The organism is Alteromonas sp. C1M14, assembly GCF_018860965.1.
Lineage (GTDB): Bacteria > Pseudomonadota > Gammaproteobacteria > Enterobacterales > Alteromonadaceae > Alteromonas.
Map to the genome: position 1 here is coordinate 692055 of NZ_JAHKQF010000015.1, position 57671 is coordinate 749725.

The window sequence follows — 57671 nt, forward strand, 5'->3', positions numbered from 1 at the left end:
ACACCGAAAGTACACCGAAGGTCCCTAACAAGACCACTGGCACAGCGATAGCGGGGATCAATGTTGCCCGCCAGTTCTGCATAAATAACCACATAACCAGCACCACCAAAATGATGGCTTCTACCAAGGTATGAACCACTTCTTCAATGGATATCTTGATAAATTCGGTACTATCACGAGGAAAGGTAATAGCATATCCGTCAGGTAAGTTCTGCGCTAATTCCGCTACTTTTTCTTTTACTCGGGTGGCCGTGTCTAAAGCATTTGCCCCGGGTGAAAGCATGATGGCAATCCCCGACGCAGGATGGCGATTCAGGCGTGGAATACGGGTATAGCTTTCACTACCAATTTCTATCCGAGCCACATCCCCCAACAGAACATTGGCCCCGGTTGAATCATATTTGACAATGATTTGTCGAAACTGGTCTGGCGTAGACATCATTGACTGGGCGGTTACAGTGGCATTTAACTCTTGGCTATCGAGCGCAGGCATCGCACCTATTTTACCCGCGGCCACCTGCACATTTTGGTTGTTAATGGCAGTCGCAATGTCGGAGGGCATCAGGTCGTAGGCTGCCAACTTGGTGGGATCTAACCAAATGCGCATAGCATATTCAGAGCCAAATACATTGGTGTCCCCCACCCCTTCGATTCGCGCCAGGGCATCTTCCATATTGGAAGAAATGTAGTCGGCAATATCATAGCCATTCGCTTGATCGGTGGTGTCATAAACAGCCGTCACCAACAAAAAATCCGTATTGGCTTTGGTTACCACCAAGCCTTCGGACTGCACAGACTCGGGTAATCGTGAGGAGATCTGATCGATTTTATTTTGCACCTGTACCTGGGCGTAATCAGCATCAGTTCCCTGTTCAAAGGTTACTTTTACCGATGCAGCGCCATCGGATGTACTGCTAGAAGAAAAATACAGTAATCCGTCTAACCCGGTAAGCTGCTGTTCTAATATTTGGGTAACACTGTTTTCTACCGTTTGCGCATCAGCCCCGGTGTAAGAAGTGCTCACGCTAATGGTAGGCGGTGCCACACTGGGATACTGGGCGATGGGTAATGTGGTAATAGCACCGATGCCGGCCATCATGATAATAATGGAAATTACCCATGCAAAAACCGGACGGTCGATAAAAAAGCGAGCAAGCATGGTTTACACTCCTGTCATCGCTGTTGAATCAACGTTGAGGTTGTGCGTTTTCTCACTAATGACCACCATTTCGCCAGACGCATCCATTGTGACTTCAACGGGTTCAACCTGACTGTCTGGTCTTATTTTGATGCTACCTTCAACTAACAGCTTGTCTTGAGTACTGAGTCCACTGCCGATAAGCCACTTATTACCTACCGCTTCCAGTGTTTTCACCACTCGTTTTTCTATTGTATTTGCATCATTAATCACATAGGCAAAAGCATCACCATTGGCACTGTGATAGATCCCCTGCTGAGGCACCAATATAGCATTTTCATCGACGGCTTCATTTACCGTACCGCGAACAAACATGCCAGGTAGTAACAGTCCCTGAGGGTTAGAAAACTGGGCTCGTAACGTCACCGCGCCGGTGGAGGAATTCACCGAGACTTCCTGCATTTTCATTTGCCCTTCATATTGGTAGTCGCTACCGTCTTCTAGCTCAAGCGAAACCGTCGCCGTGCCTTGGCTGATATTTTTACTGCCTAGTAACTTGCGCAACTGTAATAAGGCTTTACTGCTTTTGGTCATATCTACGTAAATGGGATCCAGCTGGCGAATAGTGGCAAGGGCAGTGTCTTGTTCTGCGGTAACCAACGCACCTTCTGTTACGGTAGAGATGCCAATTCGCCCGCTAATAGGGGCTTTGATTTTGGTAAATTCAAGATTAATTTTTGCCGTTTCAAGTGCTGCCTCGTATTTTGCAATATCGGCCGCGGCTTCAAGGTAATCGGCGTGAGCATCGTCGGCATCTTGTTGCGACACCCCATCAATTGCTAGCAATGAAGCGTAGCGTTCATCTTTAAGCCGAGCGGTTTCCACAGACGCTTTAGCGCTGGCTACGTCAGCTTTGGCTTCATTGTATGCCGACGCATAAGTAGTTGGATCTAATTGATAAAGCACTTGCCCTTGAGTCACGCTGTCGCCCTCGTCAAAGAGGCGCTCTTTTACAATACCTGTAACCTGAGGCCTTACTTGCGCCTCCCGTGAAGCCACCACCCGTCCCTGCATTTTCGCTTCCATGGTATAAACCGTGGGCGTGACCGTTATATAAGAAACTGTCGGCGCATTCCCTGCCGGTGACGCTGTTTCTGATTGCTCGCAACCACTCAGCAAGAAACATAGCGCCAATAAACCACCAATAAACCTAAAATACTTCATTTTCGGATTTCCTTACTTCTATCCGGATACCAAGACGGTAGGAAAAGCACGATTACACGATACGTAATCGTTACGTAGGATGAAGAGCATAACCAATGAAGGGTTAAGGGAAGGTTAAAGTCATCACTATCGACATAAAAAAACCGGGCTATTTTTAAGCCCGGTTTCAATTTATATTGCTAGTAAAAACGATTAATTGCTGTTGCTGTTTGCTGGCGTTTTATAGCGTTCAAACCACGCTAAAATATTACCCACTTTTTGGATAAGTCTTGATGGCCGACTGGCAATACCATGAGATGACCCCGGTATACGCACTAGTGCTGCATCTACGCCCTGTAGTTTTAACGCCTGATAAAACTGTTCCGACTCGCTAATCGGTGTACGATAATCAGATTCGCCAGTCAATAACATGGTTGGCGTAGTGACATTACCGACCAAAGATAGCGGGCTTCTTTTCCATAATTTTTCAGCAATATTCCATGGCATATCGGCCATCCAATATTGACTAAAATACGGATAGGCATCTGCCGTCAATGCAAAGCTCACCCAGTTAATTACAGGTTTTGCCACCACCGCAGCGGCAAACCGGTCTGTCTTGCCAACGGACCAGGCCGTTAACACACCGCCGCCAGAACCACCGGTAATAAATAGATTATCCGTATCCACATAACCTTTTGCGATCACGGTATCCACCGTATCCATTAAGTCATTATAATCTTCTGAGGGGTAGTTATGATGGATCAAGTTACCAAAATCTTCACCATAAGAGGCGCTACCTCTTGGGTTTGCCCAAACCACCACATATCCTTTTGCCGCCATCAATTGAATTTCCATTGAGAAATGGGGGCCGTAGGCGGCATGAGGACCACCGTGGATCTCAAGGATCAAGGGATACTTTTTACTGGCATCAAAATTCGGCGGCAGTGCCACCCACGCATCAATACTTCTGTCATCAACACTGGAAGTCACCGCCAGATCTTCAACCTTTGCTAAGGCTTTATAACTTAGGGCATCATCATTCAGGTGGGTCAGTTGCTTATCGTCCCCACGCTTTTTAAACAGCGCCAGATCGCCGGGCATGGTCCGACTTGCCAAGGTATAAACGATATCACCATCGTCACTTACGGCAAAATCACCGGAAGTATAGGGCCGGCCAAAAGATTGCCCCCCCATTGCGACATCCAGTTTTTCTATATCACCGTCCAAATCCACTGTCGCCAGACGATTTTCACCGCCATCTAGATAGGAGAAAACCAATCCTTTGCTATTGCTTTCCCAGACAAACTTGCCGATGGACCGATCAAGAGAGGCGGTAACACGGGTCATTTTCCCCGAGGAAAGGGACATCACCACAATATCGCCATTTTGATAGGACAAACGCCTGTCGTCTAACTGGGTAAACGCCAAGTATTTACCATTGGGGCTCAATACTGGGTGGCTTTCAGGGCCAGCCATATCGGTAACTTGTACAATTTCACCTGAGGTTATGTCCACCTTGTAGATGTCAGACGTAAGCGGGTTAAGGGCGTAATCTTCACTTTGTGCAGAAGAAAAGTAAATCCACTCATCGTTGTTGCTAAAACTTAGCGTGCCACCATTAGGGAACTGCCCTGTCGTTAGCTGACGAGGGGTGCCCCCGTCGACAGGCAAAACGTAAACCTGATTGTAACCTTCCCGCAAATAGCCTCGGCCGTCACTGCGATACTGTACTGCATCAATATACTTGGCTGTGGGTGACCATTTAGCCCCTTTGGGTTTTGCCGGCATACCGGTGAACAGTGGCTTTTGCTTATGTTCAGTAAATAACGTAAAGGCCAAAGTTTTACCGTCATGGGACCAAGTAATATTACTTGGTCTTTCATCAACATTGGTTAAACGAACGGATTGACGTGAATCTAAATAATAAACGAATAATTGGCTTCGCCCATTAACCGTTTGGGCGTAGGCCAGCATTTTACCGTTAGGTGAAAGGGTGGCATTACTGACACTAGCTTGTTGAGCAATAAAGGGACGGTGCTCACCGGTCTTCAAATTGACTTGCCAAAGATGGCTTTGACGACTGTCGGTCATAATGTCCATACTCTGACGATTATAAATAACCGTGTCATCATCAATAAACTGCGGGTTAGCGACAAATTCTAAATTAAAAGTATCGTCGTAACTAAGTGCTTTACCGTCGCTGGCAAAAGCCGGTGTAATAACACTGGCAATGAGTGTTGCCGCCGCACATAACCCACGGCGTGGTGCAAAAGTGAGAGCCTTCATGGCATATCCTTTCTTATTTGTGATTATTGACCTCGCAATCAATGCGGGTTTTAGCGTGTATAACAGGGTACAAATGTTACTTTATCCGTTTATTGCGAATTTGCAGGTAAGGTGCGTCGAAAATGCATCTGAATGTGACAAATAACGGTTCGCTGAATGCTTAATATGGTGAGGGCGATGGTATTTTCCTGCTAAATATTAGCCTCTATGCACCCCATTGGGGTGCGCAAAATTAGTGCAACCTAGTACAAACGTACCATTTTAGTGCTTAATTTTTAGCCCTTTCGGCGGGAATATCACCACTTTCGATGATTTGTAAAGCGGTGCTACAGATCATTTTTATTACACCTTCACACATCCCATTGTTAGATTTTTTATAACCGATAAACATGGTGTGTCCCTCAATCGTCGCAGAAATAAACAAAGCGATTAATCGTCCTTGCTGTTCAGTCAACGAAGGATTAATTTGCAGCGCGATATCTTCATAAATACGTCGATACACTTTATACATTTGCTGCATTAGCGTATTGATATATTCGTCGTGATTCGACAATGACCAAATCTCAGGAAAGAACACGGTGGTATCCCGTGTTTGCAAATCACGGGTGACAAATTCGATCACACTGATTAAACATTCTTTTGGCGATGATGCCTTATTTTTTATAACCTCAAGCTCAAGTAAGTACCTACTTATTACGTGATCAAGCATGGCTGATACTAAGTCATCACGGGTAGCAAAATGGTGCTGTAGATTCCCGGGTGAAATCCCCACGCGCTTGGCCACTTTACGGATAGAAAAATTGTGATACCCCTCATCGATGAGTAGATTTTTCGCCGCTTCTAAAATCTGTTTTTGCCGCTCTAACCCAGCTTTATAAGGCCCTCGTTTAGGCATATTTTTTTTCTGCCTCCCCGGCGCGTTTTCAGGCAATGTCAGGCTCCTCTTATATCCAGCTAACTAAACGGATTATACGTCAATCCCGTGCTACTTACATCCTATTCACAACCCAATTTAGTTCGCTTGTACTAGTTTGGCTTAAAAGTTGCTCAGTGAGCAGCGGGGCACATAACAATTACAACTTGGAACTGAGGGAAGAAAATGAGGAAAAGCAAACTAGCACTCGCATTGACTTTAGGGGTGAGCTGTCAACATGTCGCCTTTGCCCAACAGGTATTTGAAGAGATCAGTGTGGTCGCACAAAAACGTGAACAAAGTGTACAAGACGTGGGAATTGCCATCACTGCACTGTCCGGTGATCAACTAGAAGCCCTTGGCTTTGATAATGCTCAACAAGTTACGGCCATGGCGCCGGGCGTACAAACGGTACAGCCCAATGGCGAGGCCAATTACTCTGTGGGAATTCGCGGCGTAACCAATTCTGATTTTACCACCAACGTAGAAAGCCCGGTGGCGCTCTATGTGGACGAGGTGTATATCAGCCAGATGTCAGGTGCGGGATTCAGTCTGTTTGATTTAGAGCGTGTGGAAATTTTGCGTGGGCCACAAGGCACCCTTTTTGGTCGCAATGCGACTGGGGGATTGGTGCATTATATCACCCGCAAACCCACCCAAGAATTAGATGCCTACGCCAAGGTAACCTTTGGTGATTACAATCAACGGAAATTTGAAGGTGCATTAGGCGCTGGATTAACCGACACATTGTCAGCTCGGGTATCGGTTAATATCAACAAAGCCGATGGCTACATTGAAAACCGCTATACCGGCAACGACCTCAATAATGCCGATGATAAAACGGCACGAGTACAGTTCCTATATGCCCCAAATAGTGACTTTGAAGCCCTATTGAATTTTCGCTATGCCGAACAAGATATCGATACAGGTTTTTTCGAAAACGTAAGTTCAGTAAGGCCCGGTGAGTTAACGCCAGACGAGATGAACCCGGTTTTAGGTTACATCGACAACGACGGTGACGTTTATGCCGGGGATTATGATGATCCAGGCTTTAATGAACTTGAAACCAACGGTGCCACCGCAACCTTAAAATGGCAAATTAACGACGATTTAAAGATCGTGTCTATTTCTGACATCTCCAATGTAGAACGTACCTATATTGAAGACAGCGATGCATCACCGGTTCCCTTATTTAACTTTTTCCTTACCACCGATGCGCAACAATTTTCCCAAGAAATTCGGTTAGAAGGCAATGCCGGCGATCTACTTTGGGTTACGGGTGCTTACTACCTCGACCTCGATATCAAGGATTCCAACGGTGCAATTTCTGATCCCCTTATCGGCGGCGGTGGCACCACCGAAGCGGGCAGTGAAGGCGGGTTATATAACCCCTATACATCAACCCTAACCTCGACCTCGGTGTTTGCCCAATTAGAATATCCCCTTGCCGAAGACCTAACCCTTATCGGCGGCCTACGTTTTATTCAAGATGAAAAAGAATTCGATTTTAGTGTAAATGCGGTGGAGTTTCTTGATCCGGCCTCCCAACCCGGTTTTGCTGATAGCGACAATCTCGCATTGCAGGCAGAGCTAGGACAGTATTCGGCAAGCAGAAAAGACTCGGAAGTAGCCGGGCGGTTACAATTAAATTGGTACCCCACTGAGGATTTACTTACTTATCTTAGTTGGAACCGAGGTGTAAAAGGAGGCGGTTACAATGCCCCGATTTTCCCCCTCGCGCCCCCCAATGATTACGACGATGCCACCTTAAGCTACGATCCAGAACAACTGGATGCCTATGAGTTCGGCATAAAAAGCGATGTGGGCGATTATGGTCGCTTAAATGCCGCGATTTATTACTACGACTACAGCGACTATCAAATTTTCAATATTATCGGTCTTGATACCATCACCATTAACTCGCCAGAGGCTTCATCTCAAGGTTTTGAAGTGGAGTATCAAGGTCAAATAGGCGACAACTGGGATCTCTTGCTCGGCGCCGCCTATAACGATGCTGAAGCGACTCTTGCTGATGGCTCTAAAACCGTTCCCGTACAATCCCCAAAATGGAATTATAATGGCCTGCTACGTTACAGCATGCCGGTAGGTTCCGGTTATTTGGCGGTTCAAGGGGATTTTGTTTTTCGCGACGACGTACGCTTTGCCTTATCCGACGCCGAAACCCTTCAGCAATCGGCCTACACCCTATATAACGCTTCCATTACTTACACCTCTGGGGATGACACTTGGCAAATCAGTGCCTTCGTAGACAACCTCACCGACGAAGAATATATCGTTCAAGCCTTTGATTTATCGGGTCCAGAGGTATTTGGCCTGACCGAACAATACTACGGCAAACCAAGATGGTGGGGCGTTTCCTTTAAATATTCATGGTTTTAAACACACGGTGTGGCGTGACCAAACGCCACAACTTTACGTCACTTACTCAGGAATAATCAGATATGCGTAAAATACTATTCAATGGGATATCCGCCCTGTTATTCGCTTGCTGTGCCCTGCCTGTTGTTGCAGAGCTAAAGCCAGAGCCCATCCCTTCGGTGGCAACACTGCCCGCCACCTATCCAGACTCGTGGATATTTGCCCACGATGTTAATTTTAACTCTATGATTGCCGGAAAAGTCGCCATTATCGATGTGGCCGCCGATGCCAAAGAATTTAAAGGGTTTATCGATGCATCCATGATGGCCAATTTTGTTGAATCTAAGGTTAAGCCTCGTCTTTACGTGGCCGAAAGCTTTTTTTCCCGTGGCACCACAGGCACTCGCACTGACGTCATTTCCATTTACGATAAGGCCACCCTCAAGCGCATAAAAGAGGTGGTTTTACCGAAGAATAACCGAGCCCAGATCGTAGCCAGCAAGCATATGCTTAAGTTGGTGGACAACGACAAATATTTACTGATCTTAGCCTTTACCCCCGCCACGTCAGTCATTGTTATGGATACGGACACCGGTGAGTTGCTAAGTGAACTGCCCATCGCGGGCTGTAACCTCGTTTATCCTGCCGGAGACAAAGGCTTTGCTTCCTTATGTGGCAACGGTGGTATGAAAGCTGTGGCCTTTGATGAAAGCGGTCAAGAAACCGAACGTTACGATATTCCCCCCTTTTTTAGCGTCGAAGACGACCCCTTGTTTGATAAGCCGGCTTTCATTGGTTCTACCGCGTATTTCTTGTCTTACAAAAGCCAGGTTCAACCCATCGACTTAGCCACGTCAAAACCTAAGATCCTGCCTACTTGGTCGTTAGTTAGTGACGAAGAAGCAGCCGAAAACTGGCGGCCTGGCGGTTGGCAATTTGCCACCTCTGACGGCGCGCAAAAATTATATGTGGTTATGCACAAAGATGGCTATAACGGCAGCCATAAGTTTGGTGGTGAAGAAGTCTGGGTCTTTGATACCCAATCGCAGCAACGGATCCAACGTATTGCTTTGAAAAAGAATGCCTTTTCCATTGAAGTCACCCGCTCTGCCACCCCGTTGTTGGTGGTAACTAATACAGAAATGGGCTTGGACATCTATACCACAGACGGAGACTATCAACGATTTATTTCCGTTGGCGATTCCACCATGCCCATTGTGTTACACCGGGGGAGATAACGCCATGTTGACTGTATTACTACAGGTATTAGAAATTGGCTTATTGGGCTTTTTTCTATCGCTTATCTTAGCCAGTGCCGTACATAAACTGAAAAACCCTGGACGCTTTCGTCAAGCCTTAGTGGCTTACGAGCTATTGCCTCCGCCCTTGGCGCTTTCCACCGCTAAATTTGTGCCTGGTATTGAAATTGGCGTTGTCCTTGCGGCCCTTCTAAGTTACGCCCTTGGAAGCCCCGCTCTTACCAGTGTGCTGTTTTTATTATTGTTTGCCACCTATGCCGTATTTTTAGGCTATGCCGCAGTAATGAACAAATCACTTTCCGACTGCGGTTGCTCTTTAAATAACACTTCCGCCCATGTGTCACCAAGCAAGTTAGTGGTGCGCAATCTGGTTCTCATGAGCTTGGTAGCACTGTTTTATGCCGCCTCTGCTTCTTATGGGAATTCAATTGCGGTATGGAGCACCGGGCTCGTCTTTTCACTGATTCTTTTTATCACTTACAGCAGCATTGATGGCTTGCTGGAAAACCAGGCTTTATTGAAAAACTTGAGGGTTCGACATGACTAATTTACTCATCGTTTCAAACATTATTTTATGGATTGTCCTTATTGTACTAACCATTATGCTATTTGCACTGGTACGCCAAATTGGGGTGCTTTACGAACGTGTGGCTCCCGCTGGTGCCTTGTCCATTAACAAGCAACTCAAGGTGGGAGATGAGGCGCCGGCTGTCGACGCCATTAACCTGATGAACAACAAGAAGATATCCATTGGCGGCACACCTGATGCTGGAAAATGCCAATTGATGTTTTTTGTTTCTCCCACCTGCCCTATGTGTAAATCACTCATTCCTATTGCTAAATCCATAGCCCGTGAAGAACAGTCATGGGTGGATCTGGTGTTCGCCACCGACGGTTCAGAAGAAGAAATAGACCTTTTCATCAAACGGCAAAAATTAGAAAAGTCCCATCTGGTTAACAGCGAATTGGTGGGTAAAGCCTTTGGTGTGGCAAAACTGCCTTATGCGGTACTGATTGATGAGCAAGGTACTTTGCAAGCCATGGGGATCGTGAACTCCCGGGAGCATATCGAAAGCTTGTTTAACGTAAAAGAGACCGGCTATGCCAGTCTTCAAGAATACATGCAGAAAAACTTTGCCTAAGGAGAAAACCATGAAATTTCTAGATAAATTAATGGAGCGTAGCTCCCGCAAGGTGGCACAAAATACATCGCGACGACATATGCTGACCAATTTGTCCAAGTTAATGGTCGGGGCTGCTGCCATTCCCCTCCTACCGGTGGCAAGAGCCTCCGAAGCCACCGGCGGCTATCCGGGCGTGGGCAAACAGGTATCTGGTTTAGACGGCGATCCCGGTGATCCCACCAGCTGTGACTACTGGCGCTATTGTGCCATTGACGGTTTTTTATGCTCCTGCTGTGGCGGCACCGCGTCAAGCTGTCCCCCTGGGACGGAAATGTCTCCCATCACATGGATTGGAACCTGCCGTAACCCCGCCGATGGTAAAGACTATATCATTTCCTATAACGATTGTTGCGGGAAAACCAGTTGTGGTCGCTGCTTATGTAACCGAAATGAAAATGATAAACCGGTCTATCGCCCTCAGGCGAACAACGACATTAACTGGTGCTTAGGCACCTCAAGTAGCGTTTACACCTGTTCTACTGGGGTAGTTCTGGGAGTGGCAGTCGATGGCTAAACCCGGCATTTTACGGATAACGGCGCGCTGCGCCGTTGCCGGCATCTTGGTCTTTTCATCACTCGTGAAGGCCGAAGGACAAACCGGAGAGCAAGTCTTTACCACATGTTCAGCTTGCCATCTGGCTACTGGCGCGGGGATCCCCGGCGCATTTCCTCCCCTTACCAAACTACCGGACCTTTATGCCAAAGAAGGAGGCAAAGACTATTTAATCAGTGTGGTATTACAAGGACTCAGTGGCCCCATCCAGTCCCAGGGCACCGGATATAATGGTTTTATGCAGGCATTTGGAAGTTCGCTTACAGACACAGAAATAGCAGCAGTTTTGGCCTATGTGCTCACAGAAATAGCCTCACCGGGGTTGCAACAAGGCAGTCAAATAACCGCGTCTGATGTGTCACAAATCCGCGAAAAAATAGCCAACGGCCAGTGGAAAAGTAGCCATGAACTACGCAGCGCACTGACCATGCCCTAACTGTTATGCGGAGATCCTTTATGCCATTTTTTGCAGCATTGTGTTTAAGGGTGCTAGGTATTGCACTTTTGCTTTATCTGCCCTCGGCCACCAGCGCAGGGTTAACCAAAGCGCAAACTGACTACATTTTGCAATGTCAGGGGTGCCATAAAGCAAGCGGTACAGGTATGCCCCCCCAAACGCCGGATTTTCATGAATACGGCAACGACTTTATGCATATGCAGGAAGGTCGCCAGTACTGGATCAGTGTACCTGGGGCTGCCAATTCGCCATTAACCGACGGTGAATTAGCCAATGTCTTAAATTATATCGCTACGGATATTGTGGAGGTGAAAAATCACACCCCGTTTACTGCGAATGAAGTTCGCGCGCACAGAGGGAAGAAAATGACCAATGTGTATGAAGTGCGACGGCAGTTGGCCACAAAATTAACCGTAACATCCCCTTAGTCACCCCACTACCTCACCCTGTTTGATGACAGGGTGAGGTAGTGCTTAGTCATAAACTTCCCACCGTGGTTTTAAAACGGCGCAGTGCAACGTAGTAAAACACGCCACCAATCACTAAAAGAGCTAACAGTTGAGGGTAAATAATACTCAAACCTGCACCTCGATAGAGGATCCCCTGTGAGGCCATGACAAAATGGGTATTGGGGGTAAACAACATTAAATACTGAATTAATTCCGGCATACTCTCTCGCGGTGTCGTCCCCCCTGAAAGCAATTGCAGCGGTAGCAAAACTAAAATCAATAAAAGACCAAACTGGGGCATGGAGCGGGCAATGGTCGCCATAAAAATCCCCATGCTGCTTATGGCAAACAACTGCAATATCACCGCTAACATAAACAAAGAAATATCGCCGTTAATGGGTACGCCCAAAACACATTCAATCATGCCATACACCGACATTAGCGTTGCCAACCAAACCACTAAACTGGTGGCAATGATTTTTGACAACATAATATCGGCATTAGATACTGGCATGGCTAACAGGTGCTCCACCGTGCCCCGCTCTTTTTCTCGTATGAGGGCGGCACCGGATAAAATAATGGCAATCAGGGTAACGGCATTGATTAATTCCATTACCGAGCCAAACCAAAAGCTTTCTAATGCGGGATTAAAGCGTGCACGCATGATCAAATTGACCGGATAACTTGATTCCGTTTTATACCCCGTCACAAAAGCCGCCACTTCGTCGTTAAGAATTTCGGTAATGTAGCCGTTGCCGGTAAACGCCTGGCTAATGCGAGTGGCATCCACATTAACCTGCACATCCGGTACGCTTCCTTTCATCACTCGTTTTTCAAAATCAGGGGGTAAGGTAATCACAAAGGTATAGGTGCCTGTATCTAAGGCCTCATTGACCTCTTGCTCGCTAATCACCTTTGGCGTTAAAAAATACGGCGGCATAAAGGCATCAACAATACGTTTAGATAACTGGGAATGGTCGTGATCCACAAACGCAATGGGGGCATTGTGTAACGATTCTGGGACTGCCGTTGCTGCGGTGTAAATATTCACACTAAACACATACACAATAAGCAGTAACATCACCGGATCCCGCCATAGACTCCACAACTCTTTAACCGACAGATGCACAACATTGGATAACCGCATTTTTAGTGCTCCTGCTTTTTCAACATAACGACGGTCAACCCAAGGGTAACTGGAATGGCCAATGCAATGGCGTAAACCGTGAAATCTAACGTTTCAAACCCCAACCCTTTACTGAAAATTCCCCGACTTGCCAATAAAAAATAACTCACCGGGTGAATTTCTCCTATCAGCTTACCAGCTCCTTCTAAAGCGGAAACCGGGGTAATCATGCCGGCAAATTGTATCGCCGGCACCATGGTGCCAATGGTGGTTAATAAAATGGCGGCAATCTGGCTGTTGGTAAATACCGATGCGAAAAAGCCGAAACTGGTAGCAAAGGTAACAAACAATAAGCCGATAACCCCAAGGGCGATGACATCCCCTTTCAAGGGCACATTAAACAACACCACTGCCATCACAATCAGCAACACAAAGCTGGCAAAGGAGGTCACAATGTAGGGCAGTTGTTTACCCAGTAGAAACTCGATTTTACGTACCGGCGTGACATACAAATTAATGATGGAACCCATTTCTTTTTCTCTTACCACTGCCAGCGATGTTAATAACGCCGGAATCATCAGCAGTAACATGGGGATCACCGCCGGAACAATCGCCACTAAACTGCGAATATCGGGGTTATAAAGGTAACGAGATTGCACATCGATATATGATGTGCTGGCGGTGGTACTGGCTTGGGCAGCCTGCTCTAATAGCCAAGTGACATGGATCCCTTCCACATACCCTTCGATGGTTTCTGCCCGCGAAGGCATAGAGCCATCAATCCAGGCCGCAATTTCAACATCTTCGCCTTTGTGCAGCTTTTGCCCAAAATCAGGCGGTATTTCGATGGCCAACGACAACTCACCGCTTTTCATTCTACGGTCCATTTGCCCATAACTGGTGATCTCGGGTTGCTCAATGAAATACCGGGAACCGGCCAAACTATTCACGTAATTTTCACTGATGGCCGACTTGTCTCTATCAAACACGGCGTAAGGTAAATCTTCCACGTCCATAGTTATGCCATAGCCAATCACCACCATCAGCACCATACTGCCAAGAAAGGCCATGGTCAGCCGGATGGGATCCCGCATGAGCTCTAAGCTTTCCCGCATGGCGTAACTAAGTAGTCGCTGCAAAGAAAAACGACCATATTGATGAGCAGGCTTGCTAACGTGTTTTTGCTGGGAAAGGCTGTTTCCGTCAGCTTTGCTAGCATGGGGCTTCGTAACGGAGGCTGGTGCCGGCAGCGCCTGTTTCAAATAGGCAATGAAGGCTTCTTCCAGCGTCTTTGCCTGTTTATGTTCAATAATTTTTGCTGGGGGATCGGTTACCAGCACTTTACCTGCATGCATTAGCGAAATGCGATCGCAACGTGCCGCTTCGTTCATAAAGTGAGTAGAAATAAAAATAGTCACGCCATCGTTGCGCGCCAATGCAATAAGTAACCGCCAAAAGTTATCCCTAGCCACCGGATCCACCCCAGAGGTCGGTTCATCTAAAATGAGTACTTCTGGCTTGTGTACCATAGCCACCGCCAGAGATAATCGTTGGCGCAAACCTAACGGCAAGGATGCCGGCAATGCATCTTGATGTTCTGTGAGGGCAAACCGCGTTAGCATTTCTTCTACCCGTTCAGCCCGCTCGTCGGGCGCCACGTCAAATAAACGGGCATGTAACACCAAATTTTGCATTACGGTCAGTTCGGTATACAAAGAAAAGCTTTGCGACATGTAGCCCACACGGTAACGGGTGGCAATATCGGTAGGATCTAAGGTTTTGCCTAATAGACGTACTTCGCCTTTAGTTTGTGGTAATAACCCAGTTAACATTTTCATGGTGGTGGATTTACCGCACCCATTAGAGCCTAAAAAGCCAAAAATTTCCCCTTTGCGTATGGAAAAACTGACATTGTCCACGGCGGTAAAGTCACCAAACTGCATGGTAAGCCCCTTCGCCTCAATGGCCATTGGCGCGGAATCGTCTGCGGCCATGGGGGTCATGACCACTTTTGTATGTTGCGCTTGCATCGCCTTGGGTAGTAAGGCAACAAACGCGGCTTCCAGATCAGAGGTTTGGGTTTGGGTCATCAATGCTTGGGGCGAGCCGGTGGCTAGAATCTTGCCATCATTCATGGCAATGAGGTACTCAAACTGCTCAGCCTCATCCATATACGCGGTGGCCACCAACACGGTGATATTAGGCTGGCTTTGCCGTATATCTGCAATTAACTGCCAAAACTGACTACGAGCCAAAGGATCAACCCCGGTGGTGGGCTCATCAAGGATCAACAACTTAGGATCATGTATCAAGGCACAGCAAAGCCCTAATTTTTGCTTCATGCCGCCGGACAACTTACCTGCGGGGCGGGATAAGAAAGGGAACAGGCCGGTACGCTGAGTAAGGGTATCGATTCGCGCTCGTCGCGCTTCACTACCATGGCCAAATAGTTTGGCAAAAAACTGTAAGTTTTCCTCCACCGATAAGGTGGGGTAAAGGTTTTTGCCTAAACCTTGAGGCATATAGGCAATATCCGTACAAATCTTACGTCGATGCTGATGTTGACGCATATCTCCGCCCAGCACCTCTAGCGCACCGTCTTGTAGGGCCCGCTCTCCCGCAATCAACGACAAAAGGGTCGACTTACCCACACCGTCAGGCCCAATAAAGCCCACGGTTTTTCCTTCAGGAATGCGCAAGCTGATGTTGCCAATCGCAAGCTTGTTGCCATAGCGGACCGTCAATTCTTGGCAAATTACCCTGTCGGTCATTCTGCAATTCGCTCTGGCACATCGGCAGGCCACTGCCCGTCATCATCTAACTTCACATAAACGACGCCGGGTAATCCGGTTTTTACCTTGTCGAGGTGCTTCGCTAACAGTGCTTGAGGAATTTGCGCTTTTACTCGAAACATGAGCTTTTCTCGTTCGCTTTGGGTTTCCACCGAACGAGGCGTAAACTGTGCCACATCAGCCACATAAGAAATGTGTGCCGGGATGGCTAAATCCGGTGCCGCGTCTAGGACAATACGAGCATCAGAGCCAATGGCAAGACGGCCGGCCTGTGTGGCGGGTAAGAAGAAGGTCATATACACATTGGTTAAATCTACCAAACTGAGCACCCGGCCACCGGCTGCAACGACTTCTCCTGGCTCGACCACCCGATATTGAATGCGACCATCACGAGGGGCCACCAGACTCATATCTTCCATTTCAGATTCTATTTGCGCAATGGCTGCGTTTGCCGCTGTCACCGCCGCTTTGGCTGAGACATATTGGGCTTTCGCTGCTTGTATGGTGGCATCGGCGGCCGCCAGACGGGCCGCCGCCGCATTTCCCGCCGCTTCGGCACTTTCAACACTGGTTTCATTGTCTTCTGCCAATTGGCGAGACACCGCGCCGGTTTTTGAAAGCTCGTCGGTTCGTCGGGCATGGGCCTGAGCGGCTTTTAATTCAGCCTGACTTTGCAGTAAGGCGGCTTCCAACGCCACTTTTTCACTTTCGCGTTGGGCCACCGCCATGTTAGCCGCCGCCACTGTGCTTTGCGCCTGTTGTAACTGAGCCTTAGCCTGCGCTAACTGCCCTTCGATAGTACTGGTATCCAGTTTGGCGACTTGGGTTCCGGCGGCAACTTGCTCACCTTCCGCCACATAAATGGCTTCCACACGTCCAGCCACTTTCGCCGCAATCCCAATCTCAATGGCTTCTATGCGTCCGTTACTTACTACTACATCATCATTGTCTGTGGTGGAAAAAAAGTTGAGATAAGTGAGAACAATAACCACAACAAGCAAGGAAAGTATAATATAGGGGGTCTTCTTCACGGTGAGCATCCTTAAGTTCAGTGAACATCTGACAGGACATGTCGCCACTGCTGATGACGAAGTTAGCCACCTAGCAGAGCATGGGATCAGAGGTTTTAAACAAAAGTATAGCGAGGCAATGTAAGCTCAGCTTTGCGCTGAATCAACGAAATACATAAATAGGTATTTATGGGATAGCGTAATATATTTGCTATAAAAGCGATCCGATATGAACAAATTTACTTTTAAACATACACGCGATTTGAATAAGTGAAGCCATAATGAAAATACAAAAACCGGTTTTTAAGTTTGCTCACCCGACTAGGTGCATACTGCTCAGCCTGCTTACTCTGTTTATAATTAGCGGATGTGCCAGTCGCAATCCACAAGTAGCAATCGACCAGAATCAAGATTTCTCGCAACTACATACCTTTTATGTGCGGCCTCCCCTTAACAGTGTTAACCCTCAGATTGAAAGTCAGTTGATCACTGCCATCACCGGCATACTGGAACAAAAAGGCTATAGTTCGGTGTCTCAGGATTCTGCAGATATGCAGGTGGGGTTTCAGCCTTCCACCTCCAGCCAAGAAAACGGCACTCGTTTAAACCTAGGGTTGGGAACCGGACTATTTGGTCGTTCAGGTGGCATATCTTTGGGCAGTATTTTTAGTATTCCGGTGGGCGAACAAGTTACCGACTACCAGGCACTGCAAATTGATGTGGTCACGGGCAATACCTTTATTTACAGTGCCGCAGGCAGTGCAAAGTTATCTTCCCGTGATGCCATTACCGTGCAAAATAAACTCAATGAACTTATCGACCAATTACTTGAAGACTTCCCCGAGGCAACCTACGTCGAGCCCTATCAATAAGAGCATCAACATGAAATAGTTTAGGTGTGCGCAACCTCACCTGTGGATATTGACGCCCTAGGGAAAAAATACGATGTCACGGTAACAAAAAATTGGTAGACTCGCGGCCATTGTGATGGGGTTTCGTAGACGCAAAAGTGTTACGAATTAAATGGGAATCTGGTGAAAATCCAGAGCTGTACCCGCAACTGTATTCGCCCAATCAGCATTGCTGAACGCGAAAGTCAGATACCAGCCGCATCACGCAGAATGTTTAACTTCGTGCGGGAAAACACGAAGAATGTGTACCCCTTATTACCGGCTATTCGGGAACGGTATACCTTCTTTGAAAGCGTTAATCTACGCTGCTGTTATCCCCCACATCACAAAGAATGAATGCGGTATCCATACCATGTCAACTGGATTGGCGCTCAAAGCCACAAGCCTAAAAATCAATCATATTGCTATTTTAAGCGATATCACAATTCACTTTCCATTAGGCAAGTTCTATGGCGTATTGGGGCCTAACGGTGCCGGAAAAACCAGCTTGTTAAAGCTCATTTCCGGTCAGCAATTCGCTGAGGGTGAGATCCGCTGGCAAGGGCGCAAGCTCAGTGATTATTCGCCACAACAATTAGCCCAGCAAATTGCGGTAGTTAATCAGGTTAACGATACGGTTTTTGCCCTCACCACTCAACAGGTGGTGACCATGGGACTGCTGCCCCATAAGGGGCTTTTATCTCGTTATACAGATGCCGATAAAATAAACGTTGAACAGGCCCTTAAAGATGTAGGCTTGGCAGACAAAAGTCATCAGCATTTCAGTGCCCTATCTGGGGGAGAGCAACAACGCTGCCTCATTGCCCGTGCCTTAGTACAGGGGGCTCCCTTGCTCATTCTCGATGAGCCCGTGAATCATTTGGATGTATATTACCAACACCAGATCCTCCACCTCCTTCATCAATTGTGCCTACAGCAAGGTAAAACGGTTATTGTCAGTTTGCATGATCTTAACCTCGCGGCGGCCTATTGCGATCAGATCACCTTGCTAAATCATGGCAAATGCTTGGCCCATGGCAGCCCCAGTGAGGTGTTTCGTCCAGACCTGCTAAGCGCCACCTTTAATTTGCCCTGCAAAGTCCATACTACCGAGCAAGCTTGTGGCATACGGGTTGAATTTATTCCGCCCATTAGCGAATACCAGCAAAGCCACACAGGTCAACAACCATGAACAAGAAATGGGCTTTATTGATCGTTTTGGCCATATCGGCCCCCTTATGCTCCATCTTTTTTGGCGCCGCCACCTTGCCGCCAGAAACCTTATATCAATGCGTGGTTTCCCAATGTACCGATCCCATCGATAACGCCATTTTATGGGATATCCGGTTTCCCCGGGTCATTGTGGGGTTTCTTGTGGGAGCAGGGTTATCGGTGGCAGGCGCCACCTTACAAAATATTACCCGTAATGGGCTGGCTGATCCCTACCTCTTTGGTGTGGTGGCCGGCGCGGGGCTAGGGGCCAGTGTGGCCACCTTACTTTTTAACAGCGATCTAGGCATGAGTTGGGGGTTACCCTCTGGGTTCTACACCATGGCATTGCCCGGCTCTGCCCTCATTGGCGCTATCTTCGCCGTGCTCCTTGTGCAAGTGCTATCCCACACCACTTTTGGGCGACGTATGGAACACATGCTGTTAGCCGGCGTGGCCGTCTCCTTCATGCTAAGTGCGTTAAGTCAGTTTTTGCTATTTGTTGGCGACCCCTTTGCTGCCAATCAAGTGGTATTTTGGCTTATGGGCAGCCTTGCCCGGGTAGAGGGCTGGTATGCCGGCGTCATGCTGGTAATCGTCCTGGTAAGTATCTTCATTCTTTATCTTTACGGTCCACAATTAGACGCCTTGCTACTGGGTGACGATAATGCCAAAACCTTAGGCGTCAATGTGACCCGTATGCGGGTACTCAGTTTATTGGTTTGCGCCGTATTAACCGCTGCCATTGTGGCATATTGCGGTGGCATCGGATTTGTCGGACTGATGATCCCTCATATCATCCGTCACTGGTTGGGCGTGACCAGCCGTATTCTATTTTTAGGCAGCGCATTATTAGGCGGTTGCTTTATGGTATGGGTAGATGTATTTGCTCGTTCCGCCTTTACGGGCCGGGAAATCCCCATCGGGATCATCACCTCTGCCATCGGCAGTGTGTTTTTCTTGCTCGCCATGCGCCAACGTCAATCCTAAAAGGTGAAAAACATGTCATTATTTGATGCAAAACGCTGGTCTATCTCTGCGCTCAATCTTGCGGCCGTTGCCACTATCCAAGATCATATTGATAAAAAAACCAAACCTGTCGGCGCCCTTGGCCAGCTCGAAGAAGTGGCAAAACAAATCGCATTAACCCAATGGCAGGGCCATATACGCCCTATCACCGTCAGCAAGCCAACCATCATTGTGTTTGCCGCCGACCATGGCATTGCCAAACACAACGTCAGTATTGCCCCTCAAGCAGTAACACGGCAAATGGTAGAAAATTTTCTTGCCGGTGGCGCTGCCATTAATTGTTTTTGTCAGGCCAACCATCTGACGTTAACGGTGGTGGATGCTGGCATACTCACCCCCATTTTGAGTGAGGATCCCAGCTTCATCAGTAAGCGGCTGGGCCCGGGCAGCGAAGATATGTCCGAAACGCCGGCAATGACTCCTGAGCAAAGCGAAAACGCCCTGTTATACGGCGCTCAAATTGCCCAACAACACATTGCAGCAGGCAGCGAGGTGATCGGGTTTGGTGAAATGGGGATCGGCAATACCAGCATGGCTTCAGCGTTGGTCAGCGCACTCACCGGCCAACCCGTCAATGATTTGGTGGGTAGCGGAACCGGTATTAATGTTAAACAACTGGCATTAAAGTACGCCTTATTGCAAAAGACCCTTGCCCGAGTAGAAGACCAGTGTCAATCCTTACCCTTACCTCCGGCCTTGGCTTTACAGCAAACGGGCGGGTTTGAAGTAGGCCAGATAGCCGGTGCCATGCTCGCCACGGCTCAAGCAGGAAAGCTTATTTTAGTCGATGGTTTTATTGTGAGTAGCGCAGCATTGCTGGCAGTAAAGATTTGCCCTGCCGTCAAAGACTATATGATCTTCTGTCATCAATCCGCCGAACAAGGCCATCAACAGGTTTTAAACTACTTAGACGCCAAACCGTTATTGAATATTGGTTTGCGCTTAGGGGAAGGCACCGGTGCTGCGGTAGCGTTCCCCCTATTAACCGCTGCGCAAGCCTTTTATAACCATATGGCGACCTTTGAAAGCGCCCAAGTGGTGTTGTAATGACAGCTCAAATCACACGTTTTTTACAACATTTTTTACTGGCGATAAGCTTTTTCACCCGTTTACCTGTGGGGCGTTGGGTCACTTACAGCGACCACAAAATGCACCGGGCAGGAGTGCTATTTCCCTTAGTAGGTTGGCTACTGGCCCTTATCTTAAGTGTACTTTATACCTCCTTGGCCACGGTGTTTGACCCTGCAATCAGTGTGTTTTTAACGGTGGTCATCAGTGTATTGCTCACCGGCGCATTTCATGAAGATGGCCTTGCAGATACCGCCGATGCCTTTGGCGGCGGACTTGATCGTCAGCACAAACTGGTGATCATGAAAGACAGTCGCTTAGGCACCTACGGCGTGTGCGCCCTCACAGGAGCATTAGTGGGAAAGTGGCTATTGCTGACAATGCTAGCCCAGCACGATAGTGTGATTGTGGCACTGTGTTTGGCATACCCCCTTTCCCGGGCGTTGGCATTAAGCCATATACAACATCTTCCCTACGCGTCAGAAACAAGCAGTGGAAAGGCCAGCAAAAGCATGCCTTTTTCCCAGCCATTTACAGCAGCCGCCTTGCTATTTATGTTGCTGTCTGGCGGACTGATGTTATTGGCTTTACCTTGGCAGCTTAGTGTGTGGGTGATAATGGGGGGTCTGCTCTTGCGACTGCTGCTAAAACAGCGCATGCACAAGCATATACAGGGCTTTACCGGTGATACCTTGGGCGGCGCCCAGCAACTGCAAGAATTACTCATTTACTTACTGTTCATTGCCTACTTAGGACCCACCTCATGATCCATTTTATTCTCGGTGGCGCCCGTTCTGGCAAGTCCCGTTATGCACAACAATGGGTGAGCGAACGTTGTCAGCAAACACAGCAAGATGTGACTTATATTGCCACAGCCACGGTTACCGATGCGCAAATGGAAAAACGCATACAACGCCATCAACAGGACCGGCCTGCCCATTGGAAGCTTATTGAAGCCCCCTATACCCTCCCTCAAGCGGTGGCTACTCACAACAATGACGACATTATCCTCATTGATTGCCTAACCCTGTGGCTGAATAATTTACTGTTTAAACACCCCCAACAAGATTTCGACGCCGTGTTTAGCCAACTTACCACGGCTCTTAAATCACGTACGGGCACCACGGTAGTGGTTTCCAATGAAGTGGGCTTAGGCATTATTCCCATGGGCGAAGTGAGCCGCCAATTTGTGGATCAGGCCGGTTGGCTCAACCAAGCCATGGCCGCCACCGCAGATAAAGTGACCTTTGTGGCCGCCGGCCTGCCGTTAACCCTCAAACCCCAGCCGTCATTATGAACCGGATCATTGATTTACTTCGCCATGGTAGCGTAGAGGGTGAACCGGCCCTTTACGGTCGCACCGATGTGCCCCTCAGTCCAAGAGGAAAAGCGCAAATGCTGGCACACCTACCGGTACTGAAAACCGTGGATAATATTATCAGCTCGCCCCTAATACGCTGTTTATCGGCAGCAGAAGCCATCGGCCACTTAGTAAAAGCACCGGTTAACCCGTTACCGTCGCTACAAGAATGTGACTTCGGTGAACTCGATGGTGTGCCCTTTGATCATCTGCAATCTCAGTGGCCCCTTCTCGAAGCCTTTTGGCAACAACCCGCTAAAGCCACCTTGCCGCAAGCAGAATCATTGCCCCTTTTTCATGAACGGGTGCTCAACGGCTGGCAGCAAATTCTCTCACAAGATGGTAAGCACCTGTTGGTGGTTAGTCACGGCGGGGCTATTCGCCAGATTTTAGCCCACTTATTGGGGATCAATTGGACACAACCCGCCCTTTATCAGCAACTGGCCATCGGATACGGCAGTCGAACCCGTATTACCATTGACGATCACCCTAATGCCCTTCCCGTTGTTCGATATATTGGGCTAGAAGGTAACGAGGCGCCCAGCAATGACGCATAAACCGGTTTGCTCAACTCTGATGGTGCAAGGCACCTCTTCCGATGCAGGAAAAAGCATGCTGGTGGCGGCTTTGTGTCGCTGCTTGCACAATCGAGGGCGACAAGTTGCCCCGTTTAAACCGCAAAATATGGCATTAAATAGTGCGGTGACAGCGGACGGCGGAGAAATAGGCCGTGCCCAAGCGGTGCAAGCCTTGGCGGCAAAGGTACCGGCCCACACGGATATGAACCCCATTTTGCTAAAGCCCAACTCCGATACCGGAGCCCAGGTGATTGTGCACGGTAAAAGTATCGGCAATATGCACGCCACACCCTATCACCAATATAAAACGGTGGCCATGGCCGCCGTATTAGCCTCTTATGAAAGACTCGCTAAGCAATTTGATGCCATTATCGTAGAAGGGGCAGGAAGCCCTGCAGAAATTAATTTACGGGACAGGGACATTGCCAATATGGGGTTTGCGGAAGCGGTGGACTGCCCGGTGATCCTTGTTGCCGATATTGATCGGGGCGGCGTATTTGCCCAGCTTGTCGGCACACTGGCCTTGCTATCCGAGTCTGAACAACAACGGGTTGTGGGGTTTGTGATCAACAAATTTCGCGGTGATCTTGCCTTATTAACCCCAGGTATCGAGTGGTTAGAGAACAAAACTGGCAAGCCAGTTTTAGGGGTTCTGCCCTATTTGCACAACTTACAATTAGCTGCTGAAGATGCCATCTGCGCCACCCAGAATCTCACCGCCCAAGAAAACATGATTAACGTGGCGGTGCCGGTATTTAGCCGTATCAGTAATCATACTGACTTTGATATGTTGCGCACCCATCCGCAAATTAATCTGCAATTTATTGCCCAGAACGCCCCTTTGCCCGCCTGTGATCTGATTATTTTACCGGGCAGCAAAAACGTGCGCGCCGATCTTCGACTGCTTGAACAAACCGGCTGGCAAAAGGATATTCAACGCCATTTACGTTACGGCGGAAAGGTATTGGGGATCTGTGGCGGCTATCAGATGCTAGGCGAAAAAATTCATGACCCCAACGGCGTTGAAAGTCAACCAGGAACAAGTTGCGGGTTAGGTTACTTACCTATCGACACCACCCTAACCCCCAGCAAACAACTAACCAATGATCGGGGCACCTTGTGTCTAGGTCACGCAAAGGACATAGGCGTATCTGGATACCAGATCCACGCCGGCGTCAGTACCTATACAAGTACGCCACGGCCATTTTGTCGTTTATCAGACGGCACCTTAGACGGCGCGGTCAGTCTAGATGACCAGATAGCAGGAACCTATTTACATGGCGTGTTTGATCAGGCCGACACCCTTAAGCATATTTTACGCTGGGCGGGCGTCGATACCCACCTTGTGGCCGACTATGAGCAACAGCAGGAACAAGAAATTGTCCGTCTGGCACAAATGTGTGAAGAACATCTTTCATGGCAAAAAGTACTGCCCTACCTCACCCCAACCCAACAATGACATTGCAGGAGCTAGCATGAGCGAACACGACAAGCAAAAACACAAAAAGCGGATGGAAGCCCAAAAGGCACGTATTGATGAACGTGTGTCCCAAGCCCAAGAAGAACGGGGGATCATCATTGTTATCACTGGAAACGGCAAGGGCAAGTCTACGTCTGGATTTGGTACGGTAACCCGGGCCGTTGGCCATGGTTTACACGCCGCCGTAGTACAGTTTGTTAAGGGCACCTGGCCCTGTGGTGAGCGCGACCTGCTGCTTAAGCACGATGTGCCTTTTCATGTTATGGGAACGGGCTTTACTTGGGAAACCCAGGATAAAGACACCGACATTAAAGCGGCTACTACCGCTTGGGCACAGGCGAAAGCTTGGCTACAAGATGACAGTATCGATCTGGTGCTGCTGGATGAAATTACCTATATGCTTAGCTATAAATATTTGGATCTTGATGACGTGGTTTCCACCTTGCTCAATCGTCCGAAAAATCAAAGTGTGATCGTAACTGGTCGCGCCTGTCACCGAGCTGTTATTGATATTGCTGACACAGTCAGTGAAGTGCGCCCACAAAAACATGCGTTTGAAGCGGGTATAAAAGCGCAAAAAGGGATCGATTGGTGAGAATTACAACAGGGTTAATGTTAGCGTTTATCTTGTCGTTATCTTGTGCCGTGTCGCAAGCACAAGATATCTCCAACGATGACAAACAAAAACGACGGCTGGTGGTTCTCGCGCCTCACTTAGTGGAATCCATGTTTGCCATTGGCGCAGGAGAACAGATTGTGGCCACCACCACCCATTCTGATTATCCAGAACAGGCCAAATCCATTCCCCAAATTGGTAATTACGCCCGTTTGCAGATAGAGAAGATCTTGCAATTGCGACCCGATATTGTGGTTGCCTGGCGTACGGGTAATCCAGCCGAAGATCTGCTACGTCTTGAAAAATATAAGATGCCGGTGGTGTATACCCAACCAACCCAATTAGAAGATGTGGCCAAAGAAATTAAATTGCTAGGTGAATTAACCGGGCGACAAGACAAAGCCAATGAAGTGGCCGATGCTTATCTTCAACGCCTCAATCACCTTAAAGCCGAGTACCAGGCCAAACAGCCGGTCACCGTGTTTTATGAATTATGGTCTCGCCCCCTTCGCACCGTCGCTGGGAGTTCTTGGTTACAACAACAAATCAGTGCCTGCGGGGCCACCAATATTTACCGTGATTTAGCTGAGGATTATCCCCAGGTGAGTCTTGAAGATGTGCTGGCGAAACAACCTCAGATAATTATTCAGCCGTCAAAGCATGGCCAAAGCCAACCCGATGCCATCAACTGGCAAACTTGGCCGCAAATTCCAGCAGTTACCAATGATTTTATTCTTCAACCTAATGCTGACAAGGTACATCGCATGACGACTCGTATGCTCGATGAGCTGGAATTGATGTGTCGCCAAATTGATCAGGCTCGGCAGTTTTATCAGCAGCAGCCTAATGACTGATTAAGGAAGAGCCTTACTTTGACCGAGTTTTGCCTAAGCGGCGCCATAATGTTAAGCGCATTACTTCTCGATAGATGGCTAGGAGAGCCAGTGCGACTGCACCCCCTTGTGGGCTTTGGTCACCTGGCTAATTGGCTGGAAAAGCGGCTCAACGCCCGTAACCTGTCGTCGTTTAATAGCAAGCTAATGGGCGTTGTCGCCCTGTTATGTGCTGTGGTGCCCATTGTGGGCATAGCGTTTTACCTTGCCCATTGTGTAAAGCTGCCCAATTACCTGAACTACCCCCTCGAGTGCCTTATGTTGTATTTAGCTATCGGTCAACGAAGCCTGTATGAACACACCATGCCCATCGCCCGCGCCCTCGCAAAAAACGATCTCCCTACCGCCCGTAAACAGGTGAGCTACATAGTGTCACGTGACACACAGCAATTAACGCCAAAAGACATTGCCCGGGCATCGGTGGAATCCATACTGGAAAACGGCCATGATGGGGTTATCGCCAGTTTGTTTTACTACCTTGTCGGTGGGGTACCCCTGGTGGTATTGCACCGGCTCATTAACACCCTTGATGCCATGTGGGGATATAAAAATAGCCGCTTTATTAATTTTGGCTGGGCGGCAGCCCGTTTTGATGATGTGATGGGCTGGCCGTCAGGCAAGGTCACCGCGTTGTTATATATTCTGCATAAACGTCCCATTGGCGCACAATGGGCGGCCTGGCATTTATCTCGTCATCAGGCTAGCCACTATAAAAGCCTGAATGGCGGTATGGTAATGGCAGCCGGGGCCAATACCTTAGGTTTATGTCTTGGCGGTGAAAACGCCACTTATGATGGCCGCACAGTTCACGCTCCCCTGTTAGGTGAAGGTCGTGAAGTGTGCCCTAGTGATATCATGGCAAGCCTAGCGCTACTGAAAAGGACAAGCCGACAATTTTGTTTGATCACGATGGCCATTGGCGGCCTCGTTTTTCTTGTGAGTATGCTATGACGGTATTGCAACACGGCGGGCAGTTACAAACCATGGTTAAGCGCTTCGGAGGAGTCAAGGAAGATTGGGTGGATGTGTCCACGGGTATCTCCCCCTACACCTACCCCATAGCCCTACCTCCGGTGGAGAGTTGGCAACGCCTGCCCGAAGTATCAGAGCAATTTACTGACGCCGCCGGTGCATATTATGGCAGTGAACTGGGTTTACCTATTCCAGGCTCGCAAAGTGTGATCCAACTTTTACCTCAGCTGTGTGCGCAAAACGGTAAAACAATTGGGCGGGTGTGGCTGCCCCGCGTTGGCTACAAAGAGCATCAAAAAGCCTGGCAAGGCACCGCGATCCCAATGTATTTTTATAATGATCTGCCAGCACTTTCGGCCTTAACGTCCAATGATATGGTCGTAGTCATTAACCCCAATAATCCCACCGGTTTTATGGCGAACCAAGAGCAACTTTTTGCATTAGCCAATCGCCTTGAGCAACTTTCAGGCATGCTAATTATTGATGAAGCCTTTATGGACTGCACTCCAGCACATTCCATGCTTACTCGGCCTTTGCTGGCCAATATGTTCATTCTACGTTCTACTGGCAAATTTTTCGGTTTGGCGGGTATTCGTTTGGGAATGTTGTTTGCCCAGAAGCAATGGCTGCATCACTGCGCCGCCCTATTAGGTCCTTGGACAGTTAATGGCCCTGCCCTGCACATCGCGGCACAAGCATTTAGCGACAGGGTTTGGCAGCAACAGCAACGAGCAAAACTAGATCAAGACAGTACCTGGTTGGATAATGTGTTGTCTGAACATTTACAGATAAGATCTGCCGGCACAGCCTTATTTAGAACCATAAAAACGCCCCATGCCACCCGCTGGTTTTCCCACCTTTGTCAGCATCAGATATATGTGCGCCTATGTGACGAAAAAGACGCCCTTCGCTTTGGCTTACCCCTCATCAGTCAACGGCGCAAACTGGAAAATGCCATCGCCTCTTTGCCGCTGTTAAGGGAATAATTAAATTTATTTCAGATTGACTTTGTATGTATCAGTTTGTATGGTTGCGCCCGCTGTTTCAGGTGCCTGTCGATAGCGGTATTTATGCTGTCTGGACAGGTTAAACGGGAAGTGTGGTATCAATATGAAACATCATATTGGAATCCACCGCTGCCCCCGCAACGGTAAGATGCCACTGCGCATTAAGCCCGACACCGGCCTGTGAGACAGTCTATATACGAATGAAGCGGAGGGCTTCATTGGATTGCTATTGCTCATCAACTCTGGTGTATTCGCACTCCCGTTCCCCCTCCTTCAATCGTTCATGATAATGATAAAGTTATGATTGAGGATGACACATGCAACTGAATAAGCTGGCTATAGCCATGGCGTTAACGGGTGCCGCCACATCGGCACTTGCTGCTACCGAGACCCAACCAGAAGAAGCCATTGAACACGTGGTGGTTTCCAGCCGCGTTTATACCCCCCTTCGAGAAGTTGCCACCTCGGTTTCTGTTGTGACACAAGAAGATATCCAGCTTCGTGGTTATGCCAACCTAGCTGATGTACTGCGGGTTCAACCTGCCATTCATGTCACAAGCAGTGGCGGCATGGGGTCTGCGACCTCATTGCGCATTCGAGGAGAGGAAGGCTATCGTACCTTAGTAAGGGTAGATGGCGTGGATATCTCTGATCCCACCGGCACCCAAGTACAACCCCGTGTAGGGCAATTACTGAGTAATAATATCAACCGCGTTGAAATTCTAAGAGGTACTCAAGGACTCGTTTATGGTGCAGATGCCGGTGGTGTGATTAACGTCCAAACTGGCCACACCGAAGAAGGCGTGTATGGTGGTCTGCGAGCAGAAGCCGGTCGTTACGATACCACCAATCTTAGTGCAGAAGTTGGCGCGGGCACCCAGTACGTTGATGCCTATCTTTCCGTTGCCGATTACAGTACCGATGGTTTTAATTCCCGGGTAGACGATGACGAACTTCAAGACGACGATGGCTATGACAACACTACAGTGCATGCCAAAGTAGATGTGCATGCTACAGATAGACTTACTTTAGGTTTTGTGGCCCGAAACAATGAAGGCGAAGGAGAGTTCGATCATTGTTACAGCGGTGGTTACGTGGACGATTGTACCAGCGAATTTTCTCAGCAAAACTTACGTTTAAGTGCCGACTATGCCCTCGATTCCGGTCATCACCAATTGGCCTATGCGAAAACCCGGGTTGATCGTGAAAACTTCACCTTAGGGGAGAGCAGTTATCTCACCAAAGGCACCATAGAAAGGGTTGAATACATCGGTGACACCCAGTTAAATGATGTTTACCGACTGGTATATGGCGTGGATTGGGAAGAAGAAAGCATTACCACCGCCCAGCAAAGTCGGAGTCAAACCGGGTACTATACAGAATTGCAAACTAACCCCACCGACAACTTTTTCGCCACCGCAGGGCTACGTTACGATGATAACGAAGACTTTGGCCAACATGTGAGCTACCGCCTTAGTTCAGCCTATTTATGGCAGGTTAACGATGGCGAATTAAAACTGCGTGGCGCATACGGTACCGGATTCCGTGCCCCCAGTTTATATGAAATTGAGTATAACCGAGGTCCTTATGCCTATGCACCGGCATCAGAGACGGATCTAAAAGAAGAAACCTCAAAAGGATATGAAATCGGGCTGGAATACCGCGTATCTGGGGCAACCTCTTTTGAAGTCGTTTATTTTAATCAGGAAATAGAAGACAGTATCTATTTTGATCTCGCGAGCTACTCGGGGTATTTACAGGATCTAGGCACCTCCTACTCAGAAGGTGTGGAATTAATCGGTCAGTGGGCCATTTCCAACCAATGGCGCATAGATGCTAACTACACCTACAACCACACTGAAGATACCGACGGCGAACAACGTAGTCGTCGCCCTCGCCAGTTAGGTAATGTGGGCGTGACCTATCAAACTGATCAGTTTACCGCATCGGCCAATGTACGTTTGGTAGCAGACGCTGTGGATAATGGCACACCGCTTAAAGATTACGCACTCATCGACTTAAGCGCCCGCTATGACTTCAGTGATAACCTCTCTGTTTTTGGTCGCCTAGAAAATGCTTTAAATGAAGATTATCAAGATCTCTCTGATTACAATACCAGTGCAGCAGCACTTCATGCTGGGGTAAGCTATACCTTCTAACCCCATAGCCCCTTCTTTTCACGAAGGGGCGATCAGTAAAAGGAAGATGTTTCATAGGTTACCTTCACCGATTGAAACATCTTCCAATGCTGTGTCTATTCACATCACAGATTATTGCCTTCGGATAAAGTCTTCGCGATGCAGGCGAACTTGTTCTGTGAGCCAATCCACAAAGGTATCAAAACGCGCTTGGCCATGGGTTTCTTTATGGGTGGCGAGCCAAAAGGTTCGCTTAATACGAATTTGGTCGGCCACTATCCGCGTTAATTGCGGTGCTTTTTCTGCCATAAATGCTGGCAATATCCCTACCCCCGCCCCATGAAGTAACATTTGATATTGGGCGTTAATACTGGTGCTACGAACCGCCGGCAGATCAGATAAAACCGACTCTTCGATGAATTTTAACTGGGGTGCATACAATAAATCAGGCACATAGCTTACTAGGTTAAAGGTGTCTAATTCTCGCACATGGGTTGGCGTGCCAAGGGCATTAAGCAAATCCTTGTGACAGTATAAATACAGCTCGTAGTCAGTTAACCGTTGAGTATAAAGATGTCCATTGGTGGGCTTTTCCAGCAAGATAGCCATATCGGCTTCCCGTTTATTTAAATTTAAAAAGCCACTACTGGCTACCAGTTCAATGGTGATGGCCGGATAACGCCGTTTAAAGTCGGCCAACAAGGGGGCCAAAAACCAAGTACCAAATCCTTCAGATACACTCACTCTAATAGTGCCGGCTAAATGTTCACGTTCTCCACTCAGTTCACTTTTTGCCTGCAATAACACCGGCTCTGCTTGTTCAATATAGGCAACCAGCCGAGTACCTTGATTGGTTAATACATAGCCCTTTTTGGTCAATTCAAAAAGCGTACAATTTAACCCGTCCTCTAGTCTTTTCACCCGACGTATAAGGGTGGTGGGATCGATGCCCGCACCTTTAGCTGCACTTCCCACTCGTCCATTTCTTGCTAACACTAGAAACAACCTTAAATCGTCCCAGTTCATCAAATCACCTGCAATTTTACAGCTCATGGCTGTAAGTATAGGCCTTGTTAATGACAATAAATAGTTGGATTATTGTTAATACAACGTAACGAGGGCGAGACAATGCGAACACTTTCACATTTTATAAATGGTCAGGATGTTGAAGGGAAAGAAGAAAAATACACGGATATTTATTGCCCCAATACGGGCACCGTGCAGGCTCGCGCTCCCTTAGCATCGACAGAAACGTTAGCCCGGGCGGTAACCGCCGCCCGTAACGCGCAAATTGAATGGGCATCGACCAATCCTCAACGGCGTGCTCGGGTTATGTTCAATTTTAAAACCCTCGTCGAGGCCCATAAAGATCGACTCGCCCAATTACTTTCCAGTGAACACGGCAAAGTCATCAGCGATGCCCAAGGGGACATACAGCGTGGATTAGAAGTGATTGAGTTCGCCTGCGGCATCCCCCATGCTTTAAAAGGAGAATATACTGAAGGTGCAGGGCCCGGTATTGATGTGTATTCCATGCGCCAACCCTTAGGTGTGGTGGCCGGCATCACCCCTTTTAATTTTCCCGCAATGATCCCCATGTGGATGTTTGGTGTTGCCATCGCCTGTGGTAACGCATTTATTTTAAAGCCTTCTGAACGGGATCCTTCCGTTCCAGTAGAGTTGGCAAAATTGATGATAGAAGCAGGACTACCCCCGGGGATACTTAATGTGGTCCATGGTGATAAAGAGGTGGTGGGCGGCATTCTCGATCACCCTGAAATTAAGGCGGTAAGCTTTGTCGGCTCATCAACTATTGCCCAATCCGTTTACGAACGTGGCGCTCGGGCAGGTAAGCGGGTTCAAGCCATGGGGGGCGCGAAAAATCACGGTATCATTATGCCCGATGCCGACTTAGATCAAGTGGTGAAAGATCTACTTGGTGCGGCATTCGGCTCTGCCGGCGAACGGTGTATGGCGTTACCCGTTGTGGTTCCCGTAGGTGACGAAACCGCCGACGCTTTACGGGAAAAGCTAGTGGCTGCAATGAAAAATATTGTGGTGGCTCCATCACAAGATCCAAACGCAGACTATGGCCCTGTGGTCACCGCACAACATAAAAAACGTATTCTTGATTACATTGAGCTTGCCATCAGCGAAGGGGCCGAACGGGTCTACGATGGCAATTCGCACCCTATTGCCCAGGATAACCAAGGTTATTTTATTGGCCCAACCTTCTTTGACAATGTGACTCCTTCCATGCAGTCGTATCAAGAAGAAATTTTTGGCCCTGTGCTGCAAATGGTGCGGGTTAATACCTTTAACCAAGCCTTACAACTGGCCAGTGAACATCAATACGGAAACGGCGTTGCCATTTACACACGTAATGGTCATGCCGCCCGAGAATTTGCCCGTCGGGTAAATGTAGGCATGGTGGGCATTAACGTGCCCATACCCGTGCCAGTGGCCTATCACACCTTTGGTGGGTGGAAACGTTCCTCATTTGGCGATACCAACCAACATGGCATGGAAGGGGTAAAATTCTGGACCCAAATTAAAACCATTACCCAGCGATGGCCTGATAGCGCCGATGAAAACAACAATGGGTTTGATATTCCCACTATGGGCTAAACAGCGTAAACCCTAATAGCAATAGCAGTGGGGTTCGTTTTACATCAAAGAGGATAAACCTAATGAACAAATTAGCATTTATCGGGTTAGGCAATATGGGCTCAGGTATGGCGAAAAACCTCGTGGAGCGTGAGTTTCCTGTGGTGGCCTATGATCTCAATGAAACGGCATTAGATAATGCCAAATCCTTCGGCTGCCAAATAGCTTCAAGTGCACAACAAGCGGTGAAAGACGCCGAGATAGTGATCACCATGCTGCCAGCGGGTAAACATGTAAAAGCATTATACGAAGGGGACATTCTCAATAATGTCAGCCCTCACACCTTATTGATTGACTGTTCCACCATTGACGTTGCCACAGCAAAATACGTCGCTACCTTGGCCAAAGAAAAACAACTGGCGATGCTGGATGCACCGGTGTCTGGCGGCACCTCTGCCGCTTCCGCCGGCACCCTCACCTTTATGGTAGGTGGTGATACCGAGGCCTTCAATCAAGCCAAAGATGTACTTAATGCCATGGGAAAAAACATCATACATGCCGGCGAGCATGGTGCAGGTCAAGGGGCGAAAATATGCAACAACATGCTGCTTGGTGCGTCGATGATCGCCACCTGCGAAAGTTTCCAACTGGCGCAAAAACTGGGCTTAGATCCCCAAGTCTTTTACGATATTGCCTCCAATGCATCTGGCCAAACCTGGTCTATGACCCGTTACTGTCCCGTGCAAGGTGTGGGGCCAGATAGCCCGGCAGATCACGAATTTAACGGCGGTTTTGCATCGGCCCTCATGCTAAAAGATCTCAACCTTGCCATGAAAGGTGCCCGTTCGGTATCTGCAGATGTGCCCATGGGCGAGCGCGCAGCTGCGCTATTTGCAGAGCATTGCGATAACGGTAACAGTGCGCTTGACTTTTCCTCCATCATCAACAAATTTACCTGAGCAACAAGGGGTCTAGTTTGTTGTAATCAAGTGGTGGATAAAGGTGATGGAATCAAGCAGAAAGTTGAACGTTCCGAGCTAAACGGATCGCTGATAAATAAGAAGGGAAAAACACGTATACGCCACCGCGTATACGTGTTTTTTTAAGCTTTGCTTAGGCCGTGCTAGTCTTGGTTTACGATATCGTCTTGACAAGGTAACGCATCAAAAGCGCCGTAGCAGGACACCGCATGGGCACCGCACTTGGTAGCAAACTGTAGCGCTTGCATGATCCCTTCGGCATTTTGAGACCAGAGTTTAAAACTATTACAATCGGTTACCTGTGAAGATAACTGGTATAAAAAGCCTCCGACAAATGCATCACCGGCAGCGGTGGTATCCACAGCTTGCACATCTGGCGTTGGGAACACGCCTTGTGTATCTTTGCTATAAAAGACCACGGGCTCTTTGCCATTGGTTACCAATACCAAGGATACACCGGCTGCTAACCAAGTTTGAATACGCCCTTCAATATTGGCTTCACCGTACAATTCCACCAGCTCTTCTTTGCTGGCCTTGATAAAATCAACTTGTCTGGCTGTCTCATCTATCGTTTCAGGAGCAAGGGCCGCATCATCCCAAAAGGCAGGGCGAAGATTGATATCAAGACATAATATACTGCCGGCCTTTTTAAAGCCTTGGATGGCTTCTGCGGTAACGCCTCGCAAAGAAGGCATAGATACCGAACCTGAACAAAAGCTGACAATACGGGGGCTTTCAAATAACCCCTTATCTAAGTCCTCAGTGGTTAAATCAATGTGAGCGGCATTATCGATATAAAAATCAAACGAACGCTCTCCGTCTTTGTCCAGGCCAACGAATGCCAGTGCCGTTTTGCCTTTGTCAGAATAGGTTGTAAAACGGGTATTCACACCTAAGTTAGAGAGTGTATTAAACAGATATTCACCAAACTGATCTTTACCCAATTTACCAAATAAATAACTTTCTCCCCCCAACTTTGCCGCAGCCACAGCTACGTTTGCGGGTGCACCGCCTGCAAATTTGCGAAAGCTCTCATTGTTTTCATCTACACCGGGGGTTCCCTTAGTAGATAACATGTCAATTAATGCCTCTCCCATGCACAAAATTTGCATTTTATAATCTCCGCTTAATGTGTGGACTACCCATTGGGGTGTAGAAGAAGCAGCAATTTATTGCAGTTTTAACAATAAATCAACTATTTTTAGTTAATTGATAACAACTAAATACTGTATAGCATCAACAAGGGTAAATGCGCACTTCCTAACGATTGAGCGTCAGCCCCTACAGAGCCTTGCAAGAGTGTAATCGGTGAGAGTCCTCGACCGTCAGCCTCAGCCAATTTTTGTTTGCAAACCGACAATATCTTGTTCAGCACATCACGGGGCACCGCGCCTTCAATGATCACCCCATCAAGATCAAGGATGCCGTGAGCATTAAGAGCGGCATAAGCAAGCCCTTCAGCTACACCATGGATCCATTCATCTAAGCCAGGCAGATCACTGGGCCAAACCGCGGTATTGCTGTGCAAAAATGAACTGTCTATATGGTGCTGATTCAAAGTGCGCTCGAAGATATAAAGTGACGATTGATTAATGAGCTGCGTTTGCCCATGCCCTTGCATAAAAGGCAATGAGCCAATGGCTCCAGCATTGCCGTTTCGACCCACATGAAGTTGCCCATTAAGGACCAAGCCACCGCCAACAAAGGTACCGATAAAACAATACAGATAGTCATGGATTGTTTTGTGTTCGCCAAACCATAATTCTGCTGCGCATGCCGCGGTGTGGTCGTTACACATAAACACGGGCAATGAGGTAAGCTCTTGTAATACGGGCACAATAGACAGTTGTCGCCACTGCTCCAGAATGCTTTCCGGCGCCCCGGCCTGCTCGCTCCATCGCCATATTTCAAATGGCATAGCCACACCTACCCCACATATCTTTTGCTTTTGCTGGGCATTTAGGGTCGCGGTGACAGCAGCCATCGCCTTTTTTACAAACCGGAGCATAATATCGACAGTGGGATACTGCCATTGCTCTCGTAACGCCGCCTGCACCTTGCCACAAAAATCAATCAGCGTGATTTGTATACTGCGTCGACCAATACGTATGCCTAGGCCATATGCGCCTTGCGCATTCAATGAAAATGGAATAGAGGGTTGTCCACGTTTTCCCTTTTGTGGCCTTCCTCGATAAACCAATTCTTCCTTTTCCAGTTTATTGATGATCACTGTTGCTGCCTGAGCTGATAACCCTGTCTCTTTAGCGATATCGGCTTTCGGCAACTGGTGATGCTGTCTAATGAGCGCGAGGATCCGTCTCTCGTTGGTGGCTCTTAAACCAGACTGTCCTTTGGGCGCAGCATGTTGCTGTTGCCACAACGCAGACTCTGTATCCGAAGAAGATTTATTAGCAGGCATAAGGAGTGTACTCTGATAAATCAATATAATTTATTTTACAACAAACGAACGAACTATACCTTGAGTGAATGTCAGCACATTGTAAAGGTCGTTTATTATCTCATTACGTTTGATTTATAATCACTTGATAATCTTTACACCAAAATACAGTCTTTCATGGGCCGTTTCTTTTTGTCTGTTCCCCACACTTCAGTAAGAAGTCTAAGTGCAAGTTGCAAAAGAAACCGTTAACATCGACGATTGTAAAATTGGATAACTTATTGAGCCAATCGTAGATCCTCTGATGAACACACCTTTAGACGGGAAATATTGTCCCCTTTGGGTCATCTGAGTGTCACCACTACCTATCGACTTTCGCTCTACGTACAGGAGTATTACCATGAATTTGAAACCCGCTGTTGTTACTGCCGTTCTTACACTTTCTTTTGCCTTACCTGCCAGTGCAAGTACGTCGCTAAGTGATCTTTCAAGCCTTTTAGGTAAAGACACTACCAGTGAAACCACAGAACAAAGCGCCTCTAGCTTAGACGTCAGTAGCTTAGTAAGCAGCGTGACAGAAAACCTTGGCGTTACCGAATCTCAATCTGAAGGCGGACTGGCATCCATTTTCAGCTATGTGAAAGATAACCTATCGACTTCAGACTACACTGACATGGCCAGCAATATTACTGGACTTGATTCATTACTAGAAAGTGTGCCAGATATCGACAGCAGCGATAGCAGCAGCACAAGTAGCAGTGCGCTATCAGGCCTGATGGATAAAGCTTCTGAATACAGCGACACCATCAATTCTGCTAATGAACTGAAAAACCAGTTTGAAGCATTGGGTTTATCCACGGATATGATCAGCAGCTTCGTTTCACAAATTAGCAGCTACTTTAATTCTGAAGATGCAACTGAAACCCAGTCTATCTTTGAGTCTGGACTAGGTAACCTGCTTTCAGGCTTATAAACTGACTCTCAACGGGCTGCCATTTTCCTTTCTAGCAGCCCGTCATCTTCTTCTTCTCATTTTGACATCTAAGACAATGGTTAAAAAACTGATAAACCGGTTTAAAGCAAAACCCAAATGGTTCCGCATTTCGTTCTTGATACTGTGTGTATACAGCATCTATCTGGCTACCCTTGGCTTAGCGGTACCGGCTTACCTTAAAGGGACGCTACCTGACACGCTCTCTGAAACGTTAGATGCAGATGTCACAGTGGGTGACGTGAGTATTAACCCCTTTTTGCTTCGCGCTCATGTCTCTGATCTTGCCATTGCCAATAAACAAGCCGATGCCCCGTTATTTCGTTTCGATGACTTCATTGTCGATATCAGTGCATGGCGAAGTATTTTTACGCTAAGCCCCACATTTGACGATGTTAGGCTCAATATGCCCTATGTGCATCTTGCCCGTCTTGAGGGCGGTGACACACCACGCTTCAATATCTCAGACATAGTGGATCATTTGGCCGCTAACGAAGAACAACAACCAGAAGAAGACACTGAAGATAGTCAGTTAATGCGAGTTAAAGTCGATAACTTCGCCCTGCTAAATGGACACGTGCTGTTGACTGATGATGTAACGGGCGCTGAACTTGACTACCCTGAACTGTCTATCACCTTAACGGATTTAGATACCCAAGCCACACCTACTTCAGAAACAGCAAAGCACTCAGACACAGCAAACCAATACGATTTTACTGCGATGACAGCCCAAAGTGGCGCCGTTAGAGTTAACGGATTTTTTCAGCTTTCACCGTTAGCGGTTGATACCCACATCGCCCTTAGCCAATTTGGCTTGACCCCTTTTTGGCCCCTCGTCAAAGATCACATTGATGGCACCCTCACCGATGGGTCATTAGATATTGATTTAAACGCAACCTTAAACCAAACCTCGGAAGGTGTGGTCGTGGCAGTGTCTGACGGGCAATTGAGTGTGAGCGATCTCACCCTCATTCACGACGGGAAACCCACCGTTACCATACCGGCTATTGTGGTTGATAACATCAACCTCAACTCCCAAACACAAGTCGTCACCCTAGATAGAATTGCCATCACTCAGCCTCGCGTGGATACGATGGTAGACGCAGAAGGAAGCGACCTTCAACGGCTCTATATTGCGCCACCGACACAAGAAACGTCCACCGCACCAGCGGCCGACGCTGCTAGCGACGCGCCGTGGCAGGTTGTTTTAGGGGAATTTGCTATTGAACGTGGCGAAGTGATGGTTCGTGAAAGCGCCCTCACCGATACCGTCAACTGGCAACTTAGCGACATTGCATTGCATACTGGACAAATCGATACCCAATTTACCCAGCCAATTGACTTTGCTCTGTCACTCTCAGCCGGTAGCGACCAACTTTCTCAGACGCAGCATGCCAAGTTTAGTACTGACGGCAAGGTCGATGTCACCGAGCAGCAAGTAGCCGGTGCATTAACTTTTGATGACTTTGCCCTTACCCAACTCCAGCCTTATATTGGAAAATATGCCAATGTAAAAATGAATAATGGCCATGTATTTGCCTCGGCGGATTATTCTGCTGATGCCCAAGGGGATATCAAGGTCGCCGCCAATGCGCGACTCACCGAATTAGATGTGGTCGATACCATTAAAAATGAGCCCCTTTTAGCCTGGGACGCCCTTAATGTGTCGGACATTCAATTTAATAACCTAGGCCATTCATTGTCCATCGAAGATGTGCAGCTTGCCGCTCCTTACGCCAACATTCAAATCGCTGAGGACAAACAAACCAACATTAGCAATTTGCTTCGAGAGCAACCGGCTAGCGACGAGGCCCCCGCTTCCACATCGAATAAAACCACCGATGAAAGTGAAAGCCAAGAGGACTCATCGGCTATGCAATTTGCAATTGCCAACGTCACCATTACAGACGGCAGTGCGTATTTTGCCGACTACTCTCTCACACCTCGCTTTGCCTCAGGGATCGCCGAACTCAATGGCTCGATATCTCAATTAAGCTCCCAGGCTGAAAGTCGAGCTGGTGTCGATTTACAAGGCAAGATAGACAGTTACGCCCCGGTAAAATTACAAGGCGAGCTAAACCCGTTTCTTTCAGCACCGTATTTGGATCTCGATTTTTCTGTTTCCGGTGCAGAACTTACCTCAGTTAACCCTTATTCGGGCACTTATATGGGGTATTACATCGATAAAGGCTTAATGTCATTAGATGTGAGCTATCGATTGGAAAACGAACAACTTGCAGGTGACAATCACTTAGTGATTGACCAACTAACCTTGGGTAGAAAAACCGACTCTGAAGACGCCTTACAGCTTCCCCTTGGGCTAGCGATAGCGCTGTTGGAAGATCAAAACGGCGTGATTGATTTAGGCCTAGAAGTGTCGGGTGATGTTAATAGCCCAGACTTTAGCTTTGGTTCGATCATACTCAATGCTATCGGTAACATTATTACCAAAGCAGTGACTGCGCCTTTTTCTATGCTCGCCAGTTTAGTGTCATCGGATGATGAACTTGATATTGTCGACTTTACGGCGGGGATCAGTGAACTGGACGACAAGGCCAAAGAAAAGCTTACCACCCTTGCTGAAGCCTTGAGTCAGCGACCAGGATTAAGAGTCAATATAGAAGGTTCTGTGGATGCGGTGGCTGACAGTCGTGAATTAGCTGAACAGACCCTGCAACAACTTTTGCTTACCCGTTCGGGCCTGACGGCGTTACCGGATTCACTCTCTGCAAGCACCTTCCCCACAGAAGGCCCGCTAGCAGATACGCTTATCGCCCTGTTTAACGAGGTGATAGATAGCGATGTAACAATGGAAAGACAGCGCATTACCACGCAACTGCAACAAGAAGATACCGACACGCCAGTAGCTGAAACCGCCATACAACAGGCGTTAACCATTAGCTTGTATAACCAGTTGCGCAATCACTACCTTGCCACCGAAGCGGATCTCACCATACTGGCAGATTCTCGGGCGAAGGCAGTAAAGAGTTATTTGGTAAACGAGTCAAAGGTGGATGCTAACCGGTTGTTCTTAACGAATAGTCAGCATCACCTGAAAGAGGACTTTAACGGTGTAAACCTTACACTAGAATCAAAGTGATGACGTGTTTGACGCCTTAGGCTTCTTAGGTTTTTTAGGTCTTTTCGGCGCAGTCAAACGGGTTTCACTTAACGCCTGGCTAGGTTCAAACCCGGCCAGGGTTTCTCTAGGTAACAATTGCTGAATTAAGGTCTCAATATCTTTCAACTGAGATAGCTCATCGGCACTGACCAAAGACCAAGCCTCACCACTTGCACCAGCTCGCCCGGTACGACCAATACGGTGAACATAATCTGCCGCCGTATTCGGTAAATCCAAGTTCACCACAATAGGCAACTGGGCAATATCGATACCACGAGCAGCAATGTCCGTGGCCACCAACACATTTATTTTACCGTCTTTAAAATCACTGAGGGCACGGGTACGAGCACCTTGGCTTTTATTGCCATGAATAGCCGCACTGGGAATACCTGAATTAGTCAACCGGGTAGCCACTCGGTTTGCACCATGCTTTGTTCGGCTAAAGACCAAGGTTTGACGCCAGTTCTGTTGCTTAATTAATGTGGTAAGTGCGCTGACTTTTTTCGATTTATCCACATTCACCAAGCGTTGCTGTACCTCATCGACCGTAGTATTAGGACGGGCCGTGGTAATTTTTACCGGGTTTGAAGCAATGGACTCACCTAACGCCGTCACCGTAGGAGAAAAAGTGGCAGAGAACAGTAAATTTTGGCGCTTTTTCGGTAGTACTTTCAAAATACGCTTAATGTCATGGATAAAGCCCATGTCTAACATTCTGTCGGCTTCATCTAGCACTAAGGTTTCTAGTTGATCAAATTTCACCGCATTTTGTTGGTACAGATCCAACAGACGACCGGGAGTTGCAACCAGTACATCCGTGCCTCCCCGCAAACGTTTCATTTGCGGGTTAATACCCACACCACCAAATACCACAGTGGTTTTCAGTTTTAAAAACTGATTAAAGCCACGAATGTTATCTTCAACCTGTGCCGCGAGTTCTCGCGTTGGGGTTAAAATTAACGCCCGAACCTGATTCGCTCTCGCCGGCTGTCCCGACTGTAGCTTCTCTAAAATTGGCAAAGCAAAACCGGCGGTCTTTCCCGTACCAGTTTGCGCCGCCGCCATGACATCCTTACCAGATAGAATAACGGGAATAGCCTGAGCCTGAATAGGAGAAGGGGACTCATAACCCAACGCGGACACCGCTTTTAACAGCGACGAACTTAAACCCAACGGGGTAAACGACATGAAAACCTCAAAATGTGATGTAAAGGAGAGTATAAAATACAATTAAAGGGGCTAAACCCCGTTTGCACAGAAGGGCTATCAGTGTTAACGCAGGCTAAAATCAGTAGATTTCTGGAAGTAGAGCTAGAGACTCACAAAGAACTAACGGAAGAAGCTTTACAAATATTAATAGAACCTTCAAAAGGCAGCCGAAGTTTAACAGGACTTGATCAAAATAGCGAGGTTATATTTTAACCTTACAAGCCATCCCTAGTACTCTATCATCATCATTTCAGCGTTAGACCAATGATGGATTTTCAATCAACCTAAATCATTTATAATTAACTATATTGTTTTGAAAACTTAAATGGGTGTGTTGTTGCACCCCGCAATGGATAATTAGAAGGTTTCGACTAATATTCAATAATAGCCGTAAACATAACGGCATTATAAAAAAACACCACGAGGTCGCACATTGAAAAGCCTTCGCACCCAAATCGCAGCCATCACCTTGGTGTCAATCTCTCTTATCAGTGGATTAGTTATTTGGGTATCGTTGCAGGTTTATGAAGGCTTGTACGAAGACTTTGTCTCTGAACAACTGCAATCCCTATCCGACAACATGGCCGTCGATCTTCTTCCATATATTAACGATGCGCCCGGTAGTTTTTCTATTGTGAGTGTATTGCTACGGTTGGATGAATACGAAAATATTGAATTCGCCCATGTATACAATACCCAAGGAATGCTGGTATCAAGCTATATGGGAGACGCCACGTCCACAGCGCCATTTGACAACGCCGGCACACATGACGTAGATGAACAGAATCACCTACTTTCTTTAGACTACGGACTGTATGTCACCGATGGTCATATACAAATTGTCAAAATGATCGGCAACCCTGAGCTTGTTCAGGGTAAGCTTATTTTGTCATATAAAATTAAAAATGCGCTCTCAGCCAGCCGCTTAGATTTTACGCTTTCAACCCTTCCCTTTGTATTAATCATTCTGGTGCTGGCCGTTTTCGTTGCCCTTGAATTACAACGACGATCATTGCTGCCACTGTTTAAACTCATCGACCAAATGCGCCACATCGAAAAAACCAAAGACTATGCCGTAGCCGTAAACATAGAAGGTAAGTCAGAAATCAAAGCGTTAACCAGTGGCTTTAACAGTATGATGTCAGACATCAACCAACAAACCGCATTGGTTCATCAAAAAAATCGGCTGCTTACCCGACAGCAAGAACAAATGGAAAAGCTGGCCAATTTCGACCCCCTCACCGGACTGCCTAACCGTCAGTTTTTAATGAAAAGCCTACGAATTGAATTAGCAAAAGCCAAACGCAGCCACAGCGATGTGGCTTTGCTATTTCTCGATCTAGACGGGTTTAAAATGGTTAATGACTCTTTTGGCCATGACGTAGGTGACAAACTCTTGTGTCAAATCGCCGATGAAATCAGCAAAAGCCTCCGCGAAGGGGACATCATCGGTAGACTAGGTGGCGATGAGTTTGTGGTGATTTTAACCGATGAACCCAGCTTAATGAAAGTTGAAGAGATCGCCCATCGACTGGTTGTGACCTTGAGCACCTCTCGAATGGTAGAGCAATGGAAGTTAGAAACCGGGGTAAGTATCGGTATCGCGCTGGCCCAAGACTGTTCATACAACCCCGCCACCTTGATCAGTAATGCAGATATTGCGATGTATCATGCTAAGCGCAGCGGTAGAAGCCAGTACATCCTCTTTACCCGCATAATGCAGGATAACAATCAGCGCATGATCCGCATTGCGACCAGTATCTATTCTGCACTGGAAAATAACGAGTTTTTTCTCGTCTATCAGCCAAAGGTTGACGCCACTGGCAAAGTGAAAAGTGTGGAAGCATTATTGCGCTGGTATAACCCCCATTTTGGCATGGTATCTCCCGGTGAGTTCATTCCCGTGGCAGAGCAAAGTGACAAAATATCAGCCATCACTAAATGGGTGGTGACGCAAGTCTGTTGCGACGTGCCTCACATTCTAGCCCAACACGGGTTAGATACCACGGTATCATTAAATCTCTCGGCCTCTGATCTTCAAGATGAAAAGCTCATCCAATTTGCGCTTTCGTCAGTGGAAGATTTAGGCAGATATGCCCGCTGTATCGAATTTGAAATAACCGAATCGGCTTACCTGAAAAATTTCCAATCGGGTAATAGCTTTTTTGAACAGGTACGTAAGATTGGGTGTAAAATTGCACTTGATGACTTTGGTACCGGTTATTCGTCGCTAAGTTATTTAACAGAATTTAATATCGACACCCTCAAAATTGACCAACAGTTTGTCAGTCAAATTGGCAAGTCAGAGCGTTCAGAACTGATCACCGTTACCATTATAAAAATGGCAAAGAACCTAAACCTCACCGTCTGTGCCGAAGGGGTAGAAACCCTAGCACAAGCGAACTTTTTGCTACAACATGGGTGTGAGCTACTTCAAGGTTTCTACTACGGTAAACCTGAGCCTTTAGAAGTGTCTAATAATATTGAATTAACCTTATAAAAAACCGGCTCGATAAGCCTACCCGGTTTTATAAATAATGGTTAGTTGTGGAGGCAGGGATATGTCTGCGGGTAAGTACCCCACGCTCCCCTCATGCTGTAATAAATACTCTAACATGTCATCAACGGTTTCCACCTCAACCGGCACGTGATTTCGTCCACTAAATCGCATTTGCGCCCAATAGGACTGAATTCTCGATTCAGTCAAGCCCACAACTCGGGTATTAAAAATAAGTCTTTCCTTAACGCCAGGAACAAACATAACCGGAGTTAATTTGTCTGACGCCCCGCCCATAAACAAGTTTCGAATTTCATGTTTTTCTAACGAGGGTGGCGATGTTAGCGTATGGGCGACCACTACAATTTCGTCGCTGGCATTAACCTTGACGTTCACGACGAGACTAACAAGCAGGGCAACTAGGATATGTTTAATCAAAATACCCACTCCACACCTAACTGGTACAAGATCGCATTTCTATCAAAATCAACGGCATCGTCGTTGATATCAAAAAATGACGTTTTGCCTCGTTCACCATTTAAAAATGACACTTCACCTTTAAAGGCTAAGGAAGGCGACCAGTCCCATCGACCCGACAGCGTAATGGTATTCAAATCGTCGGTGGGATAACGAGAAGCAAAAGTTTCTACACCGTAATAAAGCGCATCGAGTTGTGGTTCAACACCCAACGGAATGATGTTATTCGGCTTATCAAGGATTTGCTTGGAACAGGAAAACGTAATAAGAAACTGAAAGTTTCGCCAATGACGACCTACGGTCAGGTAGTAATTATCAATACCAGACAGTACCGCCGTGTCTGTGCTTACGTTCATTCTCTCGGCAGAAAAAAACCAATCGAGGCTGTCATAGGTCAAGCCAATAACATAAGAATCTGCACTGCCTTCTAAACTAAAAAAGTCTACCAATTCATCGTAGCCGGCCTGATCTAACGCCCCGATTAATAACTCAACGCCGTCTATTTTCGCCTGCATATTTTTGCTAGCTAACGTGGCGGCTCTAAATTGCAAACCTCCATAAGTAACTTGCACGGCACCACCATAAAGGTGCTTAACATCAATCTCAAAGCTTTCGCCACTTGCCGTGATCTCATCATCAAAACCGCCGTAGAATAATTCGGTATCAACATACACTTTCTCAAAATTAAAGCGATAGCGAGCGTTAATACCGTCATAGCGCGAGAAAAACAAATAACTACCGTACAATTGTTGTGGCGCAGACAACCATGGATAGGTAAACCCGACATCAATGACATCAGAATATTTCAGGTAGGGTGTGCGTAATCGACCGGCTTTAAACTGCCACTGTGGAGAAGGTCGATAATGAAGGTAAAGCCATTCAACACCCGAGTCTCGGGCCTCATCGCTATGGGCAAGTAATTGAGCGGAGATAGATAGCTCGGGTATCAAGGTGTAATCAACCTGAAATCCAAATAGGGATTTTTCGGACAGGCTCACCTCATTTTCATAGCCTTCAAAACTCGCCTCATCAGTATCTAAATAGCCTGCCACCAGCCTAGCAAAACCAGAAAATTCGATTTTGGGCGTGTCATCTGCGCTAAAAGATGAGAATCCTGGCAGCAATAAGCAAAAGCATAATGCACGACAGATTTTCAAGTAACCAATCCTTTTTTATAAGTGTTGAGAATAAATACATATAAATAGGAGTATTGACCTGATATGTCAGGTTCGCCACTGAAAACCCAAGTTTTTTAAAAAAACTTAGTACTGCCATTGTGTAGGAGAGCAGCGATAATGGGATGCGGGCATTGCATGTCTGTCAGTGCCCGCATTGGCAACTAATGTGCAAAGCTGAGTCGATTGATTGTTATCTTGAGACGTTGTCCTCCCCCAAAGAGAAACCAGCCCAGATGGTAGCGATGGGCAGCCTTCACTAACGTTGAAAGCATGAATCGCATTGCGCTCAAAATAGGTGAAATTATTACCGTTAGGCGATTGAGGAACGAACCATGCAGGCACGTCTTTGTGTTCATCTGCGGCGACGGTGACACTGTCATCCCCAGCCGAGGTAAATAAGGCACTATCGGCATGGGCAACAAAAAACGTATTTTCCTGTCCACAAGACGCTGTGCTTAGGGGCATATAAAACTCTTGGGGATGATGATAATGATAAGGGTAGAAGGTATTACGCAATTGAATTGTCATGCCCAATTCTGCGCCCACTGTTTCACCATCAATTTCTTTGATCCGCAGCAAGCCCCACGGTCCCATGACTTCCGCGTAGGCATACCCGCCTCGAAACCGCTCATTGAGGGCCCGTTCATTGTCGGCATAAAAGGGAAGCCAGCCCACACTTGCCCAAAGATCAGGTAAGGCCTTGGCTGTGATGTCCTGTGCCAAGTAGTCCGGCATCTGGCTTTGTAACAGAATATCCCAAAACGTGCTGGCCAATTCCTGTCCTGCCGATTTGATGGTACCGGCTTTGGTTTTAAAAAAGTCGGTCAATGTTGGTCGGTCAATCCATGCTGCGCTCTTCGACACAGCTTTCATTGCGGCACTTGGGGTATAAAGCGGAAATTCGGCATACTCTTTTTGGGTATCAAAGCAGGCTTTCGCTTGTGCTGGATTAGCCAACACCAGATCGATATGCTTAATGACTTTTTGCACATCTTGATAACCGACCACACAATCTTTTGCCACACCACCAGCACCGTTATTGGTTTCGATGATGGCGCGAGGGCCAACCTCACATCCCTGATTTTTTGTCAGTACTTCTTGCACTCCTTTTAAATACTGAAGTGTCTGCTGCCACAAAACCTTATGTGCTTGTGATACTTGATCTTTCTCATTGATGTTATCTTCACAAACAAATTCGACACCATGGGCACTGAGTGACATTATATGAAGACAAAGGGATGCGGCCACAAGCTGTAGTTTCAAAATTTTCTCAAATGCGATATTTAGAATAACTATAACATAGACAAGGAAAGGGACTGTAGTGCAAAGCCCAGAACAAGAATTTCTCATCGACGACAAAGTGCAGCTTTATCTCGTGGCCCCGGTTTGGTTTTCATCCACGTCAGTGGGGATGTCGCCACAGGAACGTCCCGCTTTATTGAAAGGCTTACAGGACACATTAAATGAGAGCGGCAATTGTGGTAAATGGGAGCTTGAAGCGTTTCACGCCCCCCGCACATTAAAACTTAGAAAATACGGCCAGCTATGGCGGGAATTTAATTTCAGTAGCGAGTTTATGCAGGCGATTTCTTCCATTGCAGAAGAAGATCTGTCCGCCTCGGTGTTTGCCCGTTTAACCATCTTCGACTATGGGTTAGGAAACATAGAAGTCTCGGTAAACTTACCCATATTATCGACCGGTAAGCTAATTGATTTAGCCAGTAAAGCTGAAGCATTAAAGCTCAAATTCGTCACTGAGTTTAACCAAGGACTGCCAAATGCGGAACTGGAGTTAACCGACATTGATGAAAAATACGTCACTTTCTCCCAGCAGCATTTAGGGGGCGTAATAAATCAACTTCGACCTGTCTACGACGAAAGCGTGGTATCCAAACGAGTGGCTTTCATGTGTGGGCCAGTTAGTCGAAACCTGTTATTTGTGAATTCTCAAGGTGTATGCCCACAAATTACTGCCACCGCCGCCCAACTACACGAAACCGCATACACGTTTTTAAACCACGCGAACGAAAACTTTGGATTTACCGGCTCAGAGAAAATCCCCATTAGTCATGAGGGATTTGAAGGGGCGGTGGCGGTGGTTAACCGAAGCGAAACGTCCTGTATTCGGTATCGCAAAAATTTAAAAAGGCATTTAGGCTTTAATGCCTTGTGCATTGCAGAAAAAGAGAATATTAAACGCACCAAATTTCTTTGGTCACTTGTGCATCTGTATTGGTCTGCCCTGTTTTGTTCGTCAGAAGGCTATTATGTCATTTCCGCTTCCAGCCGCATTTCAGAATACAAATCTGTAAACGATATTCACGAAGAAATTAGAAATATCGAAAATTATCAATCCATCATTTCAATGATTAAGTTTGAAAGTCAGCCAGAAAAGGTCATCGTGGAAGGGGAAGATGTTATCCGCTATGCCCATATTTGGGATGCCTATAAATCAGAAGATCTCATACGGTCGCTGTCACAGATCCAAAGTGATTCCGAACAGTCTTTGCTTACCTTACGAGATAAAATGCGGGAACTGTCAAATAAACGCACTAACCGTATTCTCGCCGCCTTTACGGCTTTTACAATTATCAGTGTTATTATCGATCTTATTTTATTTTATGATGTGAAAAATGCCTTGCCACCCCCTTCCCGCTTTTCTTATTTAGGTTATGCGTTAGCGTTTTTAGGTACACTGACGGTGGGCTATTTGGGAGTGAATATTATTTTTCATCGAGCTTCTCTTTTTCGGAAAAGGTAATTTATGCGTGTAAAAGCCATCGACGAATTTGTCGCGTCATTTGTTCTCTATTTACAACAACAACCCAGCAACGCGGATATTGAAAAAGCCATTCACGCTGCTGAGCGTTTTCTTAGCGATGATAGTATGGTTCGCTCTGAAGAAGTGAAACCGGCGCTAGCTCCGGTGACACGATGGTTAACGCCATCCCTAAACGATGCCAAACTGGCTGGTAACAGCCATAGCCATTTAGCGCCGTTTTGCCAGCATACCGAAGCAGTACTGCCCCATTGCCCATGGACACCAGGGTATGATGAAGCTGTCGTCGGTGCAGAGTTTAAGCAGCATTTTGCCTATGCGGTGTTGGTGGGCGACGGCGGGATTGTGCCGTGCGACTATTTTGCTGCGGGTATTACCCTCATTGGTCCGGATTTTTTCTACGACTGGCACCACCATCCAGCCATAGAAATCTACATGAACCTTACCGACAATTCATTATGGGGTTTAAATAACGGTCCATTAACCGAAAAACGCGTAGGTGAGATTATCACTCATCCCAGCGAAGTATCTCATGCCATGTTCTGTAAAACAGCGCCGTTGCTTGCGCCGTGGCTTTGGGCTGGCGAGGTCAATGTGCCAGCCGCAATGTGCTAACTGGCTGGCAATACTACCCTAGCCAAGTGGCTAACTCATCATCATAAGCCTGGGTGGAACCAAACTCCTGTTTCACCCAGTCATCATTGTAGTAGGTGTCGAGATAGCGCTCGCCGCTATCGCACATCAGTGTCACAATTGATCCTGTTTCGCCCCGTTGTTGCATTTGCCGAGCTACGTGAAACACGCCCCATAAATTGGTACCTGTGGAAGCGCCAGCTTTAATACCGGCAGTTCTAAATAACCAGCGCATGGTGGCGATGCTTGCCACGTCTGGCACCTTTAACATGTCATCAATCACGTCTGGTTGGAAGGAGGCTTCCACCTGCGGCCGTCCGATCCCTTCAATACGACTGCCTCTGTTAGTGGTGATCTGTGGTTGTTGGGTACTAAAACTCTCGTAGAAAACGGAAAACTCAGGATCCACCACTAACAGTTTGGTGTTAATGCCACGGTAACGGATATATCTGCCGATAGTCGCCGAAGTTCCTCCTGTTCCGGCACTCATTACCACCGTATGAGGAATGGGGTGTGGTTCGGCGGACATTTGGCCAAAAATGCTCTCCGCAATATTATTACTTCCTCGCCAATCTGTAGCCCGTTCGGCAAACATAAATTGGTCCATAAAATACCCTTTTTGCTGTTGGGCAATTTTTTTAGCTTCCTGGTGCATTTGAGTCGGACAATCAACAAAATGACATTGCCCACCAAATGCCTCAATGAGCTGAATTTTACTTTGCGCCGTGCTACGAGGCATTACAGCAACAAAGGGGATCCCCAGCATACGGGCAAAATAGGCCTCAGAGACGGCAGTACTGCCAGAGGAAGCCTCAACGATTGTGGTATTTTCGTCAATTTTTCCATTACACAGAGCATAAAGAAACAAAGAGCGGGCCAAGCGGTGTTTTAAACTACCCGTAGGATGCGTACTTTCATCCTTAAGATAAATATCGATACCAGGTAATGATGCACTTTCTAATTTAATTAAATGTGTATCTGCTGAACGCTGGTAATCGGCGTTAATTTTATTCACTGCCTGCGCTATCCACAACGACATCATGCCTTCCTATTTTATCAATGAGAGTAAGTATATTACCTTGATACAACGAGAATAATCATGCTCTGGCAGTTGTAAAAATAAAAACAAATAGCATTTTATTTTAAAAAATAACAAATAAATAGAAAATAAACCCCTTTAGAGGCCTATTTTGAACATTCTGTATTGCTGACTGTGATACCACATATATGAAACGTTTGCCTTCACCGTCAGCATCAAGAATTCCCTGTACTATGGTGCTTTTGTTTAAAACATTAAGCCCTTGAAGTATTTTTTTATTCAGCTTATAAATACTCTACATAGTCATTTTCAGCATAAAAAGGAATTGCGATGAAAACCCTTCGACTACTCGTTGTATCGTTATGTTTGGTGGGGAGTAATCCGACCTTTGCCGATGAAAAGAAAATTCCATCCCCTTTTCGGGGCGATGATGATAGCGCAAACCTTGAAGTAACTTACGATGACTTAGATGTGTTTTTGCAATCCCAAGTGTTAGATGTGGGGCGCTCTACCCGCGAAAAAGTTCCTCGTACGCAAAACACCGGTAGCCGCATCAAGGCACGGGTTAACCGCCTTACTGCGCTGGAGGGCAACCGTTTTTATTTTAAGTCGTTACAAGATGACGAAGTCTCCGGCATCCTCACCACCTTGCAAGACAGCCTGGAAGCATTACCTTCTGTGGTCCCATTAAAATACCTTAGTCGCAATGAACAACTTGCCTATTGGCTCAATCTGTATAATTTCACCTTACTGGATGAAATGGCAAAAGCCTCTCCCTCTGGCAGCATAAAGCGACTACTTAATTACGGTAATAGCGATTCCATTCTGGCAAAAAAAAGCCTTAATGTGGCAGGTATTCCGTTAAGTTTAGATGACATCCAATTCACCATTTTAAAAGAGAAGTACCCCCAAAATCCGTTGGTAATTTATGGGTTATTTCAAGGAAATATCGGCGGTCCCAGCATTCAGCCTAAAGCCTTTACCGGGGAAAATGTATGGCGCCAATTAGAGCAAGCCGCAACCGAGTTTGTTAACTCGAACCGGGGTACCTACTACGACGGCAAAGTATCGGTCTTTTATGAACGCAACTTTGTCTTTTTCGACAACGATGCACAAAAGCTTAAGGATCATTTACTCGACTTCCTAGAAGACGAGATGTACACGGAAATTCTCGATGCCGATGAGTTGAAATTTGCCAATAAAGACTGGCAACTGGCAAACTTAACCGGTGGCACCCGTGAATATGGCGGTTCCAATATGATAAATGGTTCAGCCATATTGGACGCCGTGCGAGCTTCCCAACCTAACGGCGATGGTGGTATGTCTAGCGTCGAAAACTCCTTGGGTGAGAGCATATCCGAAAAAGTACGATTGGGCGCCCGTTTTCCCGCCACTCAGTTAGAAACATTACAACGCATCAGAGAGATACAAGCTATCAACGCCGGCAAAGTGGTGATTACAGATCTAGATGCCGAGGCCGCACAAGAAGCGATAGATAAAAAAGAGAAGAATTAGTTTTATCAGCCCATGAAAAAAGGCACCCCAGTGTACACTGGGGTGCCTTTTTGTCGTTTAGCACGACAACTCTGAGGGCTTATTTTTCCAATAAGATACGCAACATTCTGCGTAAAGGCTCTGCCGCTCCCCACAAGAGTTGATCGCCAACGGTAAACGCTGAAATGTATTGTGGGCCCATATTCAACTTACGGATCCGACCCACCGGCACCGATAATGTACCAGTTACTTTTGCGGGCGTGAGCTCTTGCATGGTCAGCTCTCTGTCATCATCGATAACATTTACCCACTCGTTATGGCTCGCCAGTATCTGTTGAATTTCTTCAACGGTCATGTCTTGTTTTAACTTCAAGGTGATGGCTTGGCTGTGGCAACGCATTGCACCTACCCGAACACATAACCCATCAATGGGTACTGGCGAATCCTCTAAACCAAGAATTTTATTCGCCTCGGCTTGTGCCTTCCATTCTTCACGGCTTTGACCGGAGGGTAGCTGACTATCGATATAGGGAATCAAACTGCCGGCTAATGGAACACCAAACTGTGCGGTAGGGTTTTCATCCGAACGAATAAACTCGGCCACTTGTTTATCGATATCCAAGATGGCACTTGCAGGGTCAGCAAGTAACGCTTCAACATGTCCGTGTACAGCACCCATTTGCACAAGCAGTTCGCGCATATGTTTGGCGCCAGAACCCGAAGCGGCTTGGTAAGTCATGGGGGACGCCCATTCCACAAGGTCCTTTTCAAAAAGTCCGCCTAATGCCATCAGCATCAATGATACTGTGCAGTTACCACCGACAAAGGTTTTTACATCCGCGGTAATACCTTTATCAATTTCTTTGCGGTTTACCGGATCAAGCACAATGACTGCATCATCACTCATGCGCAGTGCTGATGCCGCATCTATCCAGTACCCTTGCCAACCGGCATCACGTAATTTGGTATAAACGGCTTTGGTATAATCGCCACCCTGACACGTCACGATGATATCTTGGGTAGCTAACGCGTCTATATCGTAAGCATCTTCAAGTACACCACAGGCTTTATTAGCAAAGTCGGGGGCAGCCTTACCTTTTTGTGAGGTAGTGAAAAAGGTTGGCTCAATAAAGGAAAAATCATTTTCCTGTTGCATGCGCTGCATAAGGACAGAACCGACCATTCCACGCCAGCCTACCAAACCCACTTTTTGTAACGACATTCTATGAACCCTTATTATTGCTCTCCTAATGTCTGTCTAGCGGTCAAACCTCTTTTGGGTTCTTTATTGTTTACCACGGTTCATCAGGAACTTGTTGTAAAACGCGAAGTCTATAAAGAATTGCTCAGCTTTGCCAGTAGCTTTTGGGTCTATGAAATTTTAATCTGACATAGTGCAATTTTTATACGTTTCGGACTTACTCTACTAAACGTATTTGCAAAGCCCTATAGGCCAAAACTTTACTAATGATTACTTTTTGAACTGCCAATACAGTTTCAATCCCTCTAGGTTTTCCATTTAGCGTGAAAATATGTGGTTTTATCGGTTGTTTCATTATTGTTAAATATGGAAATTCTTACAAACTGAGGCTTCTTCGAAACCTTAGGATAGTGGTAAAATTACATAATAATATCGCTATAACGGCGCTGATTGCAGCACGTTCGCTACAGACTGTTATTAGTTGACTTAGATCAACTACATGTACTGAGTTTAATTTATGTAAATCCTGTTAACATAATATAAACAATTCACCTAGCCACCGTCGTTTCTTATTTTCCTTCCTCTTGAGTATGACGATGTTTTTCACTAGTCTCTGACGCCCAAGCAATACATGCAGATTACTTTTAAAACGTCTAATAGCAGTATCTGGTGAGGATTTTTCAGTAAAGATGGTTACGACCCAAGGCCAAGCAAATGATTATTCGATGAACCGAATAGCCCTCGACAGCACAAAATGTGTTGGGGTACTGCTATGGCTGGCCAGTCTCATTCTTATTTTCAATGTTGTGCTAATCATCAGTGGCACCATGGCAGATTCATCAGAATTTGTAGGTGCACTTCATGACAACCTTGTAGTAGAGCCTCATTCCCTCGCATTAGTACAGCATGCCTTGCATTTATACACTCCGCTGCTGCTCATCAGTTTTATAGGCATTCGATTAGTTCGAACCCAAGCGGTTCGTAAAGTAATTATCGAATCACCTGACCCTCTTTTAGTCATTTATGACAACTACCGCCAACCTTTTGTACAACAATTTGGCTGTAGGGCACCGCCTTCTGATAAGTGAAAAATGATGTGGTTTTGCTAGCAAGTAATATTGCTGTTTAAGCCACATCGCACTGCGCTTAACGCCCTTCATTTAGGCTGTCTAGCGCATTCACTTATCTGAAAATCTTCGATAATCGCTATCGAAAAAACATGCGTGTCGTCTTTAGACGGCAATAACGTTAAACCCGGGTTATAGGAACATGGTTTTGTCTATTCGTAACCTTTCTAAATTAGCTTTTGCCACAATCGTGCTATTACTAGCCGGTTGCAGCGGTGGTGTACTTGATCCGAAAGGACAGGTAGGCATCGAAGAAAAGAACCTGATCATTCTGTGTACGATTCTGATGCTTATCGTTGTTATTCCGGTCATTGTGCTGACACTGTATTTTGCGTGGAAATATCGCGCCAGCCGTGATTTTGAGGTCTACACCCCGAAGTGGGCGCATTCGACCAAAATCGAAGCCACGGTATGGTCAATTCCAATTCTTATCGTCATCGCTTTGGGCGTAATTACTTGGCAATCTACCCATGCGCTGGATCCTTATGCACCATTAAAGGACAAAGGCGAGCACCTCACTGTTGAAGTGGTCTCGTTGAACTGGAAATGGTTGTTTATTTATCCGGAACAAGGTATTGCCACAGTGAACGAGTTGGTTATACCAGCCAACAAACCCATCGCATTTAAGATCACATCCGAAGGCACGATGAATTCATTTTTCATTCCACAATTGGGTAGTCAAATCTATTCAATGGCCGGCATGGAAACCAAACTTCATCTTATCGCGAATGAGCCTGGTACCTACAAGGGTATCTCCTCAAACTATAGCGGTGCGGGTTTTACGGGCATGAAATTCAATACGATTGCAACGCCCACCGAAGCGGATTTCGACGCTTGGGTAGCAAAGGTGAAGCAGCAAGGCGGGTCACTCACGTCTGAAAGCTATAAAACACTGGCAGAACCCACGGAATATCACCCGGTCACCTATTTTGGTGACGTAAGTGATGGTCTGTTCCACGAGATCGTCATGAAATACATGAAAGATCACGGTTCTATGGACTTCTACAGCAAGCCGAAAAACGCAGTTTCCGGTAAGCATGAAGGCCATCATATGGGAGTTGAAGAGTAACTATGTCTTTTTTAGGTAAATTATCCATAGAGGCAGTGCCCTACCACGAACCCATTATTATGATTACCTTGGGTGTGGTAGCGCTTCTTGGCCTCGTACTTGCCGTACTGATCACAAAAGCGAAGCAGTGGGGAACACTGTGGAATGATTGGATCACATCCATAGACCATAAGCGCCTTGGTGTTATGTACATCATTTTAGCCATGATCATGCTACTGCGTGGTTTCGCTGATGCCATTATGATGCGTACCCAACTTGCGGTTGCCACTAACGGTGCAGAAGGTTATCTACCGCCTGAGCACTACGACCAAATCTTCACCGCTCACGGTGTAATTATGATCATCTTCATGGCCATGCCATTTATGATTGGTCTGATGAACATTGTGTTGCCACTGCAGATTGGTGCACGTGATGTAGCCTTCCCCTTCCTGAATAACCTTAGCTTCTGGCTAACCGCCGGTGGTGCCATCTTGGTTAATATTTCTTTAGGTTTGGGTGAATTTGCGAAAACCGGTTGGGTAGCCTACCCGCCACTTGCTGGGCTGGAGTTTAGTCCCGGGGTCGGTGTGGACTATTACATATGGGCATTGCAGATATCTGGGCTCGGAACGCTGCTGACTGCGGTTAACTTCTTAGTCACCGTTATTAAAATGCGTGCGCCGGGCATGAAATTAATGCAAATGCCAATTTTCACCTGGACTTGTACTTGGGCTAACATCCTCATTGCCGCGTCATTCCCAATTTTGACTGCGGTACTTGCCATGTTAACCCTTGATCGCTACATGGATTTCCACTTCTTCACCAATGAAGCTGGCGGTAACTCCATGATGTACATCAACTTGTTCTGGGCATGGGGACACCCTGAAGTATATATTCTGGTGTTGCCAGCTTTTGGTATCTTCTCAGAAATTATTTCTACCTTTACAGGCAAGCGTTTGTTTGGCTATAAATCAATGGTTTATGCCTCTGGCGCCATTGCAATTCTTGGTTTCATCGTGTGGTTACACCATTTCTTCACTATGGGCTCAAGCGCCAACGTTAACGCCTTCTTCGGTATCATGACCATGGTTATTGCGGTGCCCACCGGGGTCAAACTGTTCAACTGGCTATTTACCATGTATCGCGGCCGTTTGATCATTGGTGTGCCTGTATTGTGGACGTTAGGCTTCATGGTTACCTTCACCATTGGCGGCATGACAGGTGTTCTATTGGCCATCCCAGGTGCGGACTATGTACTGCACAATAGTCTGTTTTTGATTGCCCACTTCCACAACACCATTATCGGTGGTGCGGTATTTGGCTATCTGGCTGGCTTCGCTTTCTGGTTCCCTAAAGCCATGGGCTTTAAACTGGATGAGCGTTTAGGTAAATACTCGTTCTGGTGCTGGCAAATAGGCTTTATGCTTGCCTTTATGCCGTTGTATGTTCTTGGCTTTATGGGGATGACCCGTCGCCTAAACCACACCGATAACCCGGATTGGAATATCTGGCTGTACATTGCTGCCTTTGGCGCCTTGGTTATTGCCTTTGGTATTTTCTTCCAGTTATTACAATTGTTCGTTAGCTTCAAAAACCGCGAACAACTGAAAGATACAACTGGAGATCCGTGGAACGGCCATACTCTTGAATGGTCAACAGCGTCGCCGCCTCAGTTCTATAACTTCGCTCACATTCCACACATCAAAGATATTGATGCTTGGACTGATATGAAAGAACGGGGTGAATCTTATCAGCGCTTAGATAAATATGAACCGATTCATATGCCTAAAAACACCTCTGCTGGGGTATTGATGAGTGCAGGTCTAACTACCATGTGTTTCGCCATGATCTGGCACATTTGGTGGCTGGCAATTATCGGTTTTGTTGGCGCAATCGCAGTATTCATTAAACGCTGTTATACCAGCGATGTGGATTACTACGTGCAGCCTGATGAAGTAGAACGAATTGAAGATGCACACTTAACTGCAGCATCTAAAGGAGTGAAGGCATGAGTACAGTAGCCGCTGATATGCATCACGAGCACGAGCATCACGAAAACAACAATGTGTTTGGTTTCTGGATCTATTTGATGACCGATTGCTTGTTGTTTGCTTCTTTCTTTGCCACCTACGCCGTGTTGTTTATGAACACGGCAGGCGGAGTATCTGGAAAAGATATCTTCGAATTGGATTTCGTTGCTGTAGAAACTGCTGCTCTATTATTGAGTAGTATTACCTTCGGCTTCGCCATGATCGCTGCCCATAAACAAAACAAGTCAGGCACCTTGCTTTGGCTGGCGGTTACCTGGGTATTCGGTGTTGTCTTTATTGGTATGGAAGTCTATGAATTCCATCACCTTATCGTGCATGGTAATGGCCCACAAGAAAGTGCATTTTTAACCGCATTTTTCTCATTAGTTGGCTTACACGGCTTGCACGTTACCTCGGGCTTGATTTGGATGACAATCATGATGATTGAAGTTCTGCGTCGAGGTTTAGGTGACCAAACAGTAACCCGTCTTAGCTGCTTAAGTTTATTCTGGCACTTCTTGGACATTGTTTGGATTTGTGTTTTCACCGTTGTTTATCTGATGGGGGCTGTGTAATGAGTCAACATAATGCTCACGCTGCAGATCATGGTGATGCGAAGTCTTACATCATAGGGTTCGTATTATCAGTGATATTAACTGCGATCCCGTTTTGGATGGTGATGGAAGGTGAGTTTTCAAAAACCACCACCATCTGGAGTATTGTTACTATGGCCTTGGTGCAAATCTGGGTACATTTGAAATACTTCTTACATCTGAATTTTGTCACTGAAGACGGCAAAGCCAGCACAATCTCGTTTTTGTTCAGCGCCCTTATCATCTTTATGGTGGTAGGTTTGTCGGTCTGGATCATTTA

General features: G+C 46.9%; 49 protein-coding genes and 2 riboswitches (2 of these 51 cut by a window edge). Of the genes, 33 read left to right on the forward strand and 16 right to left on the reverse strand.

Going from position 1 to position 57671, the window contains the following annotated elements:
• The 4 genes from KO501_RS15315 to KO501_RS15330 all read right to left on the reverse strand — a co-directional run.
• Nucleotides 1-1159 carry the 5' end (the start) of an efflux RND transporter permease subunit gene (locus KO501_RS15315; protein WP_216030529.1) on the reverse strand. The gene continues 2003 nt to the left of window position 1, outside the view, so only the first 1159 of its 3162 coding nucleotides appear in the window; it begins with the start codon at nucleotides 1157-1159; the stop codon falls past the left edge of the window.
• A 3-nt stretch (nucleotides 1160-1162) separates the two neighbouring features.
• Entirely contained in the window at nucleotides 1163-2362 is a 1200-nt protein-coding gene (locus KO501_RS15320; RefSeq protein ID WP_216030530.1) for an efflux RND transporter periplasmic adaptor subunit, read from the reverse strand.
• A gap of 192 nt (nucleotides 2363-2554) precedes the next feature.
• Nucleotides 2555-4627: a S9 family peptidase gene (locus tag KO501_RS15325; protein ID WP_216030531.1), complete on the reverse strand. Its 2073-nt coding sequence runs from the start codon at nucleotides 4625-4627 to the stop codon at nucleotides 2555-2557.
• Between the two features lie 268 nt (nucleotides 4628-4895).
• Nucleotides 4896-5522 (reverse strand): TetR/AcrR family transcriptional regulator, encoded by a 627-nt coding sequence (locus KO501_RS15330; protein WP_216030532.1) that lies wholly within the window; start codon nucleotides 5520-5522, stop codon nucleotides 4896-4898.
• A 204-nt stretch (nucleotides 5523-5726) separates the two neighbouring features.
• On the opposite strand from KO501_RS15330, the gene KO501_RS15335 reads away from it, so the two are divergent.
• The 7 genes from KO501_RS15335 to KO501_RS15365 all read left to right on the forward strand — a co-directional run bounded on the left by KO501_RS15335 (nucleotide 5727) and on the right by KO501_RS15365 (nucleotide 11800).
• Nucleotides 5727-7940, forward strand: coding sequence for a TonB-dependent receptor (locus KO501_RS15335; RefSeq protein WP_216030533.1), 2214 nt, complete (start codon nucleotides 5727-5729; stop codon nucleotides 7938-7940).
• A gap of 62 nt (nucleotides 7941-8002) precedes the next feature.
• A complete protein-coding gene (locus KO501_RS15340; protein WP_216030534.1) occupies nucleotides 8003-9157 on the forward strand; it encodes an amine dehydrogenase large subunit in 1155 nt (384 codons plus the stop codon).
• A gap of 4 nt (nucleotides 9158-9161) precedes the next feature.
• Entirely contained in the window at nucleotides 9162-9725 is a 564-nt protein-coding gene (locus KO501_RS15345) for a MauE/DoxX family redox-associated membrane protein (RefSeq protein ID WP_216030535.1), read from the forward strand.
• The gene (locus KO501_RS15350; RefSeq protein ID WP_216030536.1) at nucleotides 9718-10320 is read left to right on the forward strand and encodes a redoxin domain-containing protein; all 603 of its coding nucleotides are present in this window, start codon (nucleotides 9718-9720) and stop codon (nucleotides 10318-10320) included. Before KO501_RS15345 ends, KO501_RS15350 begins: the two co-directional genes overlap by 8 nt.
• 10 nt (nucleotides 10321-10330) lie before the next feature.
• Nucleotides 10331-10876, forward strand: coding sequence for a methylamine dehydrogenase light chain (locus KO501_RS15355; protein WP_216030537.1), 546 nt, complete (start codon nucleotides 10331-10333; stop codon nucleotides 10874-10876).
• Complete coding sequence (locus KO501_RS15360; protein ID WP_216030538.1) at nucleotides 10869-11351, forward strand: cytochrome c; 483 nt, start codon at nucleotides 10869-10871, stop codon at nucleotides 11349-11351. Before KO501_RS15355 ends, KO501_RS15360 begins: the two co-directional genes overlap by 8 nt.
• Before the next feature lie 20 nt (nucleotides 11352-11371).
• Entirely contained in the window at nucleotides 11372-11800 is a 429-nt protein-coding gene (locus tag KO501_RS15365; RefSeq protein ID WP_216030539.1) for a cytochrome c, read from the forward strand.
• 49 nt (nucleotides 11801-11849) lie between these two features.
• Here the strand turns inward: KO501_RS15365 and KO501_RS15370 are convergent, their stop codons facing one another.
• From KO501_RS15370 to KO501_RS15380, 3 genes are read right to left on the reverse strand one after another with little or no spacing between them, the layout of a single operon-like run.
• Nucleotides 11850-12968 carry an ABC transporter permease gene (locus KO501_RS15370; protein WP_216030540.1) on the reverse strand — a complete coding sequence of 373 codons (1119 nt, stop codon included), beginning with the start codon at nucleotides 12966-12968 and terminating at the stop codon, nucleotides 11850-11852.
• Between the two features lie 2 nt (nucleotides 12969-12970).
• Nucleotides 12971-15718 (reverse strand): ribosome-associated ATPase/putative transporter RbbA, encoded by a 2748-nt coding sequence (gene rbbA, locus KO501_RS15375; RefSeq protein WP_216030541.1) that lies wholly within the window; start codon nucleotides 15716-15718, stop codon nucleotides 12971-12973.
• Nucleotides 15715-16779, reverse strand: coding sequence for an HlyD family efflux transporter periplasmic adaptor subunit (locus tag KO501_RS15380; RefSeq protein ID WP_252728437.1), 1065 nt, complete (start codon nucleotides 16777-16779; stop codon nucleotides 15715-15717). The genes rbbA and KO501_RS15380 overlap by 4 nt, the downstream gene beginning before the upstream one ends.
• 251 nt (nucleotides 16780-17030) lie before the next feature.
• Between KO501_RS15380 and KO501_RS15385 the strand changes: the two genes are divergently transcribed.
• The 13 genes from KO501_RS15385 to KO501_RS15445 all read left to right on the forward strand — a co-directional run bounded on the left by KO501_RS15385 (nucleotide 17031) and on the right by KO501_RS15445 (nucleotide 30010).
• Complete coding sequence (locus KO501_RS15385) at nucleotides 17031-17621, forward strand: DUF4136 domain-containing protein (RefSeq protein WP_216030543.1); 591 nt, start codon at nucleotides 17031-17033, stop codon at nucleotides 17619-17621.
• 101 nt (nucleotides 17622-17722) lie between these two features.
• A riboswitch (cobalamin riboswitch) is annotated at nucleotides 17723-17876 on the forward strand.
• A gap of 136 nt (nucleotides 17877-18012) precedes the next feature.
• Nucleotides 18013-18831, forward strand: a complete 819-nt coding sequence (locus KO501_RS15390; protein WP_216030544.1) for an ABC transporter ATP-binding protein — start codon at nucleotides 18013-18015, stop codon at nucleotides 18829-18831.
• Nucleotides 18828-19838: an iron ABC transporter permease gene (locus tag KO501_RS15395; RefSeq protein WP_216030545.1), complete on the forward strand. Its 1011-nt coding sequence runs from the start codon at nucleotides 18828-18830 to the stop codon at nucleotides 19836-19838. Before KO501_RS15390 ends, KO501_RS15395 begins: the two co-directional genes overlap by 4 nt.
• A 12-nt stretch (nucleotides 19839-19850) precedes the next feature.
• The gene (gene cobT / locus KO501_RS15400) at nucleotides 19851-20924 is read left to right on the forward strand and encodes a nicotinate-nucleotide--dimethylbenzimidazole phosphoribosyltransferase (RefSeq protein WP_216030546.1); all 1074 of its coding nucleotides are present in this window, start codon (nucleotides 19851-19853) and stop codon (nucleotides 20922-20924) included.
• Nucleotides 20924-21712: an adenosylcobinamide-GDP ribazoletransferase gene (gene cobS, locus KO501_RS15405; RefSeq protein ID WP_252728438.1), complete on the forward strand. Its 789-nt coding sequence runs from the start codon at nucleotides 20924-20926 to the stop codon at nucleotides 21710-21712. The genes cobT and cobS overlap by 1 nt, the downstream gene beginning before the upstream one ends.
• Nucleotides 21709-22242: a bifunctional adenosylcobinamide kinase/adenosylcobinamide-phosphate guanylyltransferase gene (cobU, locus tag KO501_RS15410; RefSeq protein WP_216030547.1), complete on the forward strand. Its 534-nt coding sequence runs from the start codon at nucleotides 21709-21711 to the stop codon at nucleotides 22240-22242. Before cobS ends, cobU begins: the two co-directional genes overlap by 4 nt.
• On the forward strand, nucleotides 22239-22862 hold the full coding sequence (locus KO501_RS15415) for a histidine phosphatase family protein (protein WP_216030548.1): 624 nt from the start codon (nucleotides 22239-22241) through the stop codon (nucleotides 22860-22862). The genes cobU and KO501_RS15415 overlap by 4 nt, the downstream gene beginning before the upstream one ends.
• Nucleotides 22852-24342: a cobyric acid synthase gene (locus tag KO501_RS15420; protein ID WP_216030549.1), complete on the forward strand. Its 1491-nt coding sequence runs from the start codon at nucleotides 22852-22854 to the stop codon at nucleotides 24340-24342. Before KO501_RS15415 ends, KO501_RS15420 begins: the two co-directional genes overlap by 11 nt.
• A 16-nt stretch (nucleotides 24343-24358) precedes the next feature.
• Nucleotides 24359-24958 (forward strand): cob(I)yrinic acid a,c-diamide adenosyltransferase, encoded by a 600-nt coding sequence (cobO, locus tag KO501_RS15425; RefSeq protein WP_216030550.1) that lies wholly within the window; start codon nucleotides 24359-24361, stop codon nucleotides 24956-24958.
• Complete coding sequence (locus KO501_RS15430; protein ID WP_354667841.1) at nucleotides 24955-25833, forward strand: cobalamin-binding protein; 879 nt, start codon at nucleotides 24955-24957, stop codon at nucleotides 25831-25833. The genes cobO and KO501_RS15430 overlap by 4 nt, the downstream gene beginning before the upstream one ends.
• Before the next feature lie 48 nt (nucleotides 25834-25881).
• Nucleotides 25882-26823, forward strand: coding sequence for an adenosylcobinamide-phosphate synthase CbiB (gene cbiB / locus KO501_RS15435; protein WP_216030551.1), 942 nt, complete (start codon nucleotides 25882-25884; stop codon nucleotides 26821-26823).
• Complete coding sequence (gene cobD, locus KO501_RS15440) at nucleotides 26820-27830, forward strand: threonine-phosphate decarboxylase CobD (RefSeq protein ID WP_216030552.1); 1011 nt, start codon at nucleotides 26820-26822, stop codon at nucleotides 27828-27830. The genes cbiB and cobD overlap by 4 nt, the downstream gene beginning before the upstream one ends.
• A 43-nt stretch (nucleotides 27831-27873) precedes the next feature.
• Nucleotides 27874-28048: riboswitch (cobalamin riboswitch) on the forward strand.
• A 120-nt stretch (nucleotides 28049-28168) separates the two neighbouring features.
• Nucleotides 28169-30010, forward strand: a complete 1842-nt coding sequence (locus tag KO501_RS15445; protein WP_216030553.1) for a TonB-dependent receptor — start codon at nucleotides 28169-28171, stop codon at nucleotides 30008-30010.
• 111 nt (nucleotides 30011-30121) lie between these two features.
• Here the strand turns inward: KO501_RS15445 and KO501_RS15450 are convergent, their stop codons facing one another.
• Nucleotides 30122-31015, reverse strand: a complete 894-nt coding sequence (locus tag KO501_RS15450) for a LysR family transcriptional regulator (protein ID WP_216030554.1) — start codon at nucleotides 31013-31015, stop codon at nucleotides 30122-30124.
• Between the two features lie 102 nt (nucleotides 31016-31117).
• On the opposite strand from KO501_RS15450, the gene KO501_RS15455 reads away from it, so the two are divergent.
• Nucleotides 31118-32617, forward strand: coding sequence for a CoA-acylating methylmalonate-semialdehyde dehydrogenase (locus KO501_RS15455; RefSeq protein WP_216030555.1), 1500 nt, complete (start codon nucleotides 31118-31120; stop codon nucleotides 32615-32617).
• A gap of 62 nt (nucleotides 32618-32679) precedes the next feature.
• Entirely contained in the window at nucleotides 32680-33555 is an 876-nt protein-coding gene (mmsB, locus tag KO501_RS15460) for a 3-hydroxyisobutyrate dehydrogenase (protein WP_216030556.1), read from the forward strand.
• A gap of 164 nt (nucleotides 33556-33719) precedes the next feature.
• Here the strand turns inward: mmsB and KO501_RS15465 are convergent, their stop codons facing one another.
• Together KO501_RS15465 and KO501_RS15470 are read right to left on the reverse strand one after the other, a co-directional pair.
• Nucleotides 33720-34688 carry a carbohydrate kinase gene (locus KO501_RS15465; RefSeq protein ID WP_216030557.1) on the reverse strand — a complete coding sequence of 323 codons (969 nt, stop codon included), beginning with the start codon at nucleotides 34686-34688 and terminating at the stop codon, nucleotides 33720-33722.
• Nucleotides 34689-34795: 107 nt separating this feature from the next.
• Nucleotides 34796-35995, reverse strand: coding sequence for an ROK family transcriptional regulator (locus tag KO501_RS15470; RefSeq protein ID WP_216030558.1), 1200 nt, complete (start codon nucleotides 35993-35995; stop codon nucleotides 34796-34798).
• Between the two features lie 379 nt (nucleotides 35996-36374).
• Between KO501_RS15470 and KO501_RS15475 the strand changes: the two genes are divergently transcribed.
• Both KO501_RS15475 and KO501_RS15480 read left to right on the forward strand, forming a co-directional pair.
• The gene (locus KO501_RS15475; protein ID WP_216030559.1) at nucleotides 36375-36947 is read left to right on the forward strand and encodes a DUF2780 domain-containing protein; all 573 of its coding nucleotides are present in this window, start codon (nucleotides 36375-36377) and stop codon (nucleotides 36945-36947) included.
• 76 nt (nucleotides 36948-37023) lie between these two features.
• Complete coding sequence (locus tag KO501_RS15480; RefSeq protein WP_216030560.1) at nucleotides 37024-40065, forward strand: DUF748 domain-containing protein; 3042 nt, start codon at nucleotides 37024-37026, stop codon at nucleotides 40063-40065.
• Here KO501_RS15480 and KO501_RS15485 read toward each other — a convergent pair.
• Nucleotides 40057-41274 carry a DEAD/DEAH box helicase gene (locus KO501_RS15485; protein WP_216030561.1) on the reverse strand — a complete coding sequence of 406 codons (1218 nt, stop codon included), beginning with the start codon at nucleotides 41272-41274 and terminating at the stop codon, nucleotides 40057-40059. The two genes, KO501_RS15480 and KO501_RS15485, sit on opposite strands and share 9 nt — an antisense overlap.
• A 454-nt stretch (nucleotides 41275-41728) precedes the next feature.
• Between KO501_RS15485 and KO501_RS15490 the strand changes: the two genes are divergently transcribed.
• Entirely contained in the window at nucleotides 41729-43795 is a 2067-nt protein-coding gene (locus KO501_RS15490; protein WP_252728439.1) for an EAL domain-containing protein, read from the forward strand.
• An 18-nt stretch (nucleotides 43796-43813) separates the two neighbouring features.
• On the opposite strand, the gene KO501_RS15495 is transcribed toward KO501_RS15490, so the two are convergent.
• The 3 genes from KO501_RS15495 to KO501_RS15505 form a co-directional block, all read right to left on the reverse strand.
• Nucleotides 43814-44230 carry a hypothetical protein gene (locus KO501_RS15495; protein ID WP_252728440.1) on the reverse strand — a complete coding sequence of 139 codons (417 nt, stop codon included), beginning with the start codon at nucleotides 44228-44230 and terminating at the stop codon, nucleotides 43814-43816.
• Nucleotides 44227-45426, reverse strand: coding sequence for a hypothetical protein (locus tag KO501_RS15500; protein ID WP_252728441.1), 1200 nt, complete (start codon nucleotides 45424-45426; stop codon nucleotides 44227-44229). The genes KO501_RS15495 and KO501_RS15500 overlap by 4 nt, the downstream gene beginning before the upstream one ends.
• A gap of 105 nt (nucleotides 45427-45531) precedes the next feature.
• Nucleotides 45532-46710, reverse strand: coding sequence for a dimethylsulfonioproprionate lyase family protein (locus tag KO501_RS15505; RefSeq protein WP_216030562.1), 1179 nt, complete (start codon nucleotides 46708-46710; stop codon nucleotides 45532-45534).
• A 58-nt stretch (nucleotides 46711-46768) separates the two neighbouring features.
• Here KO501_RS15505 and KO501_RS15510 point away from each other — a divergent pair, with 58 nt between their 5' ends.
• The gene (locus tag KO501_RS15510) at nucleotides 46769-48208 is read left to right on the forward strand and encodes a hypothetical protein (RefSeq protein ID WP_216030563.1); all 1440 of its coding nucleotides are present in this window, start codon (nucleotides 46769-46771) and stop codon (nucleotides 48206-48208) included.
• A 3-nt stretch (nucleotides 48209-48211) separates the two neighbouring features.
• The gene (locus KO501_RS15515; RefSeq protein ID WP_216030564.1) at nucleotides 48212-48841 is read left to right on the forward strand and encodes a dimethylsulfonioproprionate lyase family protein; all 630 of its coding nucleotides are present in this window, start codon (nucleotides 48212-48214) and stop codon (nucleotides 48839-48841) included.
• Between the two features lie 13 nt (nucleotides 48842-48854).
• On the opposite strand, the gene KO501_RS15520 is transcribed toward KO501_RS15515, so the two are convergent.
• Nucleotides 48855-49898, reverse strand: coding sequence for a PLP-dependent cysteine synthase family protein (locus KO501_RS15520; protein ID WP_216030658.1), 1044 nt, complete (start codon nucleotides 49896-49898; stop codon nucleotides 48855-48857).
• A 330-nt stretch (nucleotides 49899-50228) separates the two neighbouring features.
• Between KO501_RS15520 and KO501_RS15525 the strand changes: the two genes are divergently transcribed.
• Nucleotides 50229-51413, forward strand: coding sequence for a DUF547 domain-containing protein (locus KO501_RS15525; protein ID WP_216030565.1), 1185 nt, complete (start codon nucleotides 50229-50231; stop codon nucleotides 51411-51413).
• Nucleotides 51414-51492: 79 nt separating this feature from the next.
• On the opposite strand, the gene asd is transcribed toward KO501_RS15525, so the two are convergent.
• The gene (asd, locus tag KO501_RS15530; protein WP_216030566.1) at nucleotides 51493-52614 is read right to left on the reverse strand and encodes an aspartate-semialdehyde dehydrogenase; all 1122 of its coding nucleotides are present in this window, start codon (nucleotides 52612-52614) and stop codon (nucleotides 51493-51495) included.
• Nucleotides 52615-53282: 668 nt separating this feature from the next.
• On the opposite strand from asd, the gene KO501_RS15535 reads away from it, so the two are divergent.
• From KO501_RS15535 to cyoD, 5 genes are all read left to right on the forward strand, one after another.
• Entirely contained in the window at nucleotides 53283-53681 is a 399-nt protein-coding gene (locus tag KO501_RS15535; RefSeq protein ID WP_216030567.1) for a hypothetical protein, read from the forward strand.
• Between the two features lie 187 nt (nucleotides 53682-53868).
• Nucleotides 53869-54789: a ubiquinol oxidase subunit II gene (gene cyoA, locus KO501_RS15540; RefSeq protein WP_216030568.1), complete on the forward strand. Its 921-nt coding sequence runs from the start codon at nucleotides 53869-53871 to the stop codon at nucleotides 54787-54789.
• Between the two features lie 2 nt (nucleotides 54790-54791).
• Nucleotides 54792-56780 (forward strand): cytochrome o ubiquinol oxidase subunit I, encoded by a 1989-nt coding sequence (gene cyoB, locus KO501_RS15545; protein WP_216030569.1) that lies wholly within the window; start codon nucleotides 54792-54794, stop codon nucleotides 56778-56780.
• A complete protein-coding gene (cyoC, locus tag KO501_RS15550) occupies nucleotides 56777-57373 on the forward strand; it encodes a cytochrome o ubiquinol oxidase subunit III (protein WP_216030570.1) in 597 nt (198 codons plus the stop codon). The genes cyoB and cyoC overlap by 4 nt, the downstream gene beginning before the upstream one ends.
• A protein-coding gene (gene cyoD / locus KO501_RS15555; RefSeq protein WP_216030571.1) for a cytochrome o ubiquinol oxidase subunit IV crosses the window boundary here: on the forward strand, nucleotides 57373-57671 show its 5' portion. It continues 28 nt past the right edge of the window; 299 of the gene's 327 nt are visible here — the first part of the coding sequence; it begins with the start codon at nucleotides 57373-57375; the stop codon falls past the right edge of the window. Before cyoC ends, cyoD begins: the two co-directional genes overlap by 1 nt.

Bases quoted from the DNA above. Each gene is read 5' to 3' on its own strand.
- KO501_RS15320 (WP_216030530.1), bottom strand. From the start codon at position 2,362: ATGAAGTATTTTAGGTTTATTGGTGGTTTATTGGCGCTATGTTTCTTG.
- KO501_RS15325 (WP_216030531.1), bottom strand. From the start codon at position 4,627: ATGAAGGCTCTCACTTTTGCACCACGCCGTGGGTTATGTGCGGCGGCA.
- KO501_RS15330 (WP_216030532.1), bottom strand. From the start codon at position 5,522: ATGCCTAAACGAGGGCCTTATAAAGCTGGGTTAGAGCGGCAAAAACAG.
- KO501_RS15335 (WP_216030533.1), top strand. From the start codon at position 5,727: ATGAGGAAAAGCAAACTAGCACTCGCATTGACTTTAGGGGTGAGCTGT.
- KO501_RS15340 (WP_216030534.1), top strand. From the start codon at position 8,003: ATGCGTAAAATACTATTCAATGGGATATCCGCCCTGTTATTCGCTTGC.
- KO501_RS15345 (WP_216030535.1), top strand. From the start codon at position 9,162: ATGTTGACTGTATTACTACAGGTATTAGAAATTGGCTTATTGGGCTTT.
- KO501_RS15350 (WP_216030536.1), top strand. From the start codon at position 9,718: ATGACTAATTTACTCATCGTTTCAAACATTATTTTATGGATTGTCCTT.
- KO501_RS15355 (WP_216030537.1), top strand. From the start codon at position 10,331: ATGAAATTTCTAGATAAATTAATGGAGCGTAGCTCCCGCAAGGTGGCA.
- KO501_RS15360 (WP_216030538.1), top strand. From the start codon at position 10,869: ATGGCTAAACCCGGCATTTTACGGATAACGGCGCGCTGCGCCGTTGCC.
- KO501_RS15365 (WP_216030539.1), top strand. From the start codon at position 11,372: ATGCCATTTTTTGCAGCATTGTGTTTAAGGGTGCTAGGTATTGCACTT.
- KO501_RS15370 (WP_216030540.1), bottom strand. From the start codon at position 12,968: ATGCGGTTATCCAATGTTGTGCATCTGTCGGTTAAAGAGTTGTGGAGT.
- rbbA (WP_216030541.1), bottom strand. From the start codon at position 15,718: ATGACCGACAGGGTAATTTGCCAAGAATTGACGGTCCGCTATGGCAAC.
- KO501_RS15380 (WP_252728437.1), bottom strand. From the start codon at position 16,779: ATGCTCACCGTGAAGAAGACCCCCTATATTATACTTTCCTTGCTTGTT.
- KO501_RS15385 (WP_216030543.1), top strand. From the start codon at position 17,031: ATGAAAATACAAAAACCGGTTTTTAAGTTTGCTCACCCGACTAGGTGC.
- KO501_RS15390 (WP_216030544.1), top strand. From the start codon at position 18,013: ATGTCAACTGGATTGGCGCTCAAAGCCACAAGCCTAAAAATCAATCAT.
- KO501_RS15395 (WP_216030545.1), top strand. From the start codon at position 18,828: ATGAACAAGAAATGGGCTTTATTGATCGTTTTGGCCATATCGGCCCCC.
- cobT (WP_216030546.1), top strand. From the start codon at position 19,851: ATGTCATTATTTGATGCAAAACGCTGGTCTATCTCTGCGCTCAATCTT.
- cobS (WP_252728438.1), top strand. From the start codon at position 20,924: ATGACAGCTCAAATCACACGTTTTTTACAACATTTTTTACTGGCGATA.
- cobU (WP_216030547.1), top strand. From the start codon at position 21,709: ATGATCCATTTTATTCTCGGTGGCGCCCGTTCTGGCAAGTCCCGTTAT.
- KO501_RS15415 (WP_216030548.1), top strand. From the start codon at position 22,239: ATGAACCGGATCATTGATTTACTTCGCCATGGTAGCGTAGAGGGTGAA.
- KO501_RS15420 (WP_216030549.1), top strand. From the start codon at position 22,852: ATGACGCATAAACCGGTTTGCTCAACTCTGATGGTGCAAGGCACCTCT.
- cobO (WP_216030550.1), top strand. From the start codon at position 24,359: ATGAGCGAACACGACAAGCAAAAACACAAAAAGCGGATGGAAGCCCAA.
- cbiB (WP_216030551.1), top strand. From the start codon at position 25,882: ATGTTAAGCGCATTACTTCTCGATAGATGGCTAGGAGAGCCAGTGCGA.
- cobD (WP_216030552.1), top strand. From the start codon at position 26,820: ATGACGGTATTGCAACACGGCGGGCAGTTACAAACCATGGTTAAGCGC.
- KO501_RS15445 (WP_216030553.1), top strand. From the start codon at position 28,169: ATGCAACTGAATAAGCTGGCTATAGCCATGGCGTTAACGGGTGCCGCC.
- KO501_RS15450 (WP_216030554.1), bottom strand. From the start codon at position 31,015: ATGAACTGGGACGATTTAAGGTTGTTTCTAGTGTTAGCAAGAAATGGA.
- KO501_RS15455 (WP_216030555.1), top strand. From the start codon at position 31,118: ATGCGAACACTTTCACATTTTATAAATGGTCAGGATGTTGAAGGGAAA.
- mmsB (WP_216030556.1), top strand. From the start codon at position 32,680: ATGAACAAATTAGCATTTATCGGGTTAGGCAATATGGGCTCAGGTATG.
- KO501_RS15465 (WP_216030557.1), bottom strand. From the start codon at position 34,688: ATGCAAATTTTGTGCATGGGAGAGGCATTAATTGACATGTTATCTACT.
- KO501_RS15470 (WP_216030558.1), bottom strand. From the start codon at position 35,995: ATGCCTGCTAATAAATCTTCTTCGGATACAGAGTCTGCGTTGTGGCAA.
- KO501_RS15475 (WP_216030559.1), top strand. From the start codon at position 36,375: ATGAATTTGAAACCCGCTGTTGTTACTGCCGTTCTTACACTTTCTTTT.
- KO501_RS15480 (WP_216030560.1), top strand. From the start codon at position 37,024: ATGGTTAAAAAACTGATAAACCGGTTTAAAGCAAAACCCAAATGGTTC.
- KO501_RS15485 (WP_216030561.1), bottom strand. From the start codon at position 41,274: ATGTCGTTTACCCCGTTGGGTTTAAGTTCGTCGCTGTTAAAAGCGGTG.
- KO501_RS15515 (WP_216030564.1), top strand. From the start codon at position 48,212: ATGCGTGTAAAAGCCATCGACGAATTTGTCGCGTCATTTGTTCTCTAT.
- KO501_RS15520 (WP_216030658.1), bottom strand. From the start codon at position 49,898: ATGTCGTTGTGGATAGCGCAGGCAGTGAATAAAATTAACGCCGATTAC.
- KO501_RS15525 (WP_216030565.1), top strand. From the start codon at position 50,229: ATGAAAACCCTTCGACTACTCGTTGTATCGTTATGTTTGGTGGGGAGT.
- asd (WP_216030566.1), bottom strand. From the start codon at position 52,614: ATGTCGTTACAAAAAGTGGGTTTGGTAGGCTGGCGTGGAATGGTCGGT.
- KO501_RS15535 (WP_216030567.1), top strand. From the start codon at position 53,283: ATGGTTACGACCCAAGGCCAAGCAAATGATTATTCGATGAACCGAATA.
- cyoB (WP_216030569.1), top strand. From the start codon at position 54,792: ATGTCTTTTTTAGGTAAATTATCCATAGAGGCAGTGCCCTACCACGAA.
- cyoC (WP_216030570.1), top strand. From the start codon at position 56,777: ATGAGTACAGTAGCCGCTGATATGCATCACGAGCACGAGCATCACGAA.